Here is a 55,021-nt window from a genome sequence, read left to right as displayed (position 1 = left end):
ACCGTGCGGGCCAGTTCCTCGTCCACCGAACCGATCACGTCGTGCAGGAAGCTCAGCGGCGAGGCGCACACCGTCACGTCCCAGCCCTTGGCGACCAGGTGGTTGGCGGTGGCCCGCGCCCGGTAGACGCCGCTGGCGCGCGACGGGGGGAAGTAGAACGAGAGGTAGAGGATGCGCGGCGGCCGCGCCGCACGTGGGGGTTTCATGTATGCAGTCCTTAGCAACTCTGCGCTTCAGCCGGCACAGGACGCGGTGACCCGCAACGGCGCGACGGTGTCATAGCTGTACGAAACCTGCGGCTCGGGCAGGTTGCCGGCCGGACAGCCGGCCAACAGGCGGGCGGCGGGGACCATCGAGGGCAGATCGCTCACCACCAGCAGGTCGAAGGGCCTGCGTTGAAGCAGCACGTGCCGGAAGATGAGCCGCTGCTGCCACTCCCCCCAGGTCGGCCGGTCGGCCGGCAGGATGAATGCCCGATGCGCCGGGATCGAGACCCGGCGCGCGTACGCCCTCCTGGCCTTCGTCGCCCACGGCCGCAACGGTCCCCGGCCGGCCAGCCGCAACAGCACGCCCGGGCCATTGAACAGCACCTTCTCCACCGTGCTGGCCGGGTGCAGCTGTTCCAGGCGGGACAGCTCGATCACCTCGACGCCGGGGTCGAAGGTCTCCTCCTCCCACCTCCTGGGGTTCCCGACCAGCACGACGGCCGTGCCCCCGTCCGCCACCACCTGGGCGGACTCCTCGATCACGGCCCGCCTCCGGGTGCCGCCCAGGGCGAGGAAAAGTACGTGCATGTCACAGCCTCACTTGCGGCCGGCGAGTCGCTCGGACCCGGCCGGCACCAACGGTGGGGAGTCAGGGAACCAGATGCCGTGATGGGCGTCCGCCACCGAGCGGTAGCTGTAGCGGGCGGCGAGCCGGTCACGGGCGCGGGCCACGTCGGTGCCGTGCGGGAAGCGGTCCCGCAACCGGCGGTAGCCCTCGACGATGGTGGCCGGGTCGTCGGTGACCTCGATGAGCTCACCCGCGGCGTCCTCGATCCCGGCGAGGGTCTCCTCGGGGCCACCGCAACGGGTGACCAGCACCGGCATGCCGGCGGCGAGCGCCTCGATCACGGTGACGCCGAAGGTCTCCATCCGGCTGGGGTGTACCAGCAGATCGTGCTCGCGCATCGCCCGCAGCGCCTCCTCCGGCGGAACCGCGCCGGTGAACGTGACCGCGTCGGCGACCCCCAGCTCGTCGGCCCGTTCGGTCAGCCGGACCAGCAGGTCGCCCGTCCCCACCATGGTCAGGGTGAGGCTCGGGTCATCGGCCCGGCAGGTGGCGAACGCCTCCAGCAGCAGCTCGACACCCTTGCGCTCGATCAGGCCGCCGACGTAGAGCCAGCGCCGCAGGTCGGTGACCGGCGCGGTGCGAGCCACCTCGAAGTTGATCGGGTTGGCGATGAACTCGATCCGGTCCGCGTGATGGGGGAACGCCTCCAGCAGCGGGCCGCGCACCGCCTCGCCGACGGCGTAGAAGCCGGCGCAGCGGGTCAGCACCTCGTCGTACATCTCCCGCGCCTGCTCGCTGTCGAGGACGCTGTCCAGGAAGGTGGCGTGCTCGGTCACGTAGACCTTGGCGTCGGGCCGGGCGTTGTGCAGCGCGGCCCAGCCGCCGGGCAGGCCGACATGGGCGTGCACGATCGGTGCCTCGATGGGCTTGCCGCCGAGGGCGGTGCGCAGGGTGGAGCTCTGCCGGTGGGCGATCTCGGCGTGCCATCGCCCGCGCGGGATCGGGACCGGGATGTGCAGAAGCTGGGCCCCGCCGACGGTCGGCACCGGTCCCATGGTGCGCCGCAACAGCGCCTGGTTGGCCTCGCTGACCAGGGCGTCTCCCCGGTTCGACAGCTTCGCCACCCACGCGTCGCAGTGGTAGACGGTCATCAGGTCGCACCCGGGGGCGGTGGCCTCGACCATCGCCCGCACAAAGGCCCCGCGGAAGGGCAACTCTCGGGTGGGGAACCAGGGCGTAACGATCGCGACGTTCTTCACAGCAGCTGCCGCCACCCGACTGTGCCTCCAGCTCTCGTCATGGCGTATCCCAAGCTATCACCCGGGCGTGCCCGGGTAGCCGCACCGCACCCCGGGGGCCGGGGTGCGGTGCGGATGGTGCCGTTCGCGGTGGCGGCTCAGCCGATGGCGACAGTGCCCTGGTCGCTGGCGGCCCGGGGGTCCACGTCGACCGTGCTGCCGTCCGAGGCGGACCGGAGCAGCGCGGCGGCGACCTGCACCGTCCGCAGACCCTGTCGCAGCGTCACGATGTCGCTGTTCTTGCCCTCGACCGCGTCCCGGAACCGCTCGTGCTCCACGAGCAGCGGCTCACGCTTCGGGATCGCGTACCGGACCATGTCGCCCTCGGCGACGCCGCGGAAGGCGCGCAGCGCCTCCCATTCGGTGTCGATCGCGCCGTTGGCGTAGAAGGTCAGGTCGGCCGTGAGCGTGTCGGCGACGAAGCAGCCGCGGTCGCCGGTGATCACGGTGGACCGCTCCTTGAGCGGGCTCAGCCAGTTGACCAGATGGTTGACCATCGTGCCGTCGGCCAGCTGGCCGACCACGGCGACCATGTCCTCGTGCAGCCGTCCGCTGCGGAAGACGGTCCGGGCCGAGACGGAGCGGTACTCCTGCCCGGTGACCCAGGCGGTCAGGTCGATGTCGTGGGTGGCCAGATCCATCACCACGCCGACGTCGGCGATCCGGTGCGGGAACGGTCCCTGGCGCCGGGTGACGACCTGGTAGACCTCGCCCAGTTCACCGGCCTCCAGGCGGGTGCGCAGGTTCTGCAGGGCCGGGTTGTACCGCTCGATGTGGCCGACGCCGGCCACCAGGCCGGCGGACTCGAACGCCTCGACGAGCCGGGTCGCCGCCTCGACGGACTGGGCGAGCGGCTTCTCGATCAGCGCGGACACGCCGTTCGCGGCCAGTTCGAGGCCGATCTGCTCGTGCAGCGCTGTCGGGCAGGCCACCACGGCGTAGTCGATGCCCATGGCCAGCAGCTCGCCCAGCTCGGGCACCACCGGCGCGCGAAGGGTCCCGGTGGTGTCACCCGCCGGGTCGACGATGCCGACCAACTCGACACCGTCGAGGTTGGACAGCACCCGGGCGTGGTTGCGGCCCATCGCCCCGAGGCCGATCAGACCGGCGCGCAGGCGGGCCTGCCCCGAGGCGGTCACCGCAGGCCCCCGGCGATGTTGGCGCCGTCGGCGATGCGCTCGAGGTCCGCCTGGCTCAGCGACGGGTGCACCGGCAGCGAGATGACCTCGGCGGCGGCCCGCTCGGTCTCCGGCAGGTCCCACGGGCCCGGCTTGCCGTTCTCGTCGAGGTACGGCTTGAGCCGGTGGATCGGGGTCGGGTAGTAGACCGCGTTGCCGATCCCCAGCTCGGTGAGCCGCTGCTGGGCGGCGTCCCGGCCCTGCGTCCGCACCGTGTACTGGTGGTAGACGTGCTTGGCGTCGTCGGCCACCGGCGGCGTGACCATGCCGGTGATCCGGGAGTCCAGGAACTTGGCGTTGGCGCGGCGCTGCTCCGTCCACTCCGGAAGCTGGCGCAGCTGCACCCGGCCGATGGCGGCGGCCACGTCGGTCATCCGCATGTTGGCGCCGACGATCTCGTTTGCGTACCGCTGCTCCATGCCCTGGTTGCGCAGCAGCCGCAGCGTCCGGGCCAGCTCGGCGTCGGCGGTGGTGATCATGCCGCCCTCCAGGGCGTGCATGTTCTTCGTGGGGTAGAAGCTGAAGCAGCCGGCAGTGCCGAAGGCACCGACCGGGCAGCCACCGAGCTGTGCCCCGTGCGCCTGCGCGGCGTCCTCGATCACGGCGAGGCCGTGCCGCTCCGCGATGGCCATGATCTGGTCCATCGCGGCGGGGTGGCCGTACAGGTGCACCGGCATGATCGCGACGGTGCGCGGGGTGACGGCGGCGGCCACCGCCTCCGGGTTGAGGCAGAAGCTCCCCGGCTCGATGTCGACGAAGACCGGCTCCGCGCCGACCAGGCGGATGGCGTTCCCGCTGGCGGCGAAGGAGAAGGAGGGAACGATGATCTCGTCGCCGGGGCCGTAGCCCAGCGCCATCAACGAGAGCTGGAGGGCAGAGGTGCCCGAGTTGACGGCGACACAGTGCCGGCCGGAGACGAGCTCGCTGAACTCCTCCTCGAACGCGGCGACCTCCGGGCCCTGTACCACCCGGCCGCTGCGCAGCACCCGGACCGCCGCCTCGATCTCGGCTTCGCCGATCACCGGCCTGGCTGGGGGGATGAACTCAGCAGCGTCAAGCCCAGTCATGGGCTGTCCTCCTGTCGACATGGGTCCTCTTCCGCGGGGGATGCTAACGGGTCCGAAGGCTGGCGAACCGGCCAGTGGGGCTGGATCCGACCACAATCGGAAACTTGGGTCAGGTCATCGGATCGGGCAAGATCATCACGGACTGGACGTCCGCATGCTACCCCCCAGAGCTGTCGCGATCGAAGCGACCAGTTCCGGCAGGTCAGCCATGGTCAGCGGCGCGCGAGCGATCGCCAACCGCCAGTAGACCGGCCCGACGATCAAGTCGACGGCCCGGTCCGGATCGATGCTCGCCGGCAGCTCGCCCCGGTCGATCGCCCGACCGATCAGCAGTTCGCCGACGTGGTGCTGGTGCGTCCGCAGTGCGGCCTGGAGGGTCTCGGCGATCTGCGGATTCCGGGCCGCCTCGGCGAGGAGGTCCGGGATGATCTGCGCTGCCAGCGGGTGCTGCAACGCCTTGCTCATGACCATCAGCAGGACGGTCAGGTCACCCTGGAGGCTGCCGGTGTCCATCAACGGGAGCTTCTGCCCGGCCACCGACGAGACCACCTCGAGCACCAGCTCAAGCTTGGATCGCCAGCGCCGGTAGACCGCCGTCTTGCTGACCCCGGCCCGCCGGGCCACCGCCTCGATCGAGAGTCGTCCGTACCCGACCGCCGCCAGTTCCTGCATCACGGCACGCCGGATGGCTGCCGTGATGTCACCGCGGAGCACCGCGGCACCGGCCGGAGCCCGCCTCTTCTCGATGGTCACGTGGGACAATGTAGCGCAGCGACGATACGGTTGCGTCCTGACGTGGTTTGAACTACGTTTCCGGCAGCGACAAGGCGCTGGCGTTCATCGCTGTGGCCAGGTTCGCGACAAGTCGCGCGCATCCTCGCAGGTACGGAAAGATCGGAGCGCCCATCCATGTCCAACACGGCGGTGGCTGACGCCGAGTCGGGACTGAGCCGGGCGGAACTCGCCGCCCGGCACGGCCTGACCGTCGCCGGCGAGCGGCCCAGCCTGCCCGGCTACGCCCACCAACTGTGGTCGTACCGGCATTTCATCGCTGCATACGCCAACGCGAAGCTCGCTGCGACCTTCGCCACAGCACGGCTCGGTCGCGTCTGGCAGGTGCTGACACCGCTGACCAATGCGGCGATCTATTACCTGATCTTCGGCGTCATCCTGGGGACGAAGAACGGCATCCCGAACTTCATCGCCTATCTCTGCGTCGGCCTCTTCGTCTTCAACTTCACCCAGGCCGCCGTCCTCAACGGCACCCAGTCGATCACCAGCAACCTGGGGCTGATCCGCGCGCTGCACTTCCCCCGGGCCTCCATGCCCATCGCGGTGACCCTGACCCAGTTCCAGAATCTGATCTCCGCGATGATCGTACTGATCGGCATCGTGCTGGTCACCGGTGAGCCGCTCAACCTGGACTGGCTGCTGCTGGTGCCCGCCCTGCTGCTTCAGTCGATCTTCAACGCCGGCCTGGCCCTGGCCATGGCCCGGCTCGGCTCCAAGCTCACCGACATCAAGCAGCTGATGCCGTTCGTGATGCGCACCTGGATGTACGCCTCCGGCGTGCTCTACAGCGTCGACAACTTCGTCAAGCACCTGCCGACGACGGCGGCCACGCTGATCCACGGCAATCCGCTGCTGGTCTACATCGAGCTGGTCCGGCACGCCCTGCTGGAGGGCGCCCCGATGACCTCCAAGGTCTCCACCCTGTTCCTGATGGGGACGGTCTGGGCACTCCTGGTCGGCGTCGGCGGATTCGTCTACTTTTGGCGCGGTGAACAGGAGTACGGTCGTGGCTGAACTGGACCAGCGGGTGGCCGCCCCGGCGCAGGTCGCCGAGCAGCGGATCCCCACCGTCATCGCTGACGACGTGCACCTGATCTACAAGGTGCACGGGGCGGCCAGTGCCGGCAACGCCAGCCCGGTAGCCGCACTCAAGCGGCTGGTCAGCCGGACCAACGCCCCGAACGTGCGGGAGGTGCACGCGGTCAAGGGCGTGAGCTTCGTCGCGTACCGGGGTGAGGCGATCGGGCTCATCGGCAGCAACGGCTCCGGCAAGTCGACCCTGCTGCGGGCGATTGCCGGGCTGATGCCGACCAGCCGGGGCGCCCTCTACACCCAGGGCCAGCCATCGCTGCTGGGCGTCAACGCCGCGCTGCTCAACGACCTGTCCGGGGAGCGGAACGTGGCGCTGGGCTGCCTGGCGATGGGGATGACCCCCGAGCAGGTCCGCAAGCTGACCCCCGAGATCATCGAGTTCTCCGGGATCAACGAGCGGGGCGACTTCGCCACGCTGCCGATGCGCACGTACTCCTCGGGCATGTCCGCCCGGCTCCGGTTCGCCATCGCCGCCGCCAAGAAGCACGACGTGCTGCTGATCGACGAGGCGCTGGCCACCGGTGACGCCCGGTTCCGCCGGCGCAGCGAGCAGCGGGTGCGGGAGCTGCGCGAGGAGGCGGGCACCGTGTTCCTGGTCAGCCACTCGATCGGCACCATCCGGGACACCTGTGAGCGCAGCATCTGGCTGGAGTCGGGGCTGATCCGGATGGACGGCCCGACGCCCGAGGTGATCGACGCGTACGAGCGGTTCATGAAGAAGTGACGTCGCGCCTGGCACCCGGTCGTCGCCGGGTGCCAGGGTCGGCGACCGCCGGCGCTAAGGTCGTAGCGGCGGTGTCCGAAAACTGCCACGCCCACCAATTACTCCCGTGAACCAGAGGACGGCGATGACCCAGCAGCACCCGACGGCACCGGCGACCACACCGGAGGGCGTGACGCCCTGGCGGCCGTCGCGGACCGTCGCGGTCGTGCTCGCCGGGGGTACCGGGGTCCGTCTCGGGCTGGGCATCCCGAAGCAGCTGATCAAGATCGCCGGCAAGCCGATCATCGAGCACACCCTGGCCGTCTTCGAGGCCACGCCGGAGATCGACGAGATCATCGTGCTGATGGCCGCCGGCCACGTCGCCGACGCGCAGCGGATCGTGGCCGACGCCGGGTTCCGCAAGGTCAGCCAGGTGATCGAGGGCGGTGACACCCGCAACGCCACCACCCGCATCGCGCTGGACGCGGTCGGCGAGGGCGATCTCAACCTGCTCTTCCACGACGCGGTCCGCCCGCTGGTCAGCGCCCGGATCGTGCGTGAGTGCGTGAACGCGCTCTGGACGTACTCGGCGGTCGACGTGGCCATCCCGTCGGCCGACACGATCATCCAGGTCGACGAGAACGACTGCATCACCGACATCCCCGTCCGCGCCACCCTGCGCCGCGGCCAGACCCCGCAGGCGTTCCGGTCCGGCACCATCCGGGAGGCGTACCGGCGGGCCGAGGGCGACCCCGGCTTCGCCGCCACCGACGACTGCGGCGTGGTGCTGCGCTACCTGCCCGACACGCCAATCAAGGTGATCGACGGCTCGGACGAGAACATCAAGGTCACCCACCCGGTCGACGTGCACCTGGCGGACAAGCTCTTCCAGCTCGCCGCCGCCCAGGCACCCCGGGTGCACGACCACCGCAGCTACACCGAGGAGCTGACCGGCCGGACCATCGTGGTCTTCGGCGGCAGCTACGGCATCGGCCACGACCTCACCGAGCTGGCCCGGCGCTACGGCGCCCAGGTCTTCCCGTTCAGCCGATCCACCACGGGAACCCACGTGGAGCGGGCGGAGGACGTGGCGGCGGCGCTGAGGACCGCCTTCGAGGCGACCGGCCGGATCGACCACGTGGTGGTCACCGCCGGGATCCTCGAGAAGGGCGCCCTCGCCGAGATGGACGAGGAGACGATGGACCGCCTCCTGCACGTCAACTTCGTCGGCCCGGTCACCATCGCCCGGCAGTCCCTGCCGTACCTCCAGCAGACCAAGGGCCAACTGCTGCTCTACACCTCCAGCTCGTACACCCGGGGCCGGGCCCGGTACGCGCTCTACTCGGCCACCAAGGCCGCCCTGGTGAACCTGACCCAGGCGCTCGCCGACGAGTGGGCCGAGTTCGGCGTACGCGTCAACTGCGTCAACCCGGAGCGCACCGCCACCCCAATGCGTACCCGGGCGTTCGGCGAGGAGCCGGAGCACACGCTGCTCTCCGCCGAGGCGGTCGCGCAGGCCTCCCTGGACGTTCTCGTCTCCGACCTGACCGGCCAGGTCATCGACGTCCGCCGGCCCCCCGGCGAGCAGGTGGCCCCGGTGGCGCCCGGCGACCAGGTGGTCGCGGTGCCCGCGCAGCCGGGCGCGGACCTCGGCACCAGACGCGGCGAGCAGTTGCCCACCGGCGTCGACGCCTGACCGGACGACCAGCGGAACGGAACGGTAACAATGCGTGGTGACCTGGTCCGCAAGCTGCTCGCTCGGGTGCTGACCACCGGGCTGGCGGTGCTGGCGTTCCTCGTGGTGGCGCTCACCGGGGCGACCGGTTGGGGGCTGGCGATCGCGGTCGCCGCCCTGGCCGCCGCCGCGTGGGAACGCCGGGTGCGACCCACCGCCGACGGCGTCGCCGAGTCGGTGCTCGTGGCCGCCGGGATCCTGGTCGGGTACGCCCGCCGGCTCGACGCCGGCTTCGACCCGGCGCTGGCCGCCACCGCGCTGGTGTTGCTCGGCCTGGTGCTGCTGGTGGGGCCGCTGCGCGACGCCGGCGCCCTGGAGATCCGCGCGGCCAACCTTCCGGTCCGCTCGTGGGCCCCGCTGGTCGCCGGCCGGCTCGGTGACGCGCTGCTGGTGCTGCTCGCCCTGGTGGCGGTGGCCGCCGGCCTCGCCCTGCCCGGCTGGGTGGCGCTGGCCGCCACCCTGCTGGTCGGCGCGGGCTGCGGCGCGGTCGGGCTCGACCTGGCGCGGCGGCGGTTCCGGCCGCCGGCCGGGGGCGGCCCGGTGGGCCGGGCGCTACGCCGGCACCAGCCCGAGTTCGTGCTCTACTTCTCCGCCCCGCCCGGGTCGGAGTACCAGGTCACCATGTGGCTGCCGTACCTGGAACGGATCGGCCGGCCGTTCCTGGTCCTGCTGCGCGAGCCGGAGTTCCTGCCCGCCGTCGCCGCCGCGACCCGCGCACCGGTGGTCTTCTGCCCGACGCTGCAGGCCATGGACGAGGCGCTGGTCCCCAGCCTGCGGGCGGCGTTCTACGTCAACCACGGCGCGAAGAACAGTCACTGCATCCGCTTCGCGCACCTCACCCACGTGCAGCTGCACCACGGCGACAGCGACAAGGCGCCGAGCGCCAACCCGGTCTCGGCGATCTTCGACAAGATCTTCGTGGCCGGCCAGGCGGCGATCGACCGGTACGCCCGGGCCGGCGTGGAGATCCCCGCCGAGAAGTTCGTGGTGGTCGGCCGGCCCCAGGTGGAGGCGATCGAGGTACGCCGGGAGCCGACCACCGGCCTGGCGCAGCCGACCGTGCTCTACACCCCCACCTGGACGGGGCACCACGCCGACGCAAACTACTGCTCGCTGCCGGTGGCCGAGACGATGCTCCGCCGGCTACTGGACCGGGGTGCCACGGTGATCCTTCGGCACCACCCGTACACCGCGCAGAACCCGGCCTCGGCGCGGCAGCTGGCCCGGCTCACCGAGCTGCTCGCCGCGGACAAGGCGACGACCGGCCGGACCCACCTGTGGGGCGCGGCGGCCACCCGGGAGCTGACTTTGACCGATTGCGTCAACCGCGCCGACGCGCTGGTCTCGGACGTCTCCGGGGTCATCTCCGACTGGCTCTACTCGGGCAAGCCTTATGCCGTCACCGACATGGGCGCTGACGGCGAGGACTTCGTCGGGCGGTTCCCCCTCGCCGGCTCGGGTTACGTGCTGCGCCGGGATATGTCCAACGTGGACGGGGTGCTGACCGAGCTGCTCGACACCGACCCGAAGGCGGCGGCTCGCTGGGCCACCCGCACCCGCTACCTGGGCGACTTCCCCGCCGAGGCGTACGCCGAGGCGTTCCTTGACGCCGCCCGCCGGCAGCTCGAACCGGGCTGGACCCCGCTGGCCCCGCGCGGCGCCGGAGCGGCCGCGCCGGACGGCTCGCCGTTCTCTCCCACCGCCTGAGCCACTCTCACCTCCTGACCGCCCCGCCACCCCCGGCGGGGCGGTCTTGCGTGTGCGGAAGATCACCCGCTATCCAATCACCATTGTAAATATTCAACATCATCATCATACTTGCTCGCGGGCAGCCCACCGGCGAGACGTCGCCGGCCCCTCCCGGCGACGCGGTCCGCCGCACGCCGCCACTCTTCGTCCACAGGAGCACGTATGCCAACCTTCCTTCGTCGACTCGCGCTCTGGCTCGGCGCGCTCGCGCTCGCCGTGATGGCCGCACTGACCGGTCCGACCGCCGCCCAGGCGGCAGCGCCGGCCTGGCCCACGCTGGGCAACGGCTCGACCGGCGCCAACGTCACCACCGCCCAGTACCTGCTCCGCCACCGCGGCTACAGCCTCACGGTCGACGGCCAGTACGGCCCCGGCACCACCTCGGTGGCGAAGTCCTTCCAGTCGGCCAACGGCCTCGGCGCCGACGGCGTCATCGGGCCACAGACCTGGGGCAAGCTGGTGGTCACCCTGAACGCCGGCGCCAACAACGACGCGGTCCGCGCGCTGCAGACCTCACTCAACAAGTACGGCTACGGCCTGTCCGTGGACGGTGCCTGGGGTCCGGCCACAACCTCGGCGGTGCAGTCGTTCCAGTCGCGCAACGGGCTCGCCGTCGACGGCATCGTCGGGCCGGCGACCTGGCAGTACCTGGTCGGCGGCAGCGGCGGCGGCACCGGCAACTATCGCCTGATCATCGGCAAGTCGGTGCTGCCTCGCAGCGAGTACGACGACCCGCACCACGACTACCCGGCGATCGACCTGCCCACCGTGACCGGCACGACCGCGTACGCGATCACCTCCGGCACGGTCGGGCACGTGGGCGGCAACTGCGGTCTCGGCATCGGCATCACCGCCGACGACGGCGCCTACTACCTCTACTGCCACCTGAATTCGCGCTCGGTCGGCGCCGGTGCCCGGGTCAGCGCCGGCCAGGTCCTCGGCTACACCGGGGCCACCGGCAACGTGACCGGCCCGCACCTGCACCTGGAGGTCAGGGTCAACGGCGCCAACCGCTGCCCGCAGAACATGCTGCTGGCCCTCTACGACGGCGTCACACCACCCGCCCCATCCGCCCTGCCCGCCACCGGCTGCACGTACTGACGGCAACCCTCGGCCGTGATGTCGTCGCCCCGTCCGCGGGACGACGACATCACGGCCCGTCGGGCGTCGCGTACGGCGCGAGCAGGTCGAGGACGACGGCGGGGTCCTCGACGTGCGCGCTGTGGCCGAGCCCCGACAGGGTCACCACCGGCACGCCCAGTTCCTTGAGCTGCGCGTCGGTCACCATCGGGTCCTGCTCACCCCGGGCCAGCAGCACCGGCACGTCGGTCGCGGCGAGCAGGGCGGGCAGCCGCGGCTCCCCCACCGCGAACGCGGCCGGATCCATGGCCAGCCGCCAACGGCCGTCCTCGCGGCGCAGCCCGGCGTCCACCACCGGATGGTCGGGGGCGAAGAGCCCCGCCAGTCCGGCGACCCGCAGATAGCGGCGGGCCGCCTCGTCCCGGCTGGAGAACCAGGTCACCGGCCGCTCGGCCAGCTCGCGGGCCTTGTCGAGCTCGGCCGGGGACCAGGCGACCTTGATGCCGAGCCCGATCACCGCGTCGATCGGCAGCCGCCGCATCCGCGCGGCGAGCGCCAGCGCCACCACCCCGCCGAGCGAGTGCCCGAGCACGACCAGCCGGTCGTCGGCGCCGAGCCGGTCGGCGACCGGGCCGAGCCCCGTCACCAACCGGTCCGCCAGGGCCTCGAAGGAGTACGCCGGCAGCGGCGGCGACCAGCCGTGGCCGGCCAGGTCGGGGGCCAGCCAGCGCCCCGCCCACCGGTGTTCCAGCAGCGGCGCCCAGGGCAGCCACACCTCGCCGGTGGCGCCCAGTCCGTGCAGCAGCAGTAGATGGCGGCTACCCGTCTCGTCGGCCATACGGCGAAGTGTCGCATCGGACCGGCCACCCACGCGAGACACCGCGCATACGAGGTCGGGCACCGGCTCACATGAGCCGGTGCCCGACAGGGGGGAGGGATGCGATCAGGACGAGTAGCCGCGGGTGGCGGCCCAGTTCGCCAGGTCGATGGTGCTGATCCAGTACTCGGGCAGCGCCGGGTTCGCCGAGTCGGCGATCCGGGCGATCCGGCCGTCGTCCTTGTAGCCGACCACCGCGATGTAGTGACCGCCGGGGAACGAGTGCCAGCCGCCGTTGGTGTCGGTGGCGGAGCCGGCGATGTTGACCACCACGCCACGGCCGTCGGTGACCGCGTTGACCAGGTCCGCCTGGAGCTGGTCCATCTGGGCCGGGGTCGCGGCCTGACCGGGGATCATGTGGGTCCGGTACGGGCTGCCCTTGACCATCTTGTTCAGCCCGCGGGTGGTGTCCTCGGCCGAGTTGGTGCCGTTCATGCCGGCGTTCAGCGGCACGGCCATCGCGTCCTGGGTGGTCTCGACGCCGCTCGCGCTCAGCGCGTTGCGCACCGCGGCCGGGCCACAGTTCCAGTAGGCGGTCTGCGCCTGGTAGTCGTAGTCGAGGACCTTGGTCACCGGCGCCTTCGGCTTCGGCTTGGCCGTACGGGTCACGTCCGGGTCCGCCTTGGCCTTGCTCGGCGACGCCGACGCGCTCGGCGAGCCGGACGGTGACGCGCTCGGCGAGTCGGACGGCGACGGGGCGGCGAGGCGCGCCTCGCTGCGGCTGGCGACCTCGCCGAGGCGGGGGGCCAGCTCGGCGACGGCGGCGGTGTGCTCCTGGGGGGCGGGCGCCGCGTCGGCGCTGGCCAGCGCGGCGCTGGCGCCGCCGGCGAGCACGAGGGCCGCGGCCGAGCCGGCGACGATCTGGTACGGGCGCTCGGTCGCGAGGCGCCGCAGCTGTCGCTTCAGGTGGTGCTTCACGTGTGTTCCTCCACGAGGGCCTGAGCGGCGCACGCCGGCCCGACGCGCGGACAGGGTCACGCGCGTTGCCGGGCGGGGTGGCCACGGGAAAGGGAGCGCCCGGTGAACCGGGCTGCGGGAGCGGGTTGCCGGAAGCTCGGTCGCCGGTCAGGCGAGCGAGGGCACCGCGGCGCCGTGGAGGCGGGGGGAAGATCGGGGGGAGGTTGGCACGAGGATGTGACTCCTTCCGTGGCCGCCTACCGGGTTAGCTGACGGATTCGGGCGGGAAGAACGCCCTACCGCGGGCCGCAGCTCGCGGATTCACCCCGGTGTTGCACTGGGTCCCCGGTTCGTGAAAGATCACGATTAAGCGGGTCGGCGCGGCGTCGCCACCTGCGATCGGTAACCGCACCGGACGCGCCGACACTACCGGTGGGTTCTCCTCCTGCCAACCACTCCGACCTGCTTAAACATCGGAATTACCGGCGCCGACCGGAACAGCCCGCAACTGACGTAACTCAATGGGACAAGCAGTTATCGCGGAACTGTCAGGCAAGAATCGGACACCGGGTGGACGATCAACCTGGAATTGCGGGAGTCGATCGCCCACACTGATCCGGATGACCGTTTCCGGGCAGCCAGTGACGCGGCTCACCGAAGTTGGTAACGATTCATCCGACCCGTGCCGGACGAAAGCGCGCGCTACGGCCGGCCGGCACCGCAGCGCGGGCCGTCGCCACCGCCTCGGTACGGCGTATCGGGGCCGCGCCGGTGTGCAGCGCCTCGGCGGCGGCGAACGCCTCCACGGCCAGGGCGCGGGCCGACTCGGCGGCCAGCGCGGCGTCGCGCCAGGCCCGCTGCTCCCCCTCGGCGGCAGCCCGCCAGCCGGCCCGCCGGCGGTCGCGTACCACCCGGGCCAGAACGATCTCCTGCTCGGCCGGGTGCCGGCGCGGATCCCACCCGTTGCGATGGGCCAGCACGTCAGCGAGTTGGCGGGCCGACAGGTCGCCGTGCCAGTGCGCCGCCATCGCGGCATGGTGCAGCCACCGTTCCCGGGCCGCGTACTCGGCCGGCGTGCGGAGGGTACGCGGCTCAGGCAGCACGGCGGCACCGGCGAGCCGCCGGGCGCTCGTCTCGGCCGCGTCGTACGCCCGCCAGGCCCGGTCGGCCGCCGCCTGGGCGGTCAGCCACCGCTCGCGGCGCCGGCGAGCGGTCTGCGCGGCCCCGGCGGCTGCCACCGCCACCTCGTCGGCGTACCGGCGCAGGTCGGCGCGGCGGGCCGCCTCCTCAGCCGCCGGATCAGGCGCAACATCCGCCGGAACGTCCCGCTCGGGCCGGGCGACCAGCGCGGCCAGCAGGCCCAGGGCGAACACGAGCAGGCCCGACCAGATGGCGGCGGCCTCGGGAACCTTGCTGAGGAAGTGGTGGAGAACGGTCTGCTGCATGGTCGGCACCTCACGGAAACGACGTGACGAGGAGGTCCGCACTGGCCCGCGGGCGGGGCGCGACCGGGTACGGGCGCCGCCGCGCCGCCGTCGGGCGGATGCGGGGTGAGGTTCGGTCGGACGGCGAGGCGGGCCGCGGCCCGCGGCTCGTCAGCTGACGGGCGGGGCCCGGGAGCCGACGGTCGCCGGGACCAGCCCGACCAGGACGCGCTGCCGGTCGCCCGGCACGGCCACGACCGCCCGACGCGACGCCGCCGGGTCGGCCACACCGACCGGGCCGACCGGCCCCTCGCCACTGCCGGCCCGCTCGACGCTGCCGGCCCGCTCGACGGCACCAGCCTGATCGGTGCTGCCGGCCCAACCGACGGCACGCGCCCGATTGATGGTGCCGGCCCGATCAGTGGTGCCAGCCGGGTCGGCGACGCCGGGCCGGTCGGCGATGGCTGCTCCCGGCCCGCTCCGGGCCGCGAAGACGGCGGCGCCGACCCGCAGGGTCAGGCTCTCGGCAGGGCTCGCAGCGAACCGGGGGGCCGCCTGCGCGGTCGCGGCCGGGCCGAGGGGCAACGCGGTGGCACCGAGCGAGCAGGCAACCAACACAGCCAGGCTGGCCAGCATGCGGGCCATCCAGCGCGCCACCCACCACAGGGGACAGGTGAGCGCGATCGGAAGCACGGCCCCAACCTACCGCCGATACCGCCGCACCGCACCGCCGCCGGGCGTGTCGCACCGGCCCGGATCCGGGCACTGAGCAGGGTGGACGGCCACCGTGCGAAGCGCCGGGGCACGATGCGCGCGGCTCAGCCCGGGTCGCGCTGCGTGGCGTACTCGACCGAACGGGGCCGCGGGACGCGGACCGTGTCCGGCCCGGCGGAGGTGGCCGGCGGGCGGGGCCGGCGGGACGGACCCAGCCGGCGCATCATCGGCGTCTCCACCCAGCGATGCAGGGCGGCGGCGAGCGGCAGGTTGGCCAGCAGGAAGCCGACCACCGCGAGCGGCCCCCACCAGCCGCGCAGCCCCACATGCCAGTACCCGGTGAGGCGCAGCACGGTCTGCATCAACAGGACGTGCACCAGGTAGAAGGCGAACGAGACCTCGCCAAGCCAGACCATCGGGCGGGACCGCCACGGGGTAGGCCGGCCGCGCACGTCGGCGTCCGCCGCCGCGGTGATGACCAGCAGGTACGCCACCGCGAGCAAGGCCGCCCAGAGTTCCGCCCGGATCCAGTACGCGGCGACCAGCCAGGTGGCGACGAACATCAGGCTGGCCACCCCGAGCCCCGGCCCCCGCCAGCGTCCCCGGCGCATCAGCTCGGCCGCGGCCACGCCCATCCAGAACTCCAGCGACCGCATCACCGGGAAGACCTGGGTGAACCACCACCGGTTCTCCTCGGGCACCAGGAGCTGGCCGGGCCAGAGGGCGACGATCAGCAGCGGCGCGGCTACCACCACCGCCCAGAGCAGGACGGGGCGGGCCCGGCGCACCGCGGGCAGCACGAACGGCAGGCACAGATAGAACGCCAACTCGCAGGAGAGCGACCAGCTCACCGTGTTGACGCTGTAGAAGTAGCCGGGGGTGGGGTTCCACGCCTGCACCAGGGCCAGGTTGCCCAGCGCGGCCCCGGGGGCCACCCGGTCGGCGAACCAGAACGCCACCAGCAGCGCCACCACGAACGTCACCAGATGGTTCGGGTAGATCTTGGCCAGCCGGCGGCGCAGGAAGGTACGCCGGGGCTCACCGTCCCGGTAGGACCAGACCAGCACGAATCCACTGAGGATGAAGAAGAACTCCACTCCGGACAGTCCGAGGGCGAACAGCCGATCCATCACGGCCTGGTAGTCGGGCTCGGCGATGATGCGCATCGTTCCGGCGTGGAAGCCGAAAACCAACAGGGCGGCGATCCAGCGCAACCCGGTCAGCGAGGGCAGCCGGACGGCGGGGTTGACCGTCGGGGTGGAGCTCACGCCGCGCAGCCGACCGTTGGCCGGGTCACCAGCACGCGCATCCTCCTCGGTGGTTCGCCGACGGGCGAATCGGGAAGCCGCCCGCGACGGCACACCGCGTGGCCGCCGCCGTCGGGCACCCTACCCGCTGCCGACCGGAGGCGCCGTACGCGCCACCGCCCCTCGTACGCCTGTTCGAACACGCGGTAGGATCGGCGGCGTGTCCGACCTCGCGTACCAGCCCTCGATGCTCGACTTCGACGCGCAGGGGCCGACCCTGGGCCCACTCGCCGACGGGCTACGCCGGCACGAGCTGAGCCGGGGTGCCTGGGTCGACCACCTGCCGGGCTGGGTGCGGGGTTCCGACGCGGTGCTCGACACGCTGCTGCACGACGTGCCCTGGCGGGCCGAGCGCCGCACCATGTACGACAGCAAGGTCGACGTCCCCCGCCTGCTCTGCTGGTACGCCGCCGGCCGGCCGCTGCCCCACCCGGTGCTCACCGAGGCACGCGAGGCGCTCACCCGGCACTACGCGGCCGAGCTGGGCGAGCCCTTCGTCACCGCCGGGATGTGCCTCTACCGGGACGGCCGGGACAGCGTGGCCTGGCACGGCGACACCCTGGGCCGCTCCGCGCACGTCGACACCATGGTCGCCATCGTCTCCTTCGGCTCGCCGCGCCCGCTGCTGCTGCGCCCCCGCGGCGGCGGGGCGAGCCTGCGTTTCCCGCTCGGCCACGGCGACCTGGTGGTGATGGGCGGGTCCTGCCAACGCACCTGGGAGCACGCGATCCCGAAGACCGCGCGCCCGGTCGGCCCCCGGGTCAGCGTCCAGTTCCGCCCCACCGGGGTGGCCTGACCCACCGGCCCACCCCGGTGGGGCGGCCCGGCGGCGTGGTACAAACAGCTCTCAGGGTCGATCACGCCCCCGTCACCTGACGACGCGAAGGGCCCAGCATGACCCAGTCCCCCACCGAGCCTCGATCTCGCTGGTCCCCCTGGCGGCTGCACGGCGACGGCCGGTCCGTACGGCCCGGCGACGTGGTGCATCCCGACGAACGGCTGTCCTGGCCGCGTACCGTCGGCGTCGGCGTGCAGCACGTCGTCGCGATGTTCGGCGCCACCTTCACCTGCTCGGCCTCTGCCCGAAGTTCGGGGCGTTGATCCTCACCGTGCCGGCCGGGGTGCTGGGCGGCGCCACCACCGCGCTGTACGGGCTGATCGCCGTCCTCGGCGCCCGGATCTGGATCGAGAACCGGGTCGACTTCCACGACCCGGTCAACCTGATGACCGCCGCCGTGGCGGTGATCATCGGGGCGGCCAACTACACGCTCACCGTCGGCGACCTCTCGTTCAACGGCATCGCCCTGGGCACCGCCGCCGCCCTGGTCATCCACCACGGCACGCGCCTCATCGCCCACCTCCGCAACACCACCCCCGACTCCCGCCCCAGCCCCGAACCCGAACTCTGACCCACCAGATCGGTTGATCAAGAGGTTTGCGCCGCCCAGAAGCGTTCCGGTGACGCAAACCTCTTGATCAACACGAGCATGGGGGGGTGGGTCAGTCGCGTTCGATCTGGTGGCCGACGACGGCGGGGCCGAGCATGACCGCGAAGCCGGAGCCGTCGCGGCGCGGGTCCGCGGGAGGCAGGTCCACCGGCTCGCCGTTGGCGGTCGCGCCGACCGGGCGCGGACCCACCCAGGCCACCGCCAGGTCCACCTCGCCCTTGAGGAAGCGCTGCGCCCGCACCCCACCGGTCGCCCGCCCCTTCGCGGGGTACGCCTTGAACGGCGTCACCTTGACGGTGGCGCCGGTCGAAGTGACCACCATCGGCTCGCCGTGCACCTTGTCGTCGGTGCGGACCGCGCTGAAGAAGACCACGTGCGCCCCGGCGGGCAGGTTGATGCCGGCCATGCCGCCGCCCTTGATGCCCTGCGGCCGGATCAGGGACGCCGCGAAGCGCAGCAGCGACGCCTCCGAGGAGACGAAGGCCAGGCTCTCCTCGCCGTCGGCGAGCCAGGTCGCCCCGACCACCTCGTCGCCGTCGCGTAGCGAGATCACCTCGAACTCGTCCGAACGGACCGGCCACTCGGGCGCGCAGACCTTGATCACCCCGTGCCGGGTGCCGAGCGCCAGGCCGGGCGACCCCTCGGCGGACGGGCCGAGCGGCGCCAGCCCCACCACCGTCTCCCCCGGCTCCAGCGGCGCCAACTCGGCTGCGGACATGCCGCCGCGCAGCGACACCGTGCCGGGCTGCTCGGGCAGCACCGGCAGCGGCAGTACGTCGATCTTGAAGGCCCGCCCGGCGCTGGTGACCAGCAGCACCCGGCCCCGCGCGGTCGAGTGGACGACGGCGCGTACCGCGTCGTGCTTGACCCGGCCGCTGCGCCGGCGCCCCTCGGTGGCCTCCTCCGACTCGGCCGCGGTCCTGGCGACCAGCCCGGACGCGGAGAGGATCACCTGGCACGGGTCGTCGGCGACCTCCAACGGCCCGGCCGGTACGGAGGCGGCCAGCACCTCCTTGAGGTCCCCGTCGACCAGCGTCGTGCGGCGCGGGGCATCAAACTGCTTGACCACGGCGGCCAGCTCGTCGGAGACCAGTTTCCGCAGCACCTTCTCGTCGTCGAGGATCCGCGACAGGTCGGCGATCTCGCCGCGCAGCTTCTCCTGCTCGGCCTCCAGCTCCAGCCGGTCGTACCTGGTCAGCCGGCGCAGCGGGGTGTCCAGAATATAGGTGGCCTGGATCTCGGAGAGCTTGAACTTCTGCATCAGGCCGTCCCTGGCGGCCTGGGCGTCCTCGCTGGCCCGGATCAGCCTGACCACCTTGTCGATGTCGAGCAGGGCGATCAGCAGACCGTCGACCAGGTGCAGCCGCTCCTCGCGCTTTCGCTTGCGGTACGCGCTGCGCCGGGTCGCCACCTCGTAGCGGTGGGCGAGGAAGACCTCCAGCAGCGCCTTGAGCCCCAGGGTCTGCGGCTGGCCGTCCACCAGCACCAGGTTGTTGATCCCGAAGGACTGCTCCAGCGGGGTGAGCCGGTAGAGGTCGGCCAGCAGTGCCTGCGGGTTGACCCCGACCTTGCACTCGACGACCAGCCGGGTGCCGTTCTCCCGGTCGGTGAGGTCCTTGACGTCGGCGATGCCGGAGAGCCGCTTGGTCTTGTTCACCTCGTTGGTGATCGCCGCGATCACCTTCTCAGCGCCGATGCCGTACGGCAGCTCGGTGACCGTGATGGCCTGCCGGCCCCGGCTGCCCTCCAGCGGGCCGATCTCCACCCGGCCCCGCATCCGCACCACGCCGCGCCCCGTCTCGTACGCCCGGCGCACCTCGTCGAGGCCGAGCAGCAGCCCGCCGGTGGGCAGGTCGGGGCCGGAAACGAACTCCATGAGCTTGTCCAGCGTGGCGGCCGGGTGGTTGATCAGCCAGCGAGCCGCCTGGACGACCTCGCCCAGGTTGTGCGGGATCATGTTGGTGGCCATGCCGACCGCGATCCCGGACGCGCCGTTGACCAGCAGGTTGGGGAAGGCCGCCGGCAGCACGGTGGGCTGGGTGAGCGAGCCGTCGTAGTTGGGCTCGACGTCGACGGTGTCCTCGCCCAGCTCGCCGACGAGCAGCATCGCCTCCCGGGACATCCGGGCCTCGGTGTAACGGGCCGCGGCCGGGCCGTCGTCCGGAGATCCAAAGTTTCCGTGCCCGTCGATGAGCGGGGCGTTGAGCGAGAAGTCCTGGGCGAGGCGGACCATCGCGTCGTAGATCGCGGCGTCGCCGTGCGGATGGTACTTGCCCATCACATCCCCGACAATTCGGGCACTCTTCACGTGTCCGCGGTCGGGGCGGTGGCCCTGCTCGTACATCGACCAGAGGATGCGCCGGTGCACCGGCTTGAGGCCGTCCCGCGCATCGGGCAGGGCCCGGGAGTGGATGACCGAGAAGGCGTACTCCAGGTAGGAGTCGGAGACCTCGGTGACCAGGGGGTTGTCGAAGACCCGCGCGCCGGCCCGGTCGAACGCGGACAGGTCGGCGCGGGCGCGGTCGTCCCTACGGCGTGCCATGGTTCAGCTTTCCTTCCGAAACGAACCCGATGGTCAGGCGTCGATGGCTTCGCGGTCGACCCGGTCGGCCGAGTCGATCAGCCAGTTGCGGCGGGGTTCGACCTTCTCCCCCATGAGCAGCTCAAGGATCTGCTCGGCGGCCTCGACGTCGTCGAGGGTGATCCGACGGACGGCCCGGGTGGCCGGGTTCATGGTGGTCTCCCAGAGCTCGTCGGCGTCCATCTCGCCGAGGCCCTTGAAGCGCGGGATCGGGGTGACGATCTGCTTGCCGGCCTTCTCCAGCTTGCGGACCGTCGCCTCCATCTCGGCCTGGGTGTAGGTGTAGACGGTCTGCGGGTTCCGCCCCTTGGTGGTGATCTTGTGCAAGGGCGGCATCGCGGCGTAGAGCCGGCCCGCCTCGATCAGCGGCCGCATGTACCGGGCGAAGAGCGTGATCAGCAGGGTACGGATGTGCGCGCCGTCCACGTCGGCGTCGGCCATGATGAGCACCCGGCCGTAGCGCAACGTGGAGAGGTCGAAGGTACGCCCCGAGCCGGCCCCGAGCACCTGCACGATGGCCGCGCACTCGGCGTTGTCCAGCACCTGCTGGAGGTTCGCCTTCTGCACGTTGAGGATCTTGCCGCGGATGGGCAACAGGGCCTGGTATTCCGAGGAGCGGGCCATCCGGCTCGTGCCGAGCGCGCTGTCACCCTCCACGATGAACAGCTCGCTGCGGTCCACCCCGGTGGCCCGGCAGTCGACCAGCTTGGCCGGCATCGACGCGCCCTCCAGGGCGGTCTTGCGCCGGGCCGCGTCCTTCTGCTGCTTCTGGGTGAGCCGGACCCGGGCCGCGTCGACGATCTTCTGGAGCACCGTACGGGCCTCGGCCTTGGTCCTCCGATCCTCCAGCCAGGACTTCAGGTGCTGCTCGACCAGGCCCTGGAGCACCTTCGTGATGCCGGCCGTGGAGAGCTCGTCCTTGGTCTGCGAGGTGAACTGCGGCTCCGGGATCCGCACGTGCACCACCGCGGTCATGCCCTCCAGGACGTCGTCCAGGGTCGGCGCGTCCTCCTTGGGCTTGAGCAGGCCGCGGGCGTTGCGGGCGGCCTCGGCGAGGGTACGCGCCAGAGCCCGCTCGAAGCCCTTGCGGTGGGTGCCGCCGTGCGCGTTGCGGATGGTGTTGGTGAAGCACTCGACGGTGCGCTCGTAGCCGGTGCCCCAGCGGAACGCGATCTCGACCTCGGCCCGGCGCTGCACGTTGGACTGCATCACGCCGTTGGCGTCGGCGGCGTTCTCCCGGTAGGTCCCCTCGCCGGTGACCAGCAGGGTGCCGGAGACCGGGCGGTCGCCGGCCGGGGCGAGGTATTCGACCATGTCGGTGAGGCCGTTGGGGAAGTGGAAGCTCTCCTCGACGACCTCCTCGCCGGTCTCGTCGCGCAGCCGGTACGCCACGCCGGGCACCAGGAAGGCGGTGTTGCGCAGCTTGAGCCGGACCGCGTCGGTGTCGAGCGCCGCACCGGTCTCGAAGTAGCGCGGGTCGTGCCACCAGCGGATCGAGGTGCCGGCGCGCTGGCCGCGCTTCATCGCGCCGACGATCTGCAGGCCCGGGCCGGGGCTGAACGGCGCCTCCGGCCCGTCGCCGTCGAAGATTCCCGGTACGCCGTGCCGGAACGACATCGCATGGATCTTGCCGCCGCGGCGGACCGTGACGTCGAACCGCCGGGAGAGTGCGTTGACCGCCGAGGCGCCCACCCCGTGCAGACCGCCGGAGGTCTTGTAGCCCGACCCGCCGAACTTGCCGCCCGCGTGCAGCCGGGTCAGCACCAGCTCGACGCCGGAGATGCCGGACTTGGCGTGCACGTCGGTGGGAATACCCCGGCCGTCGTCGTCCACCTGCACCGAGCCGTCGGCGTGCAGGATCACGTCGATCTTGGTGGCATGACCGGCGACACCCTCGTCGGTCGAGTTGTCGAGGATCTCGTTGACGAGGTGACCCACACCACGGCTGTCGGTCGAGCCGATGTACATGCCGGGGCGCTTGCGGACAGCGTCCAGCCCTTCCAGGTGCGTCAGGTCGTCGGCCCCGTACAGGGTCTCAGGCTGTGCGGTCAACTGGTCGTACTCCCAGGTCTCGGCGGTGTGGTGCCGCTCACCGGCTCGATCGCCACGGGCGGCGCGCCGGAGCGAGCCTAGCCCGGCACCCCGACAGAGCTGTGGCACCGGGTGCGGTGCGCCGTCCGGTTAGGCTGCGGCGGAGGTCCGTGCCGCAGCCGTTTCGAGGCTGTCGTGAGGCGAGGAGGGTCCGTGCAGGACAACGATCCGACACCCCGATTGTCTTCCCCGGCCACCGCCCGGAGCGATCCGGCCGGTTGGTTCGAGCGGCTCTACGCCGACGCCGAGCGGGGCGAGGCGGTCGTGCCGTGGGACCTCGAACGGGCGCATTCCCTGCTCAGCGAATGGACCGGGCGGACCCGGCCGGACGGATCCGGTCGGCGCGCCGCGGTCGTCGGGTGCGGCTTCGGTCGCGACGCCGAACATCTGGCCCGTCTCGGCTTCGACACCGTCGCCTTCGACATCTCCCCCACGGCGGTACGGGAGGCCCGCCGCCGCCACCCCGGCTCCCCGGTCCGGTACGAGACCGCCGACCTGCTCGACCCGCCGGGCGACTGGCTGGACGGGTTCGACTTCGTGCTGGAGAGCATGAACGTGCAGGCACTTCCGGCCGAGCTGCGGCAGCGGGCGATCCCGGCGGCGGGCCGGCTGGTGGCGCCGGGCGGGGCGCTGCTGGTGATCGCGGCCGGCCGACGGGACGACGAGGTCGTCGAGGACCCGCCCTGGCCGCTGACCCGGGCCGAGGTCGACGCCTTCGCGGCCGGTCCGCTGGTCCCGGCGCGGGTCGAGGAGATCGTCGCTGACGACGGTGGGCTCCGCTGGCGCGCGGAGTTCCGCCGGGCCTGAGGACCCAGCCTCCCCCACGGCGTGCTCAGGCGTCCGTCGCCGGCCCGCTGAGTTGCAGCAGAAGCGGGCCGGCGGGGCCGGCGACCAGGTCGCTGAGGCGTACCCCGTCAAGCACGTCGAGGAAGGCGGCCTGGGCCCGGCGCAGCTCGCCGCGGAGCCGGCAGCCCGGGACCAGCGGGCACGCGGACTCCTCGCAGGACACCACCTCGTCGTCCCCTTCGAAGGCCCGGACCACCTGGCCGACGGTCAACTCGCCGGCGTGCTCGGCGAAGGCCACGCCGCCGGAGCGGCCGCGGACGGTCACCAGCGCGCCCAGCCGCTGCAACCGCTGCACCACCTTGGCGACGTGGCTGCGGGGCAGCGCCAACCGCGTGGCGATCTCGTCCACCGTCGTCCGGGCCGGGGACGCGGCGGTGAGCATGGCGATCCGCAGGGCCATGTCCGTCGACCGGTTGAGTTTCACCGTTCGAACGTAGCCACCGGCGGAGCCCAGCGACATGGGCCGATGCGCCGGGTTGCCGCGCTGTGACCAGGGCTACCCCGGACCCGGGACCTTCGACCCTAAAGAGGAATCCTTTATTCCCATTGATTGGGGTTCGACCCAGTCGAAGCGAAGGAGTAGTTGTGCTCTCGGAATCCTCAGCAGCGGTGGTGGCGGCCACCCTGCCCGCCGTGCAGGCTCACGGCGAGGCCATCACCGGCCGTTTCTACCAGCGGATGTTCGACGCCCACCCGGAACTGCTCGACATCTTCAACCGGGGCAACCAGGCCACCGGGCAGCAGAAGGCCGCGCTCGCCGGCGCCGTGGTCGCGTACGCCGAGCACCTGACCGGTGGCGGCACGGTGCCGTGGGGTCCGATCCTGGACCGGATCGCACACAAGCACGCCTCGCTCGGCATCACCGCCGCCCAGTACCCGATCGTCGGGCGGCACCTGCTCGCCGCGGTCGGCGAGGTGCTCGGCGACGCCGTCACCCCGGAGGTCGCGGCGGCCTGGGACGAGGTGTACTGGCTGCTGGCCTGTGAGCTGATCGCCCGGGAGGCACGCCTCTACACCGTTGCCGGGGTGGCCGAGGACGGCTCGGTGTGGCGGGACTGGCGGGTCGTGGAGAAGATCTGGGAGACCCCGGAGGTCGTGTCGTTCGCCCTGGCGCCGGCCGACGGCGGGCCGGTACCCACCTTCACCCCGGGCCAGTACGTCTCCGTGGCGGTCGACCTCGACCACGGACAGGGCCAGCAGATCCGGCAGTACAGCCTCTCCGGGCCGCCCGGCGCCGACCGCTGGCGGATCACCGTCAAGCGGGTACGCGGCACCGACGGCGCACCCGACGGCATGGTCTCCACCTACCTGCACGAGCAGGTGGACACCGGCGACACGCTCCGGCTCAGCCCGCCCTTCGGGGAGGTCAGCGCGGTCGGCGACGGCGGGCCGCTGCTGCTGGTCAGCGCCGGTATCGGACTCACCCCGGCGATGGCGGCGCTGGCGCACCTGGCCACCACCGAACCGGAACGCCCGGTGGCGCTGGTGCACGCCGACCGGAGCGCCGCCGCGCACGCCCGCCGCCACGAACTGCCCCGACTCCAGGAACGGCTGCCGAACCTGTCGGTGCGGCTCTGGTACGAGAACGCCGCCGACGGCGAACTGGCCGGGCTGAAGGCGGAGATCGCGGCCGGCCTGGTCGACCCGGAGCTGATCCCGCTCGCCCCCGGGGCACGGGTGCACCTGTGCGGCCCGGTGCCGTTCATGGCCGGGGTCCGGAGCGGCCTGCTGCGCCGGGGCGTACCGGCCGAGCAGATCGCGTACGAGGTGTTCGGCCCGGGGATGCTGCAGAACTGAAGCGGCGTCACCGAGGTGGGGCCGGCGTCGGAACTCCGACCCGGCCCCCGTCGCCGCGTCAGGCCCAGTGCCCGACCACCGCGGCGAACACCAGCAGGGCGGCGACCAGCTCGACCATCCCGACCCGGACCGGAGTCAACCGGCGGCCGGGCAGCAGCGCCGCGCGGAGCAGCAGCAGCGCGAAGACGCCCGCCACCGCCGAACCCCACCCGGCGGCCACCGCCACCACCAGCGCCGCGAGGTGGTACGCGCCGGACGCCCACCGGTAGCCGACGCTGTCCCGCTCCCGGATCATGGTCTTGACGTAGAGCACCGTGCCGACCAGGTACGCGCCGACCGCCACCGCCACCGCGGCCAGCTCGGCGGGCCGGACCCCGGCAACGGTGGCCACCACGAACACCATCAGCACGCTCTGCGCCACCGAGGCGAGGTCGTTGAGCAGAGCCCGCTCCCGACGCAGCCGGGCATATCCGACGTTGACGGCGACGAGCAGCGCGTACAGCGGGGCGTAGCCGAGGATCCCGGGCCGGGCGAACAGCACCGGCGCGACCAGCACCGCGGTCACCGCGCCGTAGAGCAGCAGCTGCGGGCGTACCCGGTCGGTTCGGCCGGTCTTCACCGCCAGCAGCGCGTAGTAGCAGAAGAGGTAGCCGGCCAGCCAGGCGCCGAGCAGCGGCAGGTGCGGCCAGCGCAGGCCGGTGACGCAGACCGCCGTGAGGTACGGGAGAAGCAGCATCGCCCAGGCGCCGTGCTGCGGCGGCAGGTACCGGTGCCGGCGGGACCGGACCGGCCGGGTCGCCTGCCGCGGTGGTGCCGACCGGGCCGCCACCGGCGGGATGCTCATCCGCGGGCGACCGTGAGCAGCACGACCGCGTCCTCGTCGGCGCGCAGCGCGTGCCGGGCGTCCGGGATCACCAGCAGATCCCCCGCCTCCCCCGGCCAGCACCGGTCCTGCGCGGTGAGCCGGACCCGGCCGCGCAGCACCTGCAGCGTCGCGTCACCGGGGCTGGCGTGCTCCGCCAGCTCGTGCCCGGCCACGAGGGCGATCAGCGTCTGCCGCAGCGAGGTGCTGGGACCGCCGTACACCGTTCGGGCGCTGCGCCCGCTGTCGGTGGCGCGGGCCAACGCGAGCTGGTCCTCGGCGAGCGCGGAGAGCGAGGATGCGGAGACCACCGGTCACCTCCGGGAGACGGTTCGGGCGAGGCGCGCCATAAAACCGGAGCCAGCGTTACCTCTTTATCAGTCTCGCCGCTTCCCGCGCCGCCGGCCAGGGGCTTTGGTCACTGTTCCGAATCTCCACCGGCGACCCGGACACCCTTGGCTACCCACCGGTAGCTTCCCGCCGTACGCTGAGCCGGTGAGCGCGGAGTACACCCAGGAGTTCGTCGACGTCGACGGGGCACGCCTCGGCGTCCAGGTCTACCCGGAGCCGGACGGGCCGCCCGGTGCGCCGGTGGTGGTGATCTGGCCGGCGATGGGCGTACGGGCCCGCTACTACCGGCCCTTCGCGGCCGCGCTGCGCGACGCCGGGCTGGCCGTGATCGTGATCGACCTGCGGGGCACCGGCGCGAGCACCCCGACGCCCGCCCGCACCTGCCGGTACGGCTACGCCGAACTGGCCGCCGACGTACGCGTGGTGCTCGACGCGCTCAAGCCCCGGCTGGACGGCCGGGTCCGGATGCTGCTCGGGCACTCCCTCGGCGGGCAGGTCGCGGTGCTGCACCAGGCCCTGCACGACGCCGAGGCGGTGGACGGGCTGGCCCTGGTGGCGGTCGGCCTGCCCTGGTGGCGCCGTTACCCGGGGCTGCACGGCTGGCGTGTGCTGGCGTCCACCCAGGGGATCGCGGCGGCCACCCGGCTGCTCGGTGTCTGGCCCGGCTGGGGGTTCGGCGGCCGGCAGGCGCGCGGAGTGATCCGGGACTGGGCGCACACCGCCCGGACCGGCCGGTTTCCGGCGCTCGACGGGGTTGACGCCGAGGCGGCGGTCCGGCTTGTCCGCACCCCGATCCTCGCGGTCAGCGTGGACGACGACCAGTACACCCCGCACGAGACGCTGGACCACCTCTGCGCCAAGCTCACCGCCGCCCCGGTGACCCGGCACCGTTACCCGGTGGCCGAGGCCGGCGCCCCGCTGGACCACTTCACCTGGGTACGCGCCGCCACCCCGCTGGCCGCCCGGATCGCCGAGTTCGCCGCCGCCCTCCCGCGACGCTGAGTCGGGAGCACCCGCGAGATTCCCGCCGACCGGCGACAGCGGCCGGTGCAGCAGGCGGGGCGGCAGGTCGCTGGAGGTGGTAGCCCACCTTGGCGTAGCCGGTCGGAACGCGGGTAAGCCCCACCGCCCGAACACGGCGGAGGGGGATCAGATGTTCGAACGGCACACGGCGTTACGTTCGATGCACGATCTGGGCCTGGCGGCCTGGTTCGGCGGATCGCTGATGGGTGCGCTCGGCCTCAACGGCGCGGCGGCGAAACTCGACGACTCCAGGCAGCGGCTGCCGGTGGCGTCGGCCGGCTGGGCGCGCTGGACCCCGGTCAACGCGGCGGCGATCGGCACCCACCTCGCCGGTGCGGTCGGCGAGTTGGTCACCGAGAGCCCGCGGATGGCCGCACAGGCCGGGGTGGGGAAGGTCAGCGCGGTGAAGACCGGGTTGACGCTGGGCGCGCTGGCGGTGACCGGATACAGCCGGCTGCTCGGCATGAGGCTGCGGCGGGCGGGCGGGCCGCCCGTGGACGGGGTCACCGAACCGAACGTGCAGACCCCCACCGACGTTGCCTCCTGGCAGCGGCAGTTGAAGCTGCTCCAATGGGCGGTCCCGGCGTTGACCGGCACGCTCGTGGTGGTCACGGCGTACATGGGCGAGCAGCAGAAGCCGGGCCAGGTGCTCCGGGGCATGCTCGGCCGGGCCGGTGGGCTGAGGTCGTCGTCGAAGACGATCGGCAAGGCGGTCGGGATGGGCGCGCCGAGGATCGGCAAGGTCGTCATGGGCTCGCCGACGAGGATCGCCAAGGTCGCCGCGATGGGCGCGGCGACCCGGCACCTGGTCACGGCCGGTCGTTGACCGCATCGGCCGACGGCGCACAACGGCGTGGCCGTGGGCCCCGGCGGAAGGTCGACCCGGCATGACCGGGCGGATGACGGGCATTCAGCCCGGCACGGGAACCCAGCCAGGTGAGGTGGCGATGAGCAGCAAGAAGCGCCCGAGCAGGGGCGAGGGACGGGGGCCGGAGGCCGCCGCGCCGTGGGGCACCACCGACGGCTTCGACGCCGATCCGCCCTGGGGCGCCGGCGAGGACGCGCCGATGGACGAGGGCAGTGAGGAGCCCGCGGTTGCCGAGGGCCGCCGTGGCGAACGCCGGGCGGCCGGAGCCGCGCCGGGTGGGCCGCCGGCCGGGCGGCACGGCTTCGGCTCGGTGGAGCCGACCCGCGTCGCCGAGGCGGGACCCGGCGCACCGCCGGATCCAGGGCCCTCCGCACGGACCTTTCCCGACGACAGCGCCGAGGGGGATCTTCCGGACAACGCGCTGGAGGAGGCCACGGGCATGCACCCGGAAGGTGTGACCCGGCGAGGTTGACCCTCGGGTCACGCGCCGACGGCGAGCCCGCCATCTCCGGCGGGCTCGCCGCGTTCCGCTCTGCGCAAGATCGTGCTCGATCAGGAAGTAGTGGTGTCGCGGCGATCGGGATGCCACTGGATTCAGGATCGAGCGCGATCTTGTCGGTGGGCGATGGGGTGAACGGTCGGCACGGCGGAGGTCATCCCCCGACGGGCCGGAGGGCGGGCGGTGCTTCTCGTGTGACGTCACGACCGGTGGCGGCGCTGAGGGACACGAGATGGACACGCACCGGATGGACCAGGAAACCGTCGAGCGACTGCTCGACGGTTCCGTTCCTCACGGGCACGACGGTCTGCGGATGCTCGTCCGACTCCTCGCCGCCGTCCGCGCCGCGCCCCGCCCGCACGAACTCGCCGGCGAGGCCGCCGCCGTGCGGGCGTTCCGGATGACGTACGCCGTCGGCGGCCCGGTGCACCCCGGGCCGGTTCGGCCCCGACCCGGCGGCGTCACCACCGGCCCCGGTCAGCGCCCCGACCCAGCGGCGTGACCGGGGCGCGACTGCGTCCGACCGGTCCGGACCGCACGATCGGTCCGGGCCACACGAGCGGACGGCTCAGCGCTTGCGGGGACGCCGGCCGACGCTGCTGCGGTCCCGGCCGTACGCGTCGGCGCGCCCCCAGCGGCCGGGCACATCCAGCAGTTCGATCTGGCCGTAACCCTCCGGGATCACCGGGTCCGCCAGCAGGTGCTCGCCGCATGGGTTCAGCCCGAGCATGGTGGAGAGCAGCATCAGCAGCGCCCCGGAGGCCCACGACTGGGGTCGACCGGCCATCGGGAGCTGCACCGGGTACTTGGTCAGCGGGCGCGGGTAGCCGGCGATCACCTCGGGCACCGAGCCACTGACCGTCTCCACCACGGCGAACATCCCGGCCGCGACCTGGGCCGCTTCCTCGTCGTACCCGTAGCGGCGCAGGCCGGCGGCGACGATCGCGTTGTCCGACGGCCAGACCGCGCCCAGGTGCGCGCCGACGGGGTTGTACGGCCGCTGGCCGACGGCGTACGTGCGCACCCCCCAACCGGAGAAGAGTTCCGGTCCGAGCAGGTGCGCGGCGAGCATGCCGGCCCGCTCCGGCTCGACGATGCCGCTCCACAGCAGATGCCCGAGGTTGGAGGTGAGCGCGTCGACGGGCTCGCCGTCCGGGGTCAGCGCGAACGCGTAGTACTCACGCTGCGGCAGCCAGAAGTCGCGGTTGAACCGCTCCCGCAGCGCCGCCGCCCGGGCCTCCAGTTGGTCGGCGTACGCCGGGTCGCCCCAGATCTGACGGGCCAGCCGGGCGCCCCGGAGCATCGCATCGTACGCGTACCCCTGCAGCTCGCTGGTGGCCCGAGGGAACGCGGGTACGTGGCCGTGCCGGTCCACGACGGCGTCGGGCGAGTTGCGCCACACCTGGTTGGCCACCCCGTTGACGGTGTTGTGCGGTTGGTAGCGCAGGTAGCCGTCGCCGATCGGGTCGCCGTAGTCGGTGATCCAGTCCAGCGCGCTCCGGGCGGGGTGGCGAAGTTCCCGGACCAGTTCGACGTCGCCGCTCCAGCGCTCGTACTCGTCGAGCAGGATGACGAAGAGCGGGCTGGTGTCGGCCGCGCCGTAGTAGACCGCGGTCGGCTGCTCCTCGAACGCGGCCGCCTCGCCGTACCGCAGCTCGGAGAGGATCTTGCCGGGCTCCTCGTCGTGCAGGTCGTCGAGTTGGCTGCCCTGGACCAGGGCCAACATGCGCAGCGTGGCGGGGGTCAGCTCGGGGGTGAACGGCAGCGTCTCCAGGCAGGTGATGAGGGCGTCCCGGCCGTACAGGGTCATCGCCCAGGGCAGTCCGCCCACCGGTACCCGTTCGGTGTACGACAGCGGCAGGTAGCGCAGCGCCGCGAGGTCCGCCAGTGCCTGCTCGTACGCCTTCACCAGGGACCGCCGGTTGCCGGCGAGCTGCGGCGCCTCGTCGAACCACCGTCTGAGGTCCGCGCGCATGTCCTGGCGGGCCTGCTGGCGGTCCGTCTCCAGGCTGCGCCGCAGGTCCCGCCCGCCGGCGCCGTGGATGATCGTCTCGACGTACAGGTCGGTGTGCCACTCGCCGTCCGCGTCGACCCGGATCCGGAAGGTCATGCCACCCTGGTCGACGTCCACCGGCGCGGTGCTGGACACGACGGTTTCCCGGGCGAACTGCTCGCGCTGGTAGCAGATCCGCAGCTGCCGGTCGGCCGAAGCGGCGGTGATCACCGGTCGGCGCGGCACGGGTTGACGGATCTCGGCGGTGTCGGCGAAATCGGTCGCGATTTCCATCCGTACGGTGAGCTCGGTGGGCTTCGCCGAGTGGTTGAGCACGGTGATCCGCTCGTGCAGGCCCACGTCGATGGAGCGGTGCCGGATCACCGACACGTCGGCGTCCACGTAGTGGCTGGCTGCCCCGGGCACGACCACGAACCGCGTCTCGAAGTAGGCCAGGTCGTCCCGGGACAGCGCGTGCAGCCGCTCCCCGTCGAGGGTGAGCACCCAGTGGGACAGGAACCGGGTGTCGAAGGAGAACAGGCCCGTCGGCACCCGCGGATCGACCTCCATGTCGCCTTCCGCGTCGCTGAGCGCGAACGAGTTGCCGGCGAGGACGTGTGCCAGGTTCGGCGTCATCGCGCCTCCGTCCGGGTCGCGGGCCGCGTACGCCGGTCGGCGTTACGGGGGTGCCGGGCCTCGGACGGACCCGGGAAGAGCCGGCGCAGCGTCAGCAGCAGCCGCATGTCGCCCTGCACGTTGATGTCGTTGCGCAGCAGCGCCGCCACCAGGCGCGGGTAGCCGGCGGCGAGTTGGTCGAAGACGGCCCGGTCGGCGTGGACGACCGTGTCGGCGTCCGCGGTGGATCGGCCCACCTGGACGTTCTGGTGGTCGATGGTCAGATACCAGTGGTCGGTGGTTCCGCCGTCGTGCAGGTCGAGGCGGACCGTGCCGGCCGTGCCCTCCGGCAGCTCGGGGTGCCGGCCGGCAGCCTGCTCGATCAGCCGCTCCGCCATCGAGTCGCCCATCTGTCCCCTCCCCGTGTCCAATGGTCCCCGCAGGTTCCCCGCCGGGCGGGTGAGCCCAACTCGCCCGATCCGGGTGAGTTGGGCCTGCCGCACGGGCGAGTGACGGGTGCGGGATGGGACGGAGGAATCTAAATGACACGGGACGCGACGACGGACCGGGTGCTGACCGCGCTGCTGGCCATGCAGCGCCAGTCCTGGGAACAGGGGGTGACCGGGCACGCCCTGCTCGATCTGGGCCTGGACGAGTTGGCCGTGCTGGTCGCCGACGCGGCGGTGACCCGGCAGCACCCGGACGGCCGGCTCGGCGACGTCTCGGGCGAGGCCGGCGCGGTCAACGGCGCCGCCTGCGGCGAGGCGGTCCGGCACGCGGCGTCGACCGACGGGGATCCCTGCTGGCCGGCAGCCCTGGCGGCGCAGCTCGACTGGCTGGTGACGCGGGCGCCCCGGGCCGCCGACGGCACCCTGTTCCACCTGCTCGACAACCGCCAGGTCTGGCCGGACACCGTGTACATGGTGGTGCCGCTGCTCGCCCTGCTGGGCCGGACCGATGTTGCCGCCGCACAGGTCGCCGGGCACCGCCGCCGGCTGTACGACGAGCGCACCGGCCTCTACGCGGCGCGGTGGGACGAGGACCGGGGCGAGCTGGACCGGGCCGAGCACTGGGGCACCGGCAACGGCTGGGTGGTCGCCGGGATCGCGCGGGCGCTGCGTCTCGCGCCGGGCTGGCCGGCCGGGCTACGCGACGAGCTGGCCGGGCACGCCCGGGCGGTGCTGGACGCCTGCCTGGCCCACCGCGCCGACGACGGGTTGTTCCACGACGTGCTCGACGACCCCGGCACGTTCCGCGAGGCGAACACCGCGCAGATGCTGGCGTACGCGGCGCTGACCGGGGTGGCGGACGGTTGGCTGCCGGCGACCTGGCTGGACGTCGGCGCGGACCTGCTGGCAGCCGCGGGCCGGCGGATCGACCGGTACGGACGGGTGACCGGGGTGAGCGGGGCGCCCGACTTCGCGGGACCGGGCACCTCGCCCGAGGCGCAGGCGTTCCACCTGCTCGGGCAGTCGGCACTGGGCCGGGCCCGGGCGGCGGTCACCCCCGCGCGATGAGCCCGCGCACGTACGCGGCCTGGCCGACGTGCTGGAGGTCGTCGGCCAGCACGCTCAGCAGCCGGACGCCGAGGGTGACCGGCGGGTCCCAGGTCGGGTCGACCACCCGGTCCAGGTCGGCGGGGCGAAGCCCGCGCAGGTACGCCCGGGTCCGGTCGACCACGGCCCGGTGGTAGTCGACGAGCACCCGGCCGTTCTCCGGGCGTACCGCGGCGATCTGGTCGGGGCCGTGACCGAAGCCGGTGTCGTCCGGGTCGGGTTCGAGCCCCAGCCGGCCCGCCCAGTCGCCGGTGGTCCAGAGCTGCGCCTCCCCGAGCACGGCGGCGACGTGGTGGTCCTGGATCCGGGTCAGGTGCCAGACCAGCCAGCCGACCGGGTTCGCCCCGGCTGCCGGGGCCTGGCGCAGCTGTTCCGGGCTCAGCCCGGCGACGGCGGACTCCACCAGCCCGGGCAGCCGCCCGTACGCGTCGATCAGCAGGTCGTTCACGTCCATGGTCCACGCTCCTCCGTCGGTGCCACCCGGGGCAGTACCGCTCACCGGGCCGGACAAACCTCACCTCTAGGGTGATCGGGTGGTCGCCGCGCTGGAGCTGTATCTCGACATCGACGCCACCCGGCGGATCCGGGTGCTGTGGGACGCGTTGGAGTCCGAGGGCGTGCAGAGCATGCGGTCGCTGCTGGAGCAGCGGCACCGACCACACGTCTCGCTCGCGGTGGCGCCGCGCTTCGATCCGGACCGGGTGGCCGAGGCCCTCGCCGGGATGGTGGTCGCGGCGCCGCTGCGGCTGGAGTTCCAGCACGCCGGCCAGTTCGTCGGCCGGGTGCTCTGGCTCGGGCCGGCGCCGACCGCCGAACTGCTGGCCCATCACGCCGAGGTGCACGGCCGGCTGGCCCGGGCCGGCATCGGCCTGGTCGAGCACTACCAGCCGGGGCGTTGGGTGCCGCACTGCACGCTCTCCATGCGGGTGCCGAACCCGCTGCTGGCCGCGGCGGTCCGCCGCTGCCTGGAGGTGCTGCCGCTGACCGCCACCGTGGTCGGCGCGTCGGTCACCGATCACGCTCGGGGCATCTCACGCCCGCTGCCATGAGCGCGGGCGGGACCCGAGCCGAGCGGGCCTTCGAGGTCTTCACCACCGACAGCGACCGCTGGTGGCCCCGTTCGCACCACCGACCTGGTACACGACCGGTCCCCGGACCGGGGTGTTCGCCGGCTCATATGGCGAGAGGCCGGGGCGGGGCAGGGCCCACGCGGCGACGACGGTACCGTTGCGCCTCATCATGCCCTGCCGGGCGCATACCGCCGGCCCGGCGCTGGCGAACTGACGGAGGATGGCGTATGTCCAACGGCGAGGAACCGTTCGCATCCCACGACGACGTGTCCGCGCGGCCGCGGTTCGACCTGGTGCTGCGCGGCTACGACAAACGCCAGGTGGACAGGTACGTCCAGCAGCTGGACAGCGACCTGTCCATGCTGACGTCCGAGCGGGACCGGGCGCAGAAGCAGTCGCGGGAGTTGACCGCGCAGATGCAGCGGACCCAGGCCGAGGCGGCGGAGCTGCGGCAGCGGCCCGCGCAGGTGGACCGGGCGTCCTTCAGGGACCTCGGGCCGATGGTCGACCAGATCCTCGACCTGGCCGAGAAGCAGGCCGGGCAGATCAGCGAGGCCGCCACCAAACGCGCCGCCGACCTCCAGGCCCAGGCGGAGAAGGTGCTGGCCTCGGCGCGGGAGGAGGCCACCCGGGAGCTGCGGGAGCTGGACGAGGAACTGTCGGCGCGGCGCGCCGAGCACGACAGGGCCGACGAGGAGCAGCGGGCCGTCGCGCAGGCGGAACTCACCTCGATCCGAGAGCTGGCGGAGAAACTGCGGGCCGAGGGGCAGGCCGCCCACGACCGGGCGCAGCAGGAGGCGAAGCGCGTCAGCGAACAGAGCAGCCAACAGGTCGAGCAGGCCCGCTCCGCGTCGGAGGCGCTGGTGAAGGCGGCCCGCACCCAGATCCAGCAGGAGGTGCAGGCAAACCGGAGCAAGGCCCAGCAGGAGCTGGCCCAGTGGCAGGCCACCATGGCCCGCGAACTGGACGAGCGGCGGGCCGCCGCCGAGCAGGAGCTGGCCGACCGGGCCAGCGCCGCCGAGCGGGACATCGCCGCGCTGGTGGATGAGGCCCAGCAGTACGCCACCGAGGTCCGCGAACGCGCCGACGAGGAGACGGCGGCGCACAAGGAGCGACTGTCCACGGTGCAGCAGGAGATCCAGCAGCGGCAGGAGACCCTCACCCAGCTCCAGGCCGAGATGGGGACCGTCGGGCAGCAGCTCGAACACGCCCGCCAGGAGATCGGCACGATCGAGCAGGACGGGGCCGCGCTGGAGGAGCGCCTGGTGGAGGTACGCCGGGAGCTGGCCGCCGAGTCGAAGCGGCTGGACGACGCGCGCCGGGCAGCGGACCTCGCCGAGCAGCACGCCAAGGAGACCCGCGCCCGGGTGCAACGGGAGGCGAAGCGGGTGGCCGACCTGGCCGCGGCGGCGGTGATGGCAGCCGCGGCGGGCGGGGGCGAGACCGCCGAGTACCCGCAGGTGGGTGGCCGCCCCGCCGGCGACGCGCCAGCCGAGCGGATGCACCCGGAGCGGCCCGAGCCATTCACCCCGGACCGGGCCGCGAGTGCTCCCGTCCCGGAGCGGACGACCCTGGACGGCCCGAGCTTCGACGCGTTCGCGGTCCGCACGCCGGTCCAACGGTCCGCTCCCGAGTCGGAGCAGACCGCCGACGATCCGGCGGCCGGCCCAGGCGCCGGCATCCCGGCCAACGCCTGAGGGCGGCACCGCTGCTGACCGGCACCCAACCCGGGTGCCGGTCAGGAGCCGGCCGGCAGGTGAAGCTTCCGTCCCAGGGGCTGCGCGCGCAGGTCGCCGAGACGACCGGCCGGTGCCAGCGGACGTACGGGCTCAGCGTGGTGGCCAGTCGCCATGCGGTGACCGCGAACGCGACCGGTGCGATGTCGCCCATGTGTCGGCTCGCCGTCATCGCGCAGGCGCGGGCCTTGCCCACACACCTCGTCGCATGTAAATATGTGGATCACTGTGCGTGGGGTTGAGAATGCGGGGAGTTGATCGACGTGCGAAAGTTGTCCTCGATCGCGGCGGCCGTCACCTTGACGGTCGGCTGCACCGGCGTGGCGGTGACCAGCGTGGCCGCCCCGGCCAGCGCGAGTTGCAACCACTCACACACCAACTACGACAGCAAGAGCGGCAGTCTCTTCAACGGCAGCAACATCAACATTCGCACCGGCCCGCACACCTCCTGCCCCTCGCTCGGATTCGGGCAGGCCAACCACAACGTCGACTTCTGGTGCTACACCCCTGGCGACGGGGTCACCGCGAACGGCTACACCACCCACAGCTGGACCTACCTGAGGGACACCACGACCGGCGTCTCCGGCTGGGTCGCCGACGCCCTGCTGAAGAACCTCGGCAGCCTCCAAGCCTGCTGACCGCCGACCGTCCCGTGCGGCCCGTCGGCGGGCGAGGCAGTATGGGTCCTCATGACCGAGCCTGCCTTGTACCCGCCGATCGAGCCGTACGCCACCCACCGGATCGCCGTCGGCGACGGCCACGACCTGTACGTGGAGGAGGTGGGCCGACCGGACGGCGTACCGGTGGTCTTCCTGCACGGCGGGCCCGGCGGCGGTCTGGTGCCGGCGGCGCGGCGCTTCTTCGACCCGGACCGCTACCGGGTCGTGCTGTTCGACCAGCGCGGTGCCGGCCGCAGCACCCCGTTCGGTGAGCTTGGCGCCAACACCACCTGGCACCTGGTCGACGACCTGGAGGCGATCCGGGCCCGGCTCGGCATCGACTCCTGGCTGGTGTTCGGCGGCTCGTGGGGCGTCACCCTCGGCCTGGCGTACGCGCAGGCCCACCCCGACCGGGTCACCGGCCTGATCCTGCGCGGCGTCCTGCTGATGCGGCGCAGCGAGCGCGACTGGTTCTACCAGGGCGGCCTGCGCCACCTCCAACCGGACGAGTGGGACCGCTTCGTCGCCCCCATCCCGGCGGCGGAGCGGGACGACGTGCTCGGCGCGTACCACCGGCGGCTGCACGGACCCGACGAGGCCGAGGCCCGGGCCTGCGCGGCGGCGTGGGGACGCTGGGAGGCGATCAACTCCGCGTTGCGCCCCGACCCCGGGCTGCTCGCCCACTTCACCGACGAGCAGCAGGCGCTGCCGATCGCGCGGATCCTGTCCCACTACGCGCTGCACGGCGGCTTCCTCACCGGCGACACGCAGCTCCTCGACGGGGTGGACCGGATCCGCCGCCTCCCCGCCGTCATCATCAACGGCCGCTACGACCTCTGCTGCCCGATGGCGTCGGCGTACGACCTGGCGAGCCGCTGGCCCGAGGCGGAGCTGCGGATCGTCCCCGGCGCCGGGCACTCGGCCGCGGAACCCGGCATCGCCCGCGAACTGCTCCGCGCCACCGACCACTTCGCCGCCCTGCTCGCGGGCTAGAACAGGGCCCGGATCGCGGCGGCGATCACCGGGTCGACGGGGAACCGTTCCTCCAGCCAGCCGAACGTCGCCCGGGCCGCCGCCCGGTTGCCCAGGTAGCCGGGCACCATCTCGGCCAGCGGCAGCACCTCCGGCGGGTACGCCTGCTCGACCCGGCGACTCGGGTCGAACGGGTCCCGCCGATGCGCCACGTCGGGGTTCGTGAGCCGGAGCAGCGCCAGCACCCGGTCCACCGCGTACGACTGGATGAACCGCGACGCGCTGAGCCGTTCCCCGCGCAGCTCGCGGTGCAGGCCCACGTAGAGGTTGGTGAGCGCCTCGTTGAGATGGAACTCGACCGTGTCGTACGGCGTCGCGGGGCGGGCCGGCGGCCCGCATTCGGCGAGCCCGGCCGGGGCGTCGGGCCGCTGCCACACCACCCGCGCCCCGGCGAACGGCAGCCGGGCCAGATCGTCGACGGTGAAGACGGCGTACTCGACGAAGGTCCCGTCGGCGTAGAGCGCCTTGCGGCCGTTGCGCTCGTTGGCGAAGCTGTACGCCACCGGGCACGGCACGGCCAGCCAGTCGACCGACTCGGCGTAGCGGGGCACCGCGCCGTCCGCGACGACGAGGAAGAAGTCCAGGTCGGAATGGGCGTCCAGCCGGTCGTACGCGACGCCGGCCGAGCCGAGGCCGAGCAGCGCGATGGTGTCCGGCCGGGTGGCGATGTGAGCGGCGAGGTCGTCGAGTCGACGCAGCATCGGGTGCATACCGTCGTCCCTTCCGTGAAGAGTCGACGTTTCGTCCCGCGCGGCCCTGCACGCCGCCGGGGTCGCGACACCGTTGCCGCTCATCCTGCCCCGGCTGACCCCTGTTGCTCAAGCGCCCGCCTATCCATCCGCGAGCGGCAATGGCAAGATCGGCCGGGTGACGGGTTCGCTGTTCGCGGTCAGTGACCTCCATGTGTCGTACGCCGAGAACCGCCGGATCGTGGACGGCCTGCGGCCGGAGACGGCCGACGACTGGCTGATCGTGGCCGGCGACGTGGGCGAGGTGTTCGGGGCCGTCGAGGAGACGTTGCGCCAGCTCCGCGACCGGTTCGCCACGGTGGTCTGGGTGCCCGGCAACCACGAGCTGTGGACGCACCCGTCGGACCCGGTGACGCTGCGCGGCCGGGACCGCTACGACGCCCTGGTGCGGATGTGCCGGGACAACGGCGTGCTGACCCCCGAGGACGACTATCCGGTGTGGCACGGGGAGGGTGGCCCGGTCACCGTCGCGCCACTCTTCCAGCTCTACGACTACTCGTTCCGCGCCCCGGGGACCAGCACCAAGGAGGAGTCGCTGCGGCGGGCGTACGACGCCGGGGTGGTCTGCACCGACGAGATGCTGCTGCACCCCGACCCGTACCCCGACCGGGAGTCCTGGTGCTGGGCGCGGCTCGCCGAGACCGAGCGCCGGCTGGCCGCGACCGACCCGGCGCTACCGACCGTGCTGGTCAGTCACTGGCCGCTGGTCCGCGAGCCGACGGACGTGCTCTGGTATCCGGAGTTCGCCCAGTGGTGCGGCACCGAACGCACCGCCGACTGGCACGTCCGGCACCGGGCGGCCGTGGCCGTCTACGGGCACCTGCACATCCCGCGCACCACCCACCACGACGGGGTGCGTTTCGAGGAGGTGTCGCTGGGCTACCCCCGCGAGTGGGGCCGCCGGGGCGGCGAACCGAAGCCGATGCGGCGGATCCTCGGGGCGGCACTGTGATCGAGTCGCTGCTGCCACCGTCGGTGGTGACCGTCGAGGCCTTCGCGGACCTGCCCGGCGAGACGCCGTACCCCGGCGAGGAGGACCTCGTCGCGAGGGCGGTCGAGAGCCGTCGCTGCGAGTTCGTCACGGCCCGGCGCTGCGCCCGGGAAGCCCTCGGCCACCTCGGGTACGCCCCGGCCCCGATCCGCCCCGGGCCGAAGCGGGAGCCGCTGTGGCCGGCCGGCGTGGTCGGCAGCATCACCCACTGCTCCGGCTACCGGGCCGCGGCGGTCGCCCGCGACACCGCCCTGGCGAGTCTCGGCATCGACGCCGAGCCGCACGGCGCGCTGCCGGACGGGGTCGGCGAGGCGGTGACCGTCGCCGGCGAGCCGGAGCTGCTGCGTCGCCTCTCCGACGCCGATCCGTCGACGCACTGGGGCCGGCTGCTGTTCAGCGCGAAGGAGTCGGTCTACAAGGCGTGGTACCCGGTGACCGGGCGCTGGCTGGGCTTCGAGGACGCGGAGCTGTCCATCGACCCGGTGTCGCGCAGCTTCACCGCCCGGCTGCTGGTCGACGGCACCCGTACGGACGGCGGCCCGCCGCTGACCGCGCTGCACGGCCGCTTCCTGGTCGCCGACAGCCTGATCGTGACGGCCGTCGCGCTGCTACTGCCGGACGTGCCCCGACCGAGACAACCGGAGCAGATCAGTCCGGCGGGAACGGTCCAGCAGCCGCGCTGACCGGCTCACCGTGAGCCTTGATCCCACCCGCCACACGTCCCACGAACCGTCTGTGCTTCGCGCGACAACCTTCACGTCTCCATGGTCCGGGTGGAGATCCACCGGGGACAGCGGACCGCCCGTTAACTGACCCGGCGCTGGACGCGCCACAGGCCGACCGCCGCGAGCAACGCGCTGGCACCGAGATACAGCGCCAGTTCGGCCCACTGGAACGGCCAGAATCGTCGGTCGGGCTGGTACGCCAGGTCCACGTGCAGGTCGAGCTTGCCGAGACAGACCGCGATGTCGCCGAACGTGCCGTCGGCTCCGGTCCTCGGGGCGTTGTCGAAGCACTCGGCGAAGGCGGCATCGGAGAGTTGCCGGCCGTCCGCCGTCAGCAGGCTGGTGGTGTGGGTGACCCAGGCGCCGGGTATCTCCAGCCCTCCGACGACCGGCCCGCCGGTGATGCTGCCCAGCATTCGGGCCTGGTTGATGGCGTCGGCGGTCATCTGCACGGTGACCCGCTCGGCGGGCATGAAGTGCGGTCGCAGCAGGTTCGGCACGATGAACTGCACCGCGATCACGGCCAGGAACACGATCGCCATCGCCGGCAGCGTGCGGCGTACCAGCAGCCCGGTGACGGCGCCGAGGGTGCAGCCGAAGGCGGCGTACCCGATGGGTGCCACGCCGCGCACGCCGAACAGAATTGTGCTGAACCGGTCGCCGGTCACCTGGTCCACCGGGGCCGCCGCCCAGGTCAGCAGCGCGCTGAGCGCACCGGCAACAGCCATGCTGGCAAAGCCGAGGAGCATCAGCTTCACCACGAGCCAGCGGCGGCGGGGCACGCTCTGGTTCCACACGAGTCGATGGGTGCCGGCCTCCAGTTCCCGGGCGATGAGCGGCGCGCCCCAGAACGCACCGATGAACGCGGGCACCAGTCCGAACCCGGCGGCGAGGAAGAGCATCGTCTGTCCGTACCGGTTCGGCAGCTGGGACGCGTCGCCCACGGCGCGGATGTCTCCGCCGAGACGGAGCAGATAGACAGCGGCCAGAAGCAACAGGATCGCGCCGACGAGCGCCTGGACGCGGAATTGGCGCAAGGTCATCCGGATCATCGCGGCACCACCGCCCCCGCGCGGGACACGGCGCCCGCCCCGGCGGCCCGCGACATGTACGCGAGGACCAGTTCCTCCAGCGTCACCGCCGGCCCGCCGTCCCGTACCGCCGCATCGCCCCGGACCACGGCGCGGCCGTGCTCCGCCCAGACGACCTCGACCCCGGCCGTCCCGGCCGGCCGGCCGGTGATCCGATGGTGCGAGGCGAGCAGATCCCGTACCGGGCCCGCGACCTGGACCCGCCCGCCGCAGAGTACGACGAGGTAGTCGCAGACCTGCTCGACGTCGCCCAGCAGGTGCGAGGAAAGAACGGCGCTCGCCCCCAACTCGCCGACGAACTCCACCAGACCCCGCATGAACGCCCGGCGCGCCAGGGGATCCAGCGCCGCGGCCGGCTCGTCGAAGATGAGCAGCTCGGGACGCTTCGCCGCGGCGACGGCCAACGCGAGCTGCGCGCGTTGACCACCGGAGAGACGCCCTGCCTTCTGCCCCGGGTCCAGGCCGACCTCCGCGATCCGCCGCCTGGCCAACGCCGGATCCCAGGACGGGTTCAGCCACGCACCCATCTTCAGGTGGTCGGCGACGCTGAACGAGGCGTACACCGGGGTGTCCTGGGCGACGAAGCCGACCCGGGCCAGATGCGCCGCGTCGGCCGCCGGTCTGGATCCGAGGACGGACAAGGTGCCCGAGGTCGGCCCGATCAGGCCGCAGGCCAGCTGCAGCAGGGTCGACTTGCCGGCGCCGTTCGGGCCGACGAGCCCGACGACGTGCCCGCGCGGGATCGCAAGATCGCAGTCGGCCAGTGCCGTGCGCCGGCCGTACCGTTTGGTGAGCCGCTCGGCGTGCAGTACGAGTGGTGTTTCCATGGGCTCATCCTGCGAACGCCAGGGGAGCCGGGCATCGGTCCAAAGCATGGGCCGGCACGCGGGCCACCCTACTTTTGGCCGGTTCGCGCGAGCCGGTGATCTCCTAACTTGAACAGGGTGAGCTTCGGGAACCGACTGTCCAGGGCCGCGACCACGGCGGGACTCGCCGTGGTCTTCCTCGCCGCGCTCGGCACCGAGGCCGTCGGGATCGCGCAGACATGGGGAGCACGGTACTGGCTCTCTGGCGGCTCGGCCGCCGTCGTGGTCTGTGCACTCGCGCTGGTACGGCGACGGCAGCGGGTGTGGACGACAATTGCCGGTCTCGCGATCGCTGGACTGGCCATCACGGTCGCCCGGATGTTCCACCTCCCGACCGAACCGGGACCGGCGATGGCACTGGCTCTCGCCGTACTCGTCGGGTCGGCGGTGCGCGTGCTGCCTCCCGTACCGGCCGGGGCGCTCGCCGCCGGAGGGCTCGCGGTCGTCGGCGACGCCTACCTGGCCGCCCGACCGCACTCCTCGGGCGCCTCGGCGGCCGTGGCGCTGAACGTCGCGGCCTGGCTCGGCGCCGTCGTGATCGGCCTGGCACTGCGCCTGCTGGACGAGCGGGCCGCGGCCACCATCGCGAAGATTCGCCAGGAGGAGCGGCTGGAGCTGGCCCGGGAACTGCACGATGTGGTGGCCCACCACCTCACCGGAATGCTGGTCCAGACGCAGGCCGCCCGGCTCGTCGCGCACAAGAACCCTGGTCAGGTGGCCGAGTCGCTGGCCGGGATCGAGACCGCCGGCGCCGAGGCGATGCGGGCGATGCGTCGCGTGGTGGGGCTGCTGCGCGATACCCAGGACGCGCCGCCGGCCACGGCCGGGCCGGAACAGCTCGGGTCACTCGTCGAGCGCTTCAGCCGGCAAGGGCCGTCGGTGCGGCTGCGGGTACCCGACGAGAGCACGGCGTGGCCGCCGGAGGTCACCAACACCGTGTACCGGATCGTCCGGGAGGCGCTGACGAACGTGGCCCGCCACGCACCGCACGCCCACGGGGTAACCGTCACGGTCGACCAGGGCCACTCCGGCGTCACGGTCGACGTCATCGATGACGCGCCACCGGGCCCCGCCCGCGCCACCAACCGCGGCGGGTACGGCCTGGTCGGCATGCGTGAACGGGTGGAGACACTCGGCGGCACGCTGCACGCGGGCCCGCTCCCCGACGCCGGCTGGTCGGTCCGGGCCACCCTGCCCGTCGACGCCGGACGACCGCGATGACGATCCGGGTGCTGATCGCCGACGACCAGGCGATGATCCGCGGTGGCCTGCGGCTCATCCTCGAGGACCAGCCGGACATCAGCGTCATCGCCGAGGCGTCCGACGGTGTCGACGCGATCACGCAGGCCCGCCGGCTGCGCCCCGACGTCTGTCTGGTGGACGTCCGGATGCCCCGGCTCGACGGCATCGAGGTGACCCGGGCACTGGCCGGCCCGGGCGTGCCGAACCCGACACGGGTCATCGTGGTCACCACGTTCGACCTGGACGAGTACGTGTTCGGGGCCCTGCGCGGCGGTGCCGTGGGCTTCATCCTGAAGGACGCCGGCCCAGCCCTGCTCGTCGAGGCGGTACGCGCGGCCCACAAGGGCGACGCGCTCGTTTCCCCGTCGATCACCGTACGGCTACTGCGCCAGCTGACCGCACCGGCACGAAAGCCCGACGGGCCACTACCGTCGCTGTCGGAACGCGAAATCGAGGTGGTACGGGAGATCGCGCGCGGCCGTACCAACCTGGAGATCGGGGCCGAGCTGTTCATCTCCCTGAGCACGGTGAAGAGTCACGTGTCGACGATCCAGACGAAGCTCGGCCTGCGCAACCGCACCGAGATCGCCGTCTGGGCCTGGGAGAACCGGATCGTCGAAACCGGCTGAACAGCGCATGCCGCCGACGGTCACCCGTCCGCCCGCCCACCGGGCCACCTTCCACCCTGCGGATCCAGCCGCCCAGTGCGCGTTCACGACGCTCGCCGATGTTCGCTAACACCCGAAGCCGAACGCGAAGATGCGGCCAACCCCCAGAGCCTGACTCCACTGGCTATGGTGTCGCCATGATCCTCCGCCACATCACGATTGACTGTGCCGATCCCTACGGGCTGGCGACGTTCTGGAGCGAGACAACGGAATGGCCGGTGTCCGACATAGACAAGCCGGGCGACGACGAGGTGCTCGTAGAAGCTCCCTCCCCCGTGCCCGGCATCCTGTTCATCCGGGTGCCCGAGGCCAAGACAGTGAAGAACCGCATGCACCTCGACTGGCAGCCGACCGATCGGAGCCGCGACGATGAGGTGGAACGCATCATCGCCCTCGGCGCGAAGCTCCACGAGGACCACCGCACCACGGACGGACGCGGTTGGGTCACGCTGCTCGACCCCGAGGGCAACGAGTTCTGCATCGAGCAACGCAAGGGCCAATCGACGGCACAGGCTTGACGACCGGAGGCGCAGATGGAGACATGGCGTGTCGTGGCGGCTATCGTCACGGGTCCGGCTGTGAGCCTTGTAGGCGTCGCCCTGGCCACAAACTTTCGCGGCGTGACGGAGTGGCACGTGCGGCGATCGATGTCGGCCGCGAGCGTGCTACGGCGAGTTCCGCCTTGGCGCTGGCTACCAGACGTTCCGCAGGAGGAGCGTCTAGCGCGCTTCGTCCTGTTGGAACGGCTGATTGGCATGGCTTTCACAGCCGCCGGTGTCATGATCTTGATTGCTGTCGGCTACAGCGCCTTGACCGGTCAGCCGATGCAGGCGGTGAAGTAGGCAGCGTCACCTCAGCCGCCGGCCAGGACACCCTCGGGAGAGTGTGGGTGGGGTGTAGCTCAGCGGCAGAGCGCCGGGCTGTAGGTCCGGGCGCAGACGCATGCTACGTCGACGAGCGGATTCGGGCGTTGAGCCGGGCGGCCTGGCGCGTCAGGTGGTCGCGCTCGGCGAGGTTGGGGGCCTTGTGGGCCGCATCGACGTACAGCCGTGCCGCGGTGGCCAGGTCGCCGTCGCGTTCGTGCAGATACGCCGCCACCGCCGTGTGACGGGGCAGTGAGTCGTCCAGCGCCGCGAGCGCCGCCAGCCCGGCGCGCGGTCCGTCGGCCTCGCCGACGGCCACCGCACGGTTGAGCCGGACGATCGGGCTGTCGGTCAGGCGCGCGAGCTCGTCGTACCACTCGACGATCTGCACCCAGTCAGTCTCCTCGGCCGTGGGCGCGTCAGCGTGCAGTGCCGCGATGGCGGCCTGGGCCTGGAACTCACCCAGCCGGTCGCGGGCGAGGGCGGCCTGCAAGATCTCGACGCCCTCGGCGATCGAGGTGGTGTCCCATCGGCCGCGGTCCTGCTCGGCGAGCGGCACCAGGGCGCCGTCGGGTGCGGTGCGGGTGTCACGCCGGGCGTGGTGGAGCAGCATGAGGGCGAGCAGCCCCGTCGCCTCGGGGTGATCGATCGCGGCGGCGAGTTGCCGGGTGAGCCGGATGGCCTCGGCGGCGAGGTCGATGTCTCCGGAGTAACCCTCGTTGAAGACCAGGTAGAGGATGCGCAGCACGGTGACGACGTCGCCGGGCTGGTCGAACCGTACGCCGGAGACGATGCGCTTGGCCCGGCTGATGCGCTGCGCCATGGTCGCCTCGGGCACGAGGTAGGCCTGGGCGATCTGGCGGGTGGTCAGCCCGCCGACGGCGCGCAGCGTGAGCGCGACCGCGGACGACGGCGTCAGCGACGGGTGGGCGCACAGGAAGTAGAGCTGGAGCGTGTCGTCCACCGCGGGCACGGGCCCGGGCGCCGGCTCGTCGTCGATGAGCCTTTCACGCCGGCGGCGGGCGGCGCCCGCCCGGGCCGCGTCGAGGAACTTGCGCCAGGCTACGGTTACCAGCCAGCCCTTCGGGTCCTGCGGCGGGTCGGCCGGCCAGACGCGGACCGCCTCGACCAGCGCGTCCTGGACGGCGTCCTCGGCCGCCGCGAAGTCGGCTCCGCGGCGGACGAGGATCCCGAGCACCCTCGGGGTGAGGCTCCGGAGCAGGGCCTCGTTCAACCGAGATGTCACTCCGTGATGGTGGGCGGCTCGGTCAGGAAGGGGCGCAACTCGAGCCACTCGTGGATCGGCTTGCCGCCCGCCCCCGGGGCGGCCGACAGTTCCCCGGCCAGTTCGACGGCGCGCTCGTAGCTGTCGACGTCGATCACCATCCAGCCGGCGATGAGGTCCTTGGTCTCGGCGAACGGACCGTCGGTGACCGGCGGGCGCCCCTCGCCGTCGTACCGGACGAACGTGCCCTCGGGGGCGAGCGCCTGACCGTCGACGAACTCGCCGGTCCCCTCGAGTCGGGCCGCGAAGTCGTTCATGTACTGCACGTGCGCCGAGATCTCTTCCGGCGTCCACCGGTCCATGGGCACGTCGTTGACCGCAGCCGGAGCGCCACGGTAGTGCTTGAGCAGCAGGTACTTCGCCATCGTCTTTCTCCTCAGTGCTGGTGCGACCCATCTTGGTCACTCACCACGGGGACGGAGCCAGTCACCAGTTCTCGACATCACGGTCCGAGCTTTTTCGCTCTGCCAGATGAGTCATCTGTTCACTGCTGTCCAGAAGGATCCGGATCTGCCGCCGCCCGCGCGCCTGCGGGCCGTTGGACGCGGCCTCCACCGAGACCCGTGCGCCGACGGGACCGGGCGGCTATCCGAAGCGGTCAGCCAGCTTCGTCAGCTTGGTGACGTACGCCGTCCAGTCATAGTCCTGCGGGATGTTGGTGTTCTCCCGCCGCAGGCCGATCGCCGTGTCGTGTTGCTCGCGCATGATGTCGGCGTGACCGGCGTGACGAGCGAGGTCGCCGGTCACGTGGACGATGATCCTCTGCAGCGTCACGTCCTGTTGGCCTGGCCGCCACCACGGCACTCGCCCCGGCGCGTCAAGCGGTAGCTGTTCGATCGTCCGATCCGCGAACGCCCCGACACGGCGATACAGGTCGATCAACCCATCCTTCGTCTCGTCCTCCCGCGCGTACCAGTCTGCCTGCGGATCTTCCTCGAACGCCTGCATGGGAACCAGTTCCTCAGGCGTCGGGAACTCGCGTCCGAAGGTAGGCCCGAAGTAGCCGGCTTCGACGTTGAGGCAATGCTTGAGGACCCCCAGCAGGTTGTTGCCGGTCGCGGTGCGTGGCAGTCTGGCTTCGCGTTCGCTCAGCCCGTCGAGCTTCCAGATCAGGTCCTCGCGATTCGCCTGGAGGTAGTGGTGCAGCACAGCCTTCGCATCGCCCAAGTCAGCCATGCCGGCCAGTCTTCCTCAAGCAGAGCCGTCGTGCGGGGTGTCGCTCGGTCCCCTTCGGCTGGCCCGGTCTGCGCTACGTTGGCAGCGCGGGCGGGGGCTACCGCCTGCAGCCGGCGGACGTCCCGGCTGGCCAGCATGCCGAGGACGGAGAACACGGCCGTCGACCGTCCCTCAGGGCAGGCGATGCCCGCAGCGGTTCACGGACGACGTCTACTGGGATTTCAGGGGCTCTGAGAGGCCTGCGTTTCTTGCCAGCGGCGGTGCGCTGTGCGGACGTTCGTCCAGAGCCGATCGCGCGCCTCCGGGGTCATGCTGTGCAACCGCAGATCGAACAGGTCCGCGAGCAGGTCAAACCACTCCGCCCGGCGAGTGACGGGCTCTGCGGTACGGGCACCGTCACCGATCCGGCTCAGAACCAGCCCCCGGATGACATCCACCCCGGTGGCGTCGCGGCGTTCGGCCATCGCCACCTGGACGAACCCCGACTCCGGCGAGGTCGACAACCAGTGATGCTTCGCCTCGAAATCTGCCCAGCGCGCGTGAGCCAAGGTCCAGGTCATGCCGGTGAATCCGCCGCCCGGGTCATGGGTCAGATGCCACCCCGACTTGTCAGCGGCCGGCTCGAGGGAGAGTCCGAAGGGCGGCTGATCATGCCTACCCGCGACCAACGGCAGCGGATCGTGCAGAGCGTCGCCCAACCCGGCGTCCACGTACCAGACCCCACCGGGGTTCGCGTCGCTCGGTAACAGCCCTACCGTCAAGACCAGGTGGTTTCCCATCGCGGCGGCGTCAGGGCCTTCCGGGCCGTGCACGCCTCCGACGTGGCCGCAGACTGCGTAACCGAGCGAACTGAGCAGCAAGCCCAGCGCTCCGTTCATGTGATAGCAGTAGCCGCCGCGCCCGTGCAGCGCAATACGCGTTGCGGACTCGTACGGGTCGATGTTCCAGGCCTCGCCGGCGTGAATCCACAGGGTTTCGTACGGCACGCGCTCAGCGTGGCGCTGCACCAACAGCTGAAGGCCTGCCACCGAAGGCGGTTCCGCCGAAACACCGAGCCGGGCGAGATACGCCTGCTGGACATCCAGGTCCAATCGGGGCATCGATTCGAACATGGCCCCATTATTCTTGGCCGTCGGAAGATGTGAACCGTCCTGGGCTCATAGAGTCCGCTGCAAGCCGGCGGCAGCTGCGTGACCTCGCGGGCAGGAGCCCCGAGCGCCGAAGCCGTGGCTGTCGTTTCAGAAGGGCTCGGGGCTCTTCGCTATCCCTGGGTGACGGGTCGGAGGTCGTCAGGAACCAATCGTCTTCGCCACCTCGCTCAGGTCATTGTCCAGCTGGTGATCGCGCCCGGGCAGCCGGTGCAGCTGTGCCTGCGGGATGGCGCGGGCGTACAGGTCAGCATGCGACGGTGGGGCTGTCTCGTCCTGGAGTCCGTGGAACACGTGCACCGGCACCCCTTGCGGCAGCCTCGCGCCGAGGTCGTGCGGCAGCTCGAACTCGTCGCCGGGCCAGCCGCCCGCACCGACGAACGGAGCGGCGATCAGCACGATCGCCTGGAGCTCCCGTTCCGGTGGCCGCTCGGCGAGCGCGTTGATGAGGATCGTCCCGCCCACCGAATGGCCGGCGATGACGGCGCCGTCGTCCAAGGCCGTCATCTCAAGCCGGATGGCCGCGCTCCACCTGGCGTAGCTCGGGTCGTCCTCGTCGGGCATGCGCGGGTAGCGGACCTCGTACCCGTCCCCGAGTTCCCGCCTCAGGCTGTCGCACAGCTTGTCGTCCCATTTGTCGTGCGCGCCCGCGCCGCCGCCCTGGATGAACAAGATCTGCCGAGGCCCTGCCATGCCGATCCTCCCTCACGACCGCGTGGCGATCCGGTTCGATACCCGCTGCAGGCCCAGGCGAAGCCCGAGCAACCTCCCGGGCCCCAGCCGCCCCCGACCTATGCACCTTACGGCGCGTCACCAGCCACAGTCAGCGCCGGCGCCGTACGCGCCGAGAACGCCTTTCATCGCCGCAGAACGGCTCGCCGCTGCTTCAGCTCCTCCTCGCTGATCTCACCCCGTGCGAAGCGCTCGGCGAGAATTCGCTCGGCTGCGCTGCGCGCCGACCTGGTCGGCGACCTGCGGTAGATCAGATAACCGAACGACGACAGCACGAGAAGCCAGAACAGCGTAGGAAAGATCAGCCACCAGCCCGCCCCGCCGTTCCAGGGGCCGTTTCCGTCTCCCCAACCGGGACCAGGGTGGGCGTACACGTAGCCCGCCACTTCCGCCAGCATCACAATCTCCCTCGGTCTCAGGGCTCGCTCCTGCTCGCCCTCTGCCCCGAGCATGGCCTCCGGGAAGGCTGCCGCCGTCGGTCGTGCAACGACACCCGCCGTACGTCGCAGGACGTACCTCCCACCAGCATCCTGGCGCGCCGCCCGGCCGGGACGCGACCGGCCGACGCCGCAGCGCGGCTTCACCGATCCGGCAGAGTCGGCAGCACTGACATCGCGGTGGTCATTGCCGCCATCGCTCCATCGACCACGGTCACGTCAACACGCCGGACCGCCTCACTACGACCCTGACGACTCAACCGCTGTAGTTGATGTTCCGTAGGCGGCCATGAACATGTCCAGCAGTCCGTCGATCGCGCTCTCGTCGATGGGGCGGGTTGACAGCAACCAGCGGTAGTAGAGGGTGCCGCACAGCACCTCGGCGGCGAATTCCAGGTTCGCTTCCGCGACGAGTTCACCGGTGCCTTGAGCGCGGGTGATCCGGTCGAGGGTGCTCTGTTCGACGGTGACCAGGAACCGTTCGTGCAGGGTCGCCCGCAGCGTGGAATCGGCCTGCGCCTCGGCGATGACTGCGCGGTAGACGGGGCCGATCGGCGGGCTGGATAGGGCCAGGCTTGAGCGTAGAAACTGTTCGCGCAAATCCGCGCGGACGTCCCCGGCGTTGTGGTAGTCCAGATCGCTGGTCCACACGAGGCTGAGCGCGTCGAGCAGCAGCGCCGCGATGGACGGCCAGCGCCGGTAGATCGTGTGCTTTCCGACCCCGGCCCGTCTCGCGACCGCCTCGATGCTCAGGCCCGCGTAACCGACCTCCGCGGCCAGATCGAGGGTCACTCGCAGCAGCTCTTCAGTGCGCGCAGCGCCTCGGCGCCGTGGCGTGGCAGGCGGGTCGGTCATGCTGCCACTCTATCGGCACACGGCGTGCCGTTGACAATGTCGCGAGGTGCGTGCAGCATTGGACCTCGATCGGCACGATGCGTGCCGATGGGGAGTGTCGTGGCATGTTCGTCACCCGCGCGCCCAGGTTTGCGCCACACCAAATCCTCACGGGGAGATCCGCCATGAGCAGCACCGAAAGCAGTAAGCACGAGGGATTCACGGCCGAGGAGCGGGCCGCGATGAAGGACCACGCCCAGGAGTTGAAGAACGCAGTGCGCCGCGGCTCGCGCGCGAGCAAGGCGGCGGAGGCAGAGCGGGACATGCTCGTCAAGATCGCCGAGATGCAGGACCCGGACCGGATCATGGCCGAGCGCGTCCATGCCGTCATCACCGCCAGCGCCCCGCTCCTGGCGCCGAAGCTCTGGTACGGGATGCCCGCCTACGCACTGGACGGCAAGATCGTCTGCTTCTTCCAGAGCGCGGAGAAGTTCAAGGCGCGCTACGCGACGCTCGGGTTCAGCGACCAGGCAAGGCTGGACGACGGCCCGATGTGGGCGGCCGGGTTCGCCCTGACCGAGGTGACAGCCGAGGTGGAGGCGCGGATCGGTGCGCTCGTGAAGCAGGCGGTGAGCTGAGGCGCGCCCTGGCGGAAGTCGGGGTGATCTACACGCTGCGGCGTTCCGGCTACGGGCTTCCGACCCTGAACCATGGACCCGGGCGAGGTTGGCCTCGACGGTCTTCGGGCTGATGAACAGGCGCGGGATGCGTCGGAGGCCGTGCGGTGCGTACAGTTCCGGGTCGGACTTGGGGTGGGCCGGGTAGCTCCGGCGCAGGGAACGGGACGAGACAGCGACGGCATGACGGCGGACAACATTACCGAAACCGGTCACGACGGCATCGATCCGGCCCGGCTGGAGACCTGTCTCAGCGTCTTTGAGGCGTTGGAGGACCTGCCTTCCGATCACCCCGACGTGGTGCGGGTGCAGCGGGCCACCGCGAAGCTCTACAAGATGATCAAGCAGCGGCGACGTGAGGAACGGCGGGATGCCATCGCGGCGGCCGACCGCGCGGTGACGGCGGCCACCGCCACCGGCGCCCCGGGCCGCATCGACGACGAGACCCAGGGCATCCCGCTCACCTCCCCCACCGTGGGCGCCACCGCCGGCTTCCTGCACAACCCGCGCGGCTGCTACGTCTGCAAGCAGCGCTACCACGAGGTCGACGCCTTCTACCATCAGCTCTGCCCGCCCTGCGCCACCCTCAACCGGGAACGCCGCAACGCCCGCACCGACCTGACCGGCCGGCGCGCGCTGCTCACCGGCGGCCGGGCGAAGATCGGCATGTACATCGCGCTGCGGCTGCTCCGCGACGGCGCGCACACCACGGTGACCACCCGGTTTCCCCACGACGCGGTCCGCCGATTCACCGCGATGCCCGACAGCGGGGACTGGCTGCACCGCCTGCGGATCGTTGGGATCGACCTACGCGACCCCGCCCAGGTGATCGCCCTCGCCGACTCGGTCAGCGACCAAGGACCACTCGACATCCTGATCAACAACGCGGCGCAAACCGTCCGCCGCACACCCGGGGCGTACGCGCAGCTCGTCGCCGCCGAGGCGGCGGCCCTGCCGGACGGCCCGCTACCGGAGATGATCACATTCGCCAAGGCCGGCCGAGACGACCCGGCGGGCAGCCTGACCGCCCCACCCACGTCGCCCACAATCACCCCACACGCGCTCACCGCGCTGGCCCTGACCAGCGGCTCCGCCTCGCCGGAACGGATCGCGGCAGCCACCGCCATCGACGCCGGCGGCCTGGTGCCGGACCTCGACCCGGTCAACAGCTGGGTGCAACGGGTGCACGAGGTCGACCCCGTCGAACTACTCGAAGTGCAACTGTGTAACGTCACCGCGCCGTTCGTACTGGTCAGCCGGCTACGACCGGCGATGGCCGCAGCGACCGCCCGCCGCAAGTACGTGGTGAACGTATCCGCGATGGAAGGCCAGTTCGCCCGCGGCTACAAGGGGCCAGGGCACCCGCACACCAACATGGCCAAGGCCGCGTTGAACATGCTGACCCGGACCAGCGCCCAGGAGATGCTGGCCGACGGCATCCTCATGACCAGCGTAGACACCGGCTGGATCACCGACGAACGACCCCACCCGACGAAGATGCGGCTGGCAGACACCGGCTTCCACGCCCCACTGGACCTGATCGACGGCGCGGCCCGCGTCTACGACCCGATCGTCCGCGGCGAACAAGGCGAAGACCTGTACGGCTGCTTCCTCAAGGACTACGCCCCCAGCGCCTGGTAACCAGCACGCCCACCCCCGCCGCCGACCGGCACCGCGATGATCGTCTACGTTCGCGGATATCCGTGGTTGTGCGCCCAGTTGTGACCCAATTCGTCACCCAGCTCGACTCCGGTGCATCCGGGATAGCCTCCGAGCATGCGTCACCTCAGGCGCCTGTTCGTCCTCGCCGCGCTCGGCCGCAAGAAAGAAGTTGAGCAGTTCGTCGGACCCATCACACTGGCGGGCGTACGAGGCATCGGCTGGGTCTCGGTCTGGCCCTGGCAGGACGGCTACAACGTGTCCGTTCATGACGTACAGGACCTGGACGACGAGCAATACGGAGATCTGTCCGTGTTCCCGCCCCTCGACCCCGAAGACGAAGACGAAGACGAAACGGGCTATGGCCGTGTGATCGGCCACGTTCAAGACCCGACCGAAGCGCTGGAGCTGGCAGAGCGAAGCACTGGAGCATCCCCGGATCTGTGGGTCAACCACGGGGTTGCCGGGGAGGACTATGCAGACTACGTGCTGGCGAGGCGCGCCCAGCACCAGTCCTGACCGTCAGTTTGGAAGGTGCGTTGCATCGCTCTGACGAACGGTTTGGTCGAGGCGTTGACCAGCCATGGCGGGCGGTTGGGAACGCATAGTGATCGATGTTGTGGCTGCCCAATGTCGCGATGCTAACCGGAATTGACCGCTGGGGTCGGGCACGGGTCGGGCACGAATCTCGGTCTGCTTGCTGTCCACGGCGCTGCCCCTCGGCGGCCTTGCATAGACTGATGACCGTGACTGTTGATCCCTCGGTTGACCTTGAGACCTTTGTCGGGCGAGTCGGCGAGCAGGGCGAATCCGCGACGCGCCGATCGAAGCGCCAGATGCGACGCGAGGTATTCGGGCAGTGGTGCCGGGAGCTCATCGCGATGGGCGTCATCGAATGCCGCTTCAGCTGATGCAACCGGTCGTCCTATTCGACCTAGACGGGCTTCTGATCGACTCCGAGCCGATCTGGGACACGGCAAAGCGTGAAGTGTTCGGTCCGCTCGGCCTGCACCTCACGACGGAGATGCAGGCGGCGACGCGCGGGATGCGGCAAAGGGACATGGTGGCCTACTGGTTCGATCGGGCCACCATTCGAGCCGACCCCGACGACGTCCAGCAGCAGATCGTCGCCGCGGTGTGCCGCAGGCTGAGGGAGGGAGTGGCGGTGAAGCCCGGCGCCGATCACGCCGTCGCGACGTGTGCGCGGGCATCGAGAGCGATCGCCGTCGTATCATCGTCGCCGGAGTCGGTGATTCGGCATGCGCTCGCGAGCGCCGGCCTCGACCGATCCTTCGATGCCGTGTTTTCGGCCGAAGACGACGAACACGGCAAGCCCCACCCGGGCGCCTATCTCCGGGCCGCCGCCGCCCTCGGTGCGTCACCCGACGAATGCGTGGTGATCGAGGACTCGCTCAACGGCGTCCTCGCTGGCGTGTCAGCCCAGATGACGGTCGTCGCCGTTCCCGAGGCCGCTGATCGCTGCGATCCGCGCTTTGCGATTGCCACTCTGGTACTGGAGTCCCTCAAGGATCTCGATACCTCTGTACTCGGCGCCGCCGTGTCCAGGGGGAGCCGGGGCGCCACGTGGGCATCGCGTGCCGCCCTTCTGGGGAGCGGGCCGCCGCCCGGCCCGCCACGTCAAGCGGACCTTGACGCAGGTTCGGACGCTGCCGGAACAGGCTGAAGTCCTTTGGTGCCTTCTCGCTGCCTACGGGCAACGACTGGCTCTCAGATACGAGCCAAGGCCCCACTATCGAGGGGCCTTGAGCTTGCCTTATTAATGGTGGACCATACTTGGCAGAATCCGAACCGCATTCCAGCAGCCCACGGGCCTGTAATAACCGTTTCGCCGGTTCGGCGTCGCGCCGCGCGTCACCAATGACCCACTACCGGAGAGCCGGTCACGCATGAACAGTTGATCGCGATGCTGGTCGATCGAGGTCGTGGCGGCGGGTTGAAGTTGACCCGGGGAGGGTGGACTGTTGCAGGTCGCCATCGACACGAGCACCCCGTCTGGTCACCGTAATCGGCAATCTCAACCGGGCAACCGCAACGACACGAGGGCAGGTCAAGAGCCAATGCCATTAAGTTAAGGCGTCTGGGCAGGCCAGCTTGGGTATGGCGGGTCGGTTGTGGCGGGTGATCTTGTCGGTGGGTCGTTTGA

At 71.7% G+C, this 55,021-nt stretch carries 59 protein-coding genes and 1 riboswitch (1 of these 60 cut by a window edge); of the genes, 30 read left to right on the top strand and 29 right to left on the bottom strand.

Features of this window, described 5'->3' with window-relative positions; genetic code table 11:
• The 6 genes from ACIRG9_RS19055 to ACIRG9_RS19030 form a co-directional block, all read right to left on the bottom strand.
• Window positions 1-206 carry the start of a glycosyltransferase gene (locus ACIRG9_RS19055; protein WP_402857247.1) on the bottom strand. Its footprint begins 1,204 nt before the window's first position, so 206 of the gene's 1,410 nt are visible here — the first part of the coding sequence; its start codon is at window positions 204-206; its stop codon lies off the left edge, out of view.
• A gap of 27 nt (window positions 207-233) precedes the next feature.
• Window positions 234-794 (bottom strand): hypothetical protein, encoded by a 561-nt coding sequence (locus tag ACIRG9_RS19050; RefSeq protein WP_402857245.1) that lies wholly within the window; start codon window positions 792-794, stop codon window positions 234-236.
• 9 nt (window positions 795-803) lie between these two features.
• Window positions 804-2,048 (bottom strand): glycosyltransferase, encoded by a 1,245-nt coding sequence (locus ACIRG9_RS19045; RefSeq protein ID WP_402857243.1) that lies wholly within the window; start codon window positions 2,046-2,048, stop codon window positions 804-806.
• Between the two features lie 122 nt (window positions 2,049-2,170).
• Complete coding sequence (locus ACIRG9_RS19040) at window positions 2,171-3,211, bottom strand: Gfo/Idh/MocA family protein (RefSeq protein ID WP_402857241.1); 1,041 nt, start codon at window positions 3,209-3,211, stop codon at window positions 2,171-2,173.
• Window positions 3,208-4,317, bottom strand: a complete 1,110-nt coding sequence (locus ACIRG9_RS19035; RefSeq protein WP_402857239.1) for a DegT/DnrJ/EryC1/StrS family aminotransferase — start codon at window positions 4,315-4,317, stop codon at window positions 3,208-3,210. The genes ACIRG9_RS19040 and ACIRG9_RS19035 overlap by 4 nt, the downstream gene beginning before the upstream one ends.
• Before the next feature lie 135 nt (window positions 4,318-4,452).
• Window positions 4,453-5,070, bottom strand: coding sequence for a TetR/AcrR family transcriptional regulator (locus ACIRG9_RS19030; RefSeq protein WP_402857237.1), 618 nt, complete (start codon window positions 5,068-5,070; stop codon window positions 4,453-4,455).
• 156 nt (window positions 5,071-5,226) lie between these two features.
• Between ACIRG9_RS19030 and ACIRG9_RS19025 the strand changes: the two genes are divergently transcribed.
• From ACIRG9_RS19025 to ACIRG9_RS19005, 5 genes are all read left to right on the top strand, one after another.
• The gene (locus tag ACIRG9_RS19025; RefSeq protein ID WP_402857235.1) at window positions 5,227-6,123 is read left to right on the top strand and encodes an ABC transporter permease; all 897 of its coding nucleotides are present in this window, start codon (window positions 5,227-5,229) and stop codon (window positions 6,121-6,123) included.
• Window positions 6,116-6,925, top strand: a complete 810-nt coding sequence (locus ACIRG9_RS19020) for an ABC transporter ATP-binding protein (RefSeq protein ID WP_402857233.1) — start codon at window positions 6,116-6,118, stop codon at window positions 6,923-6,925. The genes ACIRG9_RS19025 and ACIRG9_RS19020 overlap by 8 nt, the downstream gene beginning before the upstream one ends.
• Before the next feature lie 124 nt (window positions 6,926-7,049).
• Window positions 7,050-8,600: an SDR family NAD(P)-dependent oxidoreductase gene (locus ACIRG9_RS19015; RefSeq protein WP_402857231.1), complete on the top strand. Its 1,551-nt coding sequence runs from the start codon at window positions 7,050-7,052 to the stop codon at window positions 8,598-8,600.
• A 30-nt stretch (window positions 8,601-8,630) separates the two neighbouring features.
• Window positions 8,631-10,346, top strand: coding sequence for a CDP-glycerol glycerophosphotransferase family protein (locus tag ACIRG9_RS19010; protein WP_402857229.1), 1,716 nt, complete (start codon window positions 8,631-8,633; stop codon window positions 10,344-10,346).
• 204 nt (window positions 10,347-10,550) lie between these two features.
• Window positions 10,551-11,489 (top strand): peptidoglycan-binding protein, encoded by a 939-nt coding sequence (locus ACIRG9_RS19005; protein ID WP_402857227.1) that lies wholly within the window; start codon window positions 10,551-10,553, stop codon window positions 11,487-11,489.
• Between the two features lie 49 nt (window positions 11,490-11,538).
• Here ACIRG9_RS19005 and ACIRG9_RS19000 read toward each other — a convergent pair whose 3' ends face one another.
• The 5 genes from ACIRG9_RS19000 to ACIRG9_RS18980 form a co-directional block, all read right to left on the bottom strand.
• Window positions 11,539-12,306 carry an alpha/beta fold hydrolase gene (locus tag ACIRG9_RS19000; protein ID WP_402857225.1) on the bottom strand — a complete coding sequence of 256 codons (768 nt, stop codon included), beginning with the start codon at window positions 12,304-12,306 and terminating at the stop codon, window positions 11,539-11,541.
• A gap of 105 nt (window positions 12,307-12,411) precedes the next feature.
• Window positions 12,412-13,263, bottom strand: coding sequence for a C39 family peptidase (locus ACIRG9_RS18995; RefSeq protein ID WP_402857223.1), 852 nt, complete (start codon window positions 13,261-13,263; stop codon window positions 12,412-12,414).
• Window positions 13,264-13,481: 218 nt separating this feature from the next.
• A riboswitch (cyclic di-AMP (ydaO/yuaA leader) is annotated at window positions 13,482-13,625 on the bottom strand.
• Between the two features lie 288 nt (window positions 13,626-13,913).
• Window positions 13,914-14,687: a hypothetical protein gene (locus ACIRG9_RS18990; protein ID WP_402857221.1), complete on the bottom strand. Its 774-nt coding sequence runs from the start codon at window positions 14,685-14,687 to the stop codon at window positions 13,914-13,916.
• Between the two features lie 150 nt (window positions 14,688-14,837).
• Window positions 14,838-15,359, bottom strand: coding sequence for a hypothetical protein (locus ACIRG9_RS18985; protein WP_402857219.1), 522 nt, complete (start codon window positions 15,357-15,359; stop codon window positions 14,838-14,840).
• A gap of 125 nt (window positions 15,360-15,484) precedes the next feature.
• Window positions 15,485-16,648: an acyltransferase family protein gene (locus tag ACIRG9_RS18980; protein ID WP_402857217.1), complete on the bottom strand. Its 1,164-nt coding sequence runs from the start codon at window positions 16,646-16,648 to the stop codon at window positions 15,485-15,487.
• A 199-nt stretch (window positions 16,649-16,847) separates the two neighbouring features.
• Between ACIRG9_RS18980 and ACIRG9_RS18975 the strand changes: the two genes are divergently transcribed.
• The 3 genes from ACIRG9_RS18975 (at window position 16,848) to ACIRG9_RS18965 (ending at window position 18,096) form a co-directional block, all read left to right on the top strand.
• Complete coding sequence (locus ACIRG9_RS18975; RefSeq protein WP_402857215.1) at window positions 16,848-17,483, top strand: alpha-ketoglutarate-dependent dioxygenase AlkB; 636 nt, start codon at window positions 16,848-16,850, stop codon at window positions 17,481-17,483.
• A gap of 98 nt (window positions 17,484-17,581) precedes the next feature.
• Window positions 17,582-17,788: a hypothetical protein gene (locus ACIRG9_RS18970; protein ID WP_402857213.1), complete on the top strand. Its 207-nt coding sequence runs from the start codon at window positions 17,582-17,584 to the stop codon at window positions 17,786-17,788.
• On the top strand, window positions 17,785-18,096 hold the full coding sequence (locus ACIRG9_RS18965) for a solute carrier family 23 protein (protein ID WP_402857211.1): 312 nt from the start codon (window positions 17,785-17,787) through the stop codon (window positions 18,094-18,096). Before ACIRG9_RS18970 ends, ACIRG9_RS18965 begins: the two co-directional genes overlap by 4 nt.
• Before the next feature lie 91 nt (window positions 18,097-18,187).
• On the opposite strand, the gene ACIRG9_RS18960 is transcribed toward ACIRG9_RS18965, so the two are convergent.
• Both ACIRG9_RS18960 and ACIRG9_RS18955 read right to left on the bottom strand, forming a co-directional pair.
• Complete coding sequence (locus ACIRG9_RS18960; protein WP_402857209.1) at window positions 18,188-20,677, bottom strand: DNA topoisomerase (ATP-hydrolyzing) subunit A; 2,490 nt, start codon at window positions 20,675-20,677, stop codon at window positions 18,188-18,190.
• A gap of 33 nt (window positions 20,678-20,710) precedes the next feature.
• Window positions 20,711-22,768: a type IIA DNA topoisomerase subunit B gene (locus ACIRG9_RS18955; protein ID WP_402857207.1), complete on the bottom strand. Its 2,058-nt coding sequence runs from the start codon at window positions 22,766-22,768 to the stop codon at window positions 20,711-20,713.
• A 192-nt stretch (window positions 22,769-22,960) separates the two neighbouring features.
• Between ACIRG9_RS18955 and ACIRG9_RS18950 the strand changes: the two genes are divergently transcribed.
• Window positions 22,961-23,614, top strand: coding sequence for a class I SAM-dependent methyltransferase (locus ACIRG9_RS18950; RefSeq protein WP_402857205.1), 654 nt, complete (start codon window positions 22,961-22,963; stop codon window positions 23,612-23,614).
• 25 nt (window positions 23,615-23,639) lie between these two features.
• On the opposite strand, the gene ACIRG9_RS18945 is transcribed toward ACIRG9_RS18950, so the two are convergent.
• Window positions 23,640-24,077 carry an RrF2 family transcriptional regulator gene (locus ACIRG9_RS18945; protein WP_402857203.1) on the bottom strand — a complete coding sequence of 146 codons (438 nt, stop codon included), beginning with the start codon at window positions 24,075-24,077 and terminating at the stop codon, window positions 23,640-23,642.
• 161 nt (window positions 24,078-24,238) lie between these two features.
• Here ACIRG9_RS18945 and ACIRG9_RS18940 point away from each other — a divergent pair, with 161 nt between their 5' ends.
• Window positions 24,239-25,450 carry a globin domain-containing protein gene (locus tag ACIRG9_RS18940; RefSeq protein ID WP_402857201.1) on the top strand — a complete coding sequence of 404 codons (1,212 nt, stop codon included), beginning with the start codon at window positions 24,239-24,241 and terminating at the stop codon, window positions 25,448-25,450.
• A gap of 58 nt (window positions 25,451-25,508) precedes the next feature.
• On the opposite strand, the gene ACIRG9_RS18935 is transcribed toward ACIRG9_RS18940, so the two are convergent.
• A complete protein-coding gene (locus ACIRG9_RS18935) occupies window positions 25,509-26,294 on the bottom strand; it encodes a YwiC-like family protein (protein ID WP_402857199.1) in 786 nt (261 codons plus the stop codon).
• The gene (locus ACIRG9_RS18930; RefSeq protein WP_402857197.1) at window positions 26,291-26,623 is read right to left on the bottom strand and encodes a cupin domain-containing protein; all 333 of its coding nucleotides are present in this window, start codon (window positions 26,621-26,623) and stop codon (window positions 26,291-26,293) included. Before ACIRG9_RS18930 ends, ACIRG9_RS18935 begins: the two co-directional genes overlap by 4 nt.
• A 184-nt stretch (window positions 26,624-26,807) precedes the next feature.
• Between ACIRG9_RS18930 and ACIRG9_RS18925 the strand changes: the two genes are divergently transcribed.
• The 4 genes from ACIRG9_RS18925 to ACIRG9_RS18910 all read left to right on the top strand — a co-directional run bounded on the left by ACIRG9_RS18925 (window position 26,808) and on the right by ACIRG9_RS18910 (window position 29,555).
• The gene (locus ACIRG9_RS18925) at window positions 26,808-27,665 is read left to right on the top strand and encodes an alpha/beta fold hydrolase (RefSeq protein WP_402857195.1); all 858 of its coding nucleotides are present in this window, start codon (window positions 26,808-26,810) and stop codon (window positions 27,663-27,665) included.
• Window positions 27,666-27,816: 151 nt separating this feature from the next.
• Window positions 27,817-28,512 carry a hypothetical protein gene (locus ACIRG9_RS18920; RefSeq protein ID WP_402857194.1) on the top strand — a complete coding sequence of 232 codons (696 nt, stop codon included), beginning with the start codon at window positions 27,817-27,819 and terminating at the stop codon, window positions 28,510-28,512.
• 121 nt (window positions 28,513-28,633) lie between these two features.
• The gene (locus ACIRG9_RS18915; protein ID WP_402857193.1) at window positions 28,634-29,026 is read left to right on the top strand and encodes a hypothetical protein; all 393 of its coding nucleotides are present in this window, start codon (window positions 28,634-28,636) and stop codon (window positions 29,024-29,026) included.
• A 259-nt stretch (window positions 29,027-29,285) separates the two neighbouring features.
• Window positions 29,286-29,555 (top strand): hypothetical protein, encoded by a 270-nt coding sequence (locus ACIRG9_RS18910; protein WP_402857192.1) that lies wholly within the window; start codon window positions 29,286-29,288, stop codon window positions 29,553-29,555.
• Window positions 29,556-29,621: 66 nt separating this feature from the next.
• On the opposite strand, the gene ACIRG9_RS18905 is transcribed toward ACIRG9_RS18910, so the two are convergent.
• The gene (locus ACIRG9_RS18905) at window positions 29,622-31,682 is read right to left on the bottom strand and encodes a glycogen debranching N-terminal domain-containing protein (RefSeq protein ID WP_402857191.1); all 2,061 of its coding nucleotides are present in this window, start codon (window positions 31,680-31,682) and stop codon (window positions 29,622-29,624) included.
• Complete coding sequence (locus ACIRG9_RS18900) at window positions 31,679-32,071, bottom strand: SCP2 sterol-binding domain-containing protein (RefSeq protein ID WP_402857190.1); 393 nt, start codon at window positions 32,069-32,071, stop codon at window positions 31,679-31,681. Before ACIRG9_RS18900 ends, ACIRG9_RS18905 begins: the two co-directional genes overlap by 4 nt.
• 132 nt (window positions 32,072-32,203) lie before the next feature.
• Between ACIRG9_RS18900 and ACIRG9_RS18895 the strand changes: the two genes are divergently transcribed.
• Window positions 32,204-33,178: a glycoside hydrolase family 88 protein gene (locus ACIRG9_RS18895; protein ID WP_402857189.1), complete on the top strand. Its 975-nt coding sequence runs from the start codon at window positions 32,204-32,206 to the stop codon at window positions 33,176-33,178.
• Here the strand turns inward: ACIRG9_RS18895 and ACIRG9_RS18890 are convergent.
• Window positions 33,162-33,671: a DinB family protein gene (locus ACIRG9_RS18890; protein WP_402857187.1), complete on the bottom strand. Its 510-nt coding sequence runs from the start codon at window positions 33,669-33,671 to the stop codon at window positions 33,162-33,164. The genes ACIRG9_RS18895 and ACIRG9_RS18890 overlap by 17 nt on opposite strands.
• 79 nt (window positions 33,672-33,750) lie before the next feature.
• Here ACIRG9_RS18890 and ACIRG9_RS18885 point away from each other — a divergent pair, with 79 nt between their 5' ends.
• The 4 genes from ACIRG9_RS18885 to pip all read left to right on the top strand — a co-directional run bounded on the left by ACIRG9_RS18885 (window position 33,751) and on the right by pip (window position 37,675).
• The gene (locus tag ACIRG9_RS18885) at window positions 33,751-34,266 is read left to right on the top strand and encodes a 2'-5' RNA ligase family protein (protein ID WP_402857185.1); all 516 of its coding nucleotides are present in this window, start codon (window positions 33,751-33,753) and stop codon (window positions 34,264-34,266) included.
• 248 nt (window positions 34,267-34,514) lie between these two features.
• The gene (locus ACIRG9_RS18880; protein WP_402857183.1) at window positions 34,515-35,984 is read left to right on the top strand and encodes a hypothetical protein; all 1,470 of its coding nucleotides are present in this window, start codon (window positions 34,515-34,517) and stop codon (window positions 35,982-35,984) included.
• A 302-nt stretch (window positions 35,985-36,286) separates the two neighbouring features.
• Entirely contained in the window at window positions 36,287-36,661 is a 375-nt protein-coding gene (locus tag ACIRG9_RS18875; protein ID WP_402857906.1) for a hypothetical protein, read from the top strand.
• A 51-nt stretch (window positions 36,662-36,712) separates the two neighbouring features.
• Complete coding sequence (gene pip / locus ACIRG9_RS18870) at window positions 36,713-37,675, top strand: prolyl aminopeptidase (RefSeq protein WP_402857182.1); 963 nt, start codon at window positions 36,713-36,715, stop codon at window positions 37,673-37,675.
• Here pip and ACIRG9_RS18865 read toward each other — a convergent pair.
• Entirely contained in the window at window positions 37,672-38,424 is a 753-nt protein-coding gene (locus ACIRG9_RS18865) for a hypothetical protein (RefSeq protein ID WP_402857180.1), read from the bottom strand. The genes pip and ACIRG9_RS18865 overlap by 4 nt on opposite strands.
• A gap of 157 nt (window positions 38,425-38,581) precedes the next feature.
• Here ACIRG9_RS18865 and ACIRG9_RS18860 point away from each other — a divergent pair, with 157 nt between their 5' ends.
• Both ACIRG9_RS18860 and ACIRG9_RS18855 read left to right on the top strand, forming a co-directional pair.
• Window positions 38,582-39,415, top strand: coding sequence for a metallophosphoesterase family protein (locus ACIRG9_RS18860; RefSeq protein WP_402857178.1), 834 nt, complete (start codon window positions 38,582-38,584; stop codon window positions 39,413-39,415).
• Window positions 39,412-40,137, top strand: coding sequence for a 4'-phosphopantetheinyl transferase (locus ACIRG9_RS18855; protein WP_402857176.1), 726 nt, complete (start codon window positions 39,412-39,414; stop codon window positions 40,135-40,137). Before ACIRG9_RS18860 ends, ACIRG9_RS18855 begins: the two co-directional genes overlap by 4 nt.
• A gap of 122 nt (window positions 40,138-40,259) precedes the next feature.
• Here ACIRG9_RS18855 and ACIRG9_RS18850 read toward each other — a convergent pair whose 3' ends face one another.
• Both ACIRG9_RS18850 and ACIRG9_RS18845 read right to left on the bottom strand, forming a co-directional pair.
• Complete coding sequence (locus tag ACIRG9_RS18850) at window positions 40,260-41,231, bottom strand: transmembrane transport protein (protein ID WP_402857174.1); 972 nt, start codon at window positions 41,229-41,231, stop codon at window positions 40,260-40,262.
• A complete protein-coding gene (locus tag ACIRG9_RS18845) occupies window positions 41,228-42,097 on the bottom strand; it encodes an ABC transporter ATP-binding protein (RefSeq protein ID WP_402857172.1) in 870 nt (289 codons plus the stop codon). The genes ACIRG9_RS18850 and ACIRG9_RS18845 overlap by 4 nt, the downstream gene beginning before the upstream one ends.
• Before the next feature lie 117 nt (window positions 42,098-42,214).
• Between ACIRG9_RS18845 and ACIRG9_RS18840 the strand changes: the two genes are divergently transcribed.
• From ACIRG9_RS18840 to ACIRG9_RS18825, 4 genes are all read left to right on the top strand, one after another.
• Window positions 42,215-43,357, top strand: coding sequence for a sensor histidine kinase (locus ACIRG9_RS18840; protein ID WP_402857171.1), 1,143 nt, complete (start codon window positions 42,215-42,217; stop codon window positions 43,355-43,357).
• A complete protein-coding gene (locus ACIRG9_RS18835; protein WP_402857169.1) occupies window positions 43,354-44,007 on the top strand; it encodes a response regulator in 654 nt (217 codons plus the stop codon). Before ACIRG9_RS18840 ends, ACIRG9_RS18835 begins: the two co-directional genes overlap by 4 nt.
• A gap of 176 nt (window positions 44,008-44,183) precedes the next feature.
• The gene (locus ACIRG9_RS18830; RefSeq protein WP_402857167.1) at window positions 44,184-44,564 is read left to right on the top strand and encodes a VOC family protein; all 381 of its coding nucleotides are present in this window, start codon (window positions 44,184-44,186) and stop codon (window positions 44,562-44,564) included.
• Window positions 44,565-44,579: 15 nt separating this feature from the next.
• Entirely contained in the window at window positions 44,580-44,888 is a 309-nt protein-coding gene (locus ACIRG9_RS18825; RefSeq protein ID WP_402857165.1) for a hypothetical protein, read from the top strand.
• A gap of 103 nt (window positions 44,889-44,991) precedes the next feature.
• Here the strand turns inward: ACIRG9_RS18825 and ACIRG9_RS18820 are convergent, their stop codons facing one another.
• From ACIRG9_RS18820 to ACIRG9_RS18790, 7 genes are all read right to left on the bottom strand, one after another.
• Entirely contained in the window at window positions 44,992-46,143 is a 1,152-nt protein-coding gene (locus ACIRG9_RS18820; protein WP_402857903.1) for an RNA polymerase sigma factor, read from the bottom strand.
• Window positions 46,144-46,151: 8 nt separating this feature from the next.
• On the bottom strand, window positions 46,152-46,559 hold the full coding sequence (locus tag ACIRG9_RS18815; protein WP_402857163.1) for a YciI family protein: 408 nt from the start codon (window positions 46,557-46,559) through the stop codon (window positions 46,152-46,154).
• 220 nt (window positions 46,560-46,779) lie between these two features.
• Window positions 46,780-47,370, bottom strand: a complete 591-nt coding sequence (locus ACIRG9_RS18810; protein ID WP_402857161.1) for a DinB family protein — start codon at window positions 47,368-47,370, stop codon at window positions 46,780-46,782.
• A 221-nt stretch (window positions 47,371-47,591) separates the two neighbouring features.
• Window positions 47,592-48,482, bottom strand: coding sequence for an arylamine N-acetyltransferase (locus ACIRG9_RS18805; protein ID WP_402857159.1), 891 nt, complete (start codon window positions 48,480-48,482; stop codon window positions 47,592-47,594).
• A 177-nt stretch (window positions 48,483-48,659) separates the two neighbouring features.
• Window positions 48,660-49,211 (bottom strand): alpha/beta fold hydrolase, encoded by a 552-nt coding sequence (locus ACIRG9_RS18800; RefSeq protein ID WP_402857157.1) that lies wholly within the window; start codon window positions 49,209-49,211, stop codon window positions 48,660-48,662.
• Window positions 49,212-49,375: 164 nt separating this feature from the next.
• Window positions 49,376-49,648 (bottom strand): SHOCT domain-containing protein, encoded by a 273-nt coding sequence (locus ACIRG9_RS18795; RefSeq protein WP_402857155.1) that lies wholly within the window; start codon window positions 49,646-49,648, stop codon window positions 49,376-49,378.
• Window positions 49,649-49,927: 279 nt separating this feature from the next.
• Window positions 49,928-50,542, bottom strand: coding sequence for a TetR/AcrR family transcriptional regulator (locus ACIRG9_RS18790; protein WP_402857153.1), 615 nt, complete (start codon window positions 50,540-50,542; stop codon window positions 49,928-49,930).
• Between the two features lie 164 nt (window positions 50,543-50,706).
• Here ACIRG9_RS18790 and ACIRG9_RS18785 point away from each other — a divergent pair, with 164 nt between their 5' ends.
• From ACIRG9_RS18785 to ACIRG9_RS18765, 5 genes are all read left to right on the top strand, one after another.
• Window positions 50,707-51,159: an iron chaperone gene (locus ACIRG9_RS18785; protein ID WP_402857151.1), complete on the top strand. Its 453-nt coding sequence runs from the start codon at window positions 50,707-50,709 to the stop codon at window positions 51,157-51,159.
• 222 nt (window positions 51,160-51,381) lie between these two features.
• Window positions 51,382-52,839, top strand: a complete 1,458-nt coding sequence (locus tag ACIRG9_RS18780; RefSeq protein ID WP_402857149.1) for an SDR family NAD(P)-dependent oxidoreductase — start codon at window positions 51,382-51,384, stop codon at window positions 52,837-52,839.
• Window positions 52,840-52,974: 135 nt separating this feature from the next.
• Complete coding sequence (locus tag ACIRG9_RS18775; RefSeq protein ID WP_402857147.1) at window positions 52,975-53,376, top strand: hypothetical protein; 402 nt, start codon at window positions 52,975-52,977, stop codon at window positions 53,374-53,376.
• A gap of 221 nt (window positions 53,377-53,597) precedes the next feature.
• Window positions 53,598-53,768 carry a hypothetical protein gene (locus tag ACIRG9_RS18770; RefSeq protein WP_402857145.1) on the top strand — a complete coding sequence of 57 codons (171 nt, stop codon included), beginning with the start codon at window positions 53,598-53,600 and terminating at the stop codon, window positions 53,766-53,768.
• Window positions 53,753-54,541 carry an HAD family hydrolase gene (locus ACIRG9_RS18765; protein WP_402857143.1) on the top strand — a complete coding sequence of 263 codons (789 nt, stop codon included), beginning with the start codon at window positions 53,753-53,755 and terminating at the stop codon, window positions 54,539-54,541. The genes ACIRG9_RS18770 and ACIRG9_RS18765 overlap by 16 nt, the downstream gene beginning before the upstream one ends.
• Window positions 54,542-55,021: the final 480 nt, after the last annotated feature.

Source organism: Micromonospora sp. NPDC093277 (assembly GCF_044765245.1).
Classification (GTDB): Bacteria; Actinomycetota; Actinomycetes; order Mycobacteriales; family Micromonosporaceae; genus Micromonospora.
The sequence above is the reverse complement of the archived record's forward strand: the minus strand, read 5'-3'. Positions and strand labels throughout refer to the sequence as shown.

Coding starts and splice junctions, on each gene's coding strand:
- ACIRG9_RS19050 (WP_402857245.1), bottom strand. CDS start 794: ATGCACGTACTTTTCCTCGCCCTGGGCGGCACCCGGAGGCGGGCCGTG.
- ACIRG9_RS19035 (WP_402857239.1), bottom strand. CDS start 4,317: ATGACTGGGCTTGACGCTGCTGAGTTCATCCCCCCAGCCAGGCCGGTG.
- ACIRG9_RS19025 (WP_402857235.1), top strand. CDS start 5,227: ATGTCCAACACGGCGGTGGCTGACGCCGAGTCGGGACTGAGCCGGGCG.
- ACIRG9_RS19015 (WP_402857231.1), top strand. CDS start 7,050: ATGACCCAGCAGCACCCGACGGCACCGGCGACCACACCGGAGGGCGTG.
- ACIRG9_RS19010 (WP_402857229.1), top strand. CDS start 8,631: ATGCGTGGTGACCTGGTCCGCAAGCTGCTCGCTCGGGTGCTGACCACC.
- ACIRG9_RS19005 (WP_402857227.1), top strand. CDS start 10,551: ATGCCAACCTTCCTTCGTCGACTCGCGCTCTGGCTCGGCGCGCTCGCG.
- ACIRG9_RS19000 (WP_402857225.1), bottom strand. CDS start 12,306: ATGGCCGACGAGACGGGTAGCCGCCATCTACTGCTGCTGCACGGACTG.
- ACIRG9_RS18990 (WP_402857221.1), bottom strand. CDS start 14,687: ATGCAGCAGACCGTTCTCCACCACTTCCTCAGCAAGGTTCCCGAGGCC.
- ACIRG9_RS18970 (WP_402857213.1), top strand. CDS start 17,582: ATGACCCAGTCCCCCACCGAGCCTCGATCTCGCTGGTCCCCCTGGCGG.
- ACIRG9_RS18960 (WP_402857209.1), bottom strand. CDS start 20,677: ATGGCACGCCGTAGGGACGACCGCGCCCGCGCCGACCTGTCCGCGTTC.
- ACIRG9_RS18935 (WP_402857199.1), bottom strand. CDS start 26,294: ATGAGCATCCCGCCGGTGGCGGCCCGGTCGGCACCACCGCGGCAGGCG.
- ACIRG9_RS18920 (WP_402857194.1), top strand. CDS start 27,817: ATGTTCGAACGGCACACGGCGTTACGTTCGATGCACGATCTGGGCCTG.
- ACIRG9_RS18915 (WP_402857193.1), top strand. CDS start 28,634: ATGAGCAGCAAGAAGCGCCCGAGCAGGGGCGAGGGACGGGGGCCGGAG.
- ACIRG9_RS18910 (WP_402857192.1), top strand. CDS start 29,286: ATGGACACGCACCGGATGGACCAGGAAACCGTCGAGCGACTGCTCGAC.
- ACIRG9_RS18905 (WP_402857191.1), bottom strand. CDS start 31,682: ATGACGCCGAACCTGGCACACGTCCTCGCCGGCAACTCGTTCGCGCTC.
- ACIRG9_RS18900 (WP_402857190.1), bottom strand. CDS start 32,071: ATGGGCGACTCGATGGCGGAGCGGCTGATCGAGCAGGCTGCCGGCCGG.
- ACIRG9_RS18895 (WP_402857189.1), top strand. CDS start 32,204: ATGACACGGGACGCGACGACGGACCGGGTGCTGACCGCGCTGCTGGCC.
- ACIRG9_RS18890 (WP_402857187.1), bottom strand. CDS start 33,671: ATGGACGTGAACGACCTGCTGATCGACGCGTACGGGCGGCTGCCCGGG.
- ACIRG9_RS18880 (WP_402857183.1), top strand. CDS start 34,515: ATGTCCAACGGCGAGGAACCGTTCGCATCCCACGACGACGTGTCCGCG.
- pip (WP_402857182.1), top strand. CDS start 36,713: ATGACCGAGCCTGCCTTGTACCCGCCGATCGAGCCGTACGCCACCCAC.
- ACIRG9_RS18865 (WP_402857180.1), bottom strand. CDS start 38,424: ATGCACCCGATGCTGCGTCGACTCGACGACCTCGCCGCTCACATCGCC.
- ACIRG9_RS18850 (WP_402857174.1), bottom strand. CDS start 41,231: ATGATCCGGATGACCTTGCGCCAATTCCGCGTCCAGGCGCTCGTCGGC.
- ACIRG9_RS18845 (WP_402857172.1), bottom strand. CDS start 42,097: ATGGAAACACCACTCGTACTGCACGCCGAGCGGCTCACCAAACGGTAC.
- ACIRG9_RS18835 (WP_402857169.1), top strand. CDS start 43,354: ATGACGATCCGGGTGCTGATCGCCGACGACCAGGCGATGATCCGCGGT.
- ACIRG9_RS18830 (WP_402857167.1), top strand. CDS start 44,184: ATGATCCTCCGCCACATCACGATTGACTGTGCCGATCCCTACGGGCTG.
- ACIRG9_RS18825 (WP_402857165.1), top strand. CDS start 44,580: ATGGAGACATGGCGTGTCGTGGCGGCTATCGTCACGGGTCCGGCTGTG.
- ACIRG9_RS18815 (WP_402857163.1), bottom strand. CDS start 46,559: ATGGCGAAGTACCTGCTGCTCAAGCACTACCGTGGCGCTCCGGCTGCG.
- ACIRG9_RS18810 (WP_402857161.1), bottom strand. CDS start 47,370: ATGGCTGACTTGGGCGATGCGAAGGCTGTGCTGCACCACTACCTCCAG.
- ACIRG9_RS18805 (WP_402857159.1), bottom strand. CDS start 48,482: ATGTTCGAATCGATGCCCCGATTGGACCTGGATGTCCAGCAGGCGTAT.
- ACIRG9_RS18800 (WP_402857157.1), bottom strand. CDS start 49,211: ATGGCAGGGCCTCGGCAGATCTTGTTCATCCAGGGCGGCGGCGCGGGC.
- ACIRG9_RS18795 (WP_402857155.1), bottom strand. CDS start 49,648: ATGCTGGCGGAAGTGGCGGGCTACGTGTACGCCCACCCTGGTCCCGGT.
- ACIRG9_RS18790 (WP_402857153.1), bottom strand. CDS start 50,542: ATGACCGACCCGCCTGCCACGCCACGGCGCCGAGGCGCTGCGCGCACT.
- ACIRG9_RS18785 (WP_402857151.1), top strand. CDS start 50,707: ATGAGCAGCACCGAAAGCAGTAAGCACGAGGGATTCACGGCCGAGGAG.
- ACIRG9_RS18780 (WP_402857149.1), top strand. CDS start 51,382: ATGACGGCGGACAACATTACCGAAACCGGTCACGACGGCATCGATCCG.
- ACIRG9_RS18775 (WP_402857147.1), top strand. CDS start 52,975: ATGCGTCACCTCAGGCGCCTGTTCGTCCTCGCCGCGCTCGGCCGCAAG.
- ACIRG9_RS18770 (WP_402857145.1), top strand. CDS start 53,598: ATGACCGTGACTGTTGATCCCTCGGTTGACCTTGAGACCTTTGTCGGG.
- ACIRG9_RS18765 (WP_402857143.1), top strand. CDS start 53,753: ATGCCGCTTCAGCTGATGCAACCGGTCGTCCTATTCGACCTAGACGGG.